Annotated in this window: 48 protein-coding genes, 2 tRNA genes and 1 pseudogene (2 of these 51 running past the window's edge); 19 read left to right on the top strand and 32 right to left on the bottom strand. The window is 70.3% G+C overall.

All coding sequences use genetic code 11. From position 1 onward, the window contains the following. The 10 genes from DTB53_RS06745 to DTB53_RS06700 all read right to left on the bottom strand — a co-directional run. Window positions 1–204 carry the start of a CYTH and CHAD domain-containing protein gene (locus DTB53_RS06745; protein ID WP_012380981.1) on the bottom strand. Its footprint begins 1,323 nt before the window's first position, so only the first 204 of its 1,527 coding nucleotides appear in the window; it begins with the start codon at window positions 202–204; its stop codon lies off the left edge, out of view. A 30-nt stretch (window positions 205–234) separates the two neighbouring features. Next, a complete protein-coding gene (rodA, locus tag DTB53_RS06740) occupies window positions 235–1,428 on the bottom strand; it encodes a rod shape-determining protein RodA (RefSeq protein WP_003969189.1) in 1,194 nt (397 codons plus the stop codon). Beyond that, complete coding sequence (gene mrdA, locus DTB53_RS06735) at window positions 1,428–3,650, bottom strand: penicillin-binding protein 2 (RefSeq protein ID WP_003969188.1); 2,223 nt, start codon at window positions 3,648–3,650, stop codon at window positions 1,428–1,430. The genes rodA and mrdA overlap by 1 nt, the downstream gene beginning before the upstream one ends. Window positions 3,651–3,711: 61 nt before the next feature. Then, window positions 3,712–4,377, bottom strand: coding sequence for a rod shape-determining protein MreD (gene mreD, locus DTB53_RS06730; protein ID WP_003969187.1), 666 nt, complete (start codon window positions 4,375–4,377; stop codon window positions 3,712–3,714). An 11-nt stretch (window positions 4,378–4,388) separates the two neighbouring features. Then, window positions 4,389–5,438, bottom strand: coding sequence for a rod shape-determining protein MreC (gene mreC, locus DTB53_RS06725; protein WP_012380980.1), 1,050 nt, complete (start codon window positions 5,436–5,438; stop codon window positions 4,389–4,391). A 173-nt stretch (window positions 5,439–5,611) separates the two neighbouring features. Then, a complete protein-coding gene (locus tag DTB53_RS06720; protein ID WP_007448937.1) occupies window positions 5,612–6,631 on the bottom strand; it encodes a rod shape-determining protein in 1,020 nt (339 codons plus the stop codon). 288 nt (window positions 6,632–6,919) lie between these two features. Then, window positions 6,920–7,333 (bottom strand): nucleoside-diphosphate kinase, encoded by a 414-nt coding sequence (gene ndk / locus DTB53_RS06715; RefSeq protein WP_003969184.1) that lies wholly within the window; start codon window positions 7,331–7,333, stop codon window positions 6,920–6,922. A 287-nt stretch (window positions 7,334–7,620) separates the two neighbouring features. Continuing rightward, window positions 7,621–7,974, bottom strand: a complete 354-nt coding sequence (locus DTB53_RS06710; protein WP_003969183.1) for a DUF4233 domain-containing protein — start codon at window positions 7,972–7,974, stop codon at window positions 7,621–7,623. Between the two features lie 7 nt (window positions 7,975–7,981). Further along, window positions 7,982–9,505 carry a bifunctional tetrahydrofolate synthase/dihydrofolate synthase gene (gene folC / locus DTB53_RS06705; RefSeq protein WP_003969182.1) on the bottom strand — a complete coding sequence of 508 codons (1,524 nt, stop codon included), beginning with the start codon at window positions 9,503–9,505 and terminating at the stop codon, window positions 7,982–7,984. 134 nt (window positions 9,506–9,639) lie between these two features. Further along, a complete protein-coding gene (locus DTB53_RS06700) occupies window positions 9,640–12,261 on the bottom strand; it encodes a valine--tRNA ligase (protein ID WP_012380978.1) in 2,622 nt (873 codons plus the stop codon). 138 nt (window positions 12,262–12,399) lie between these two features. Here DTB53_RS06700 and DTB53_RS06695 point away from each other — a divergent pair, with 138 nt between their 5' ends. Then, on the top strand, window positions 12,400–13,413 hold the full coding sequence (locus tag DTB53_RS06695; RefSeq protein ID WP_012380977.1) for a hypothetical protein: 1,014 nt from the start codon (window positions 12,400–12,402) through the stop codon (window positions 13,411–13,413). Window positions 13,414–13,506: 93 nt separating this feature from the next. Here DTB53_RS06695 and clpX read toward each other — a convergent pair whose 3' ends face one another. From clpX to DTB53_RS06670, 5 genes are all read right to left on the bottom strand, one after another. Next, window positions 13,507–14,805 carry an ATP-dependent Clp protease ATP-binding subunit ClpX gene (gene clpX / locus DTB53_RS06690; RefSeq protein WP_003969179.1) on the bottom strand — a complete coding sequence of 433 codons (1,299 nt, stop codon included), beginning with the start codon at window positions 14,803–14,805 and terminating at the stop codon, window positions 13,507–13,509. Between the two features lie 156 nt (window positions 14,806–14,961). Then, window positions 14,962–15,645, bottom strand: coding sequence for an ATP-dependent Clp protease proteolytic subunit (locus tag DTB53_RS06685; protein WP_012380976.1), 684 nt, complete (start codon window positions 15,643–15,645; stop codon window positions 14,962–14,964). Between the two features lie 82 nt (window positions 15,646–15,727). Continuing rightward, the gene (locus tag DTB53_RS06680; RefSeq protein ID WP_018511477.1) at window positions 15,728–16,333 is read right to left on the bottom strand and encodes an ATP-dependent Clp protease proteolytic subunit; all 606 of its coding nucleotides are present in this window, start codon (window positions 16,331–16,333) and stop codon (window positions 15,728–15,730) included. Between the two features lie 310 nt (window positions 16,334–16,643). After that, the gene (tig, locus tag DTB53_RS06675; protein WP_003969176.1) at window positions 16,644–18,059 is read right to left on the bottom strand and encodes a trigger factor; all 1,416 of its coding nucleotides are present in this window, start codon (window positions 18,057–18,059) and stop codon (window positions 16,644–16,646) included. Window positions 18,060–18,209: 150 nt separating this feature from the next. Beyond that, window positions 18,210–18,286: transfer RNA gene (locus DTB53_RS06670), tRNA-Pro, on the bottom strand. 178 nt (window positions 18,287–18,464) lie between these two features. Between DTB53_RS06670 and DTB53_RS06665 the strand changes: the two genes are divergently transcribed. Continuing rightward, a tRNA-Gly gene (locus tag DTB53_RS06665) sits at window positions 18,465–18,538 on the top strand. A gap of 94 nt (window positions 18,539–18,632) precedes the next feature. Here the strand turns inward: DTB53_RS06665 and DTB53_RS06660 are convergent. Further along, window positions 18,633–18,776: a hypothetical protein gene (locus DTB53_RS06660; RefSeq protein ID WP_172595247.1), complete on the bottom strand. Its 144-nt coding sequence runs from the start codon at window positions 18,774–18,776 to the stop codon at window positions 18,633–18,635. Window positions 18,777–19,338: 562 nt separating this feature from the next. On the opposite strand from DTB53_RS06660, the gene DTB53_RS06655 reads away from it, so the two are divergent. After that, on the top strand, window positions 19,339–20,505 hold the full coding sequence (locus tag DTB53_RS06655) for an acyltransferase family protein (RefSeq protein WP_012380974.1): 1,167 nt from the start codon (window positions 19,339–19,341) through the stop codon (window positions 20,503–20,505). Between the two features lie 87 nt (window positions 20,506–20,592). Here the strand turns inward: DTB53_RS06655 and DTB53_RS06650 are convergent, their stop codons facing one another. After that, complete coding sequence (locus tag DTB53_RS06650; protein ID WP_003969173.1) at window positions 20,593–21,093, bottom strand: HD domain-containing protein; 501 nt, start codon at window positions 21,091–21,093, stop codon at window positions 20,593–20,595. Window positions 21,094–21,377: 284 nt separating this feature from the next. Between DTB53_RS06650 and DTB53_RS06645 the strand changes: the two genes are divergently transcribed. Continuing rightward, complete coding sequence (locus DTB53_RS06645) at window positions 21,378–22,562, top strand: cation:proton antiporter (RefSeq protein ID WP_012380973.1); 1,185 nt, start codon at window positions 21,378–21,380, stop codon at window positions 22,560–22,562. A 132-nt stretch (window positions 22,563–22,694) separates the two neighbouring features. Here DTB53_RS06645 and DTB53_RS06640 read toward each other — a convergent pair whose 3' ends face one another. From DTB53_RS06640 to DTB53_RS06630, 3 genes are all read right to left on the bottom strand, one after another. Continuing rightward, window positions 22,695–23,840, bottom strand: coding sequence for a PP2C family protein-serine/threonine phosphatase (locus tag DTB53_RS06640; protein ID WP_012380972.1), 1,146 nt, complete (start codon window positions 23,838–23,840; stop codon window positions 22,695–22,697). A gap of 131 nt (window positions 23,841–23,971) precedes the next feature. Continuing rightward, window positions 23,972–24,796 (bottom strand): Fpg/Nei family DNA glycosylase, encoded by an 825-nt coding sequence (locus DTB53_RS06635; protein ID WP_012380971.1) that lies wholly within the window; start codon window positions 24,794–24,796, stop codon window positions 23,972–23,974. Between the two features lie 93 nt (window positions 24,797–24,889). Further along, a complete protein-coding gene (locus DTB53_RS06630) occupies window positions 24,890–25,378 on the bottom strand; it encodes a ribose-5-phosphate isomerase (RefSeq protein WP_003969169.1) in 489 nt (162 codons plus the stop codon). Between the two features lie 225 nt (window positions 25,379–25,603). Here DTB53_RS06630 and DTB53_RS06625 point away from each other — a divergent pair, with 225 nt between their 5' ends. Both DTB53_RS06625 and DTB53_RS06620 read left to right on the top strand, forming a co-directional pair. Continuing rightward, window positions 25,604–27,037 carry an amino acid permease gene (locus DTB53_RS06625; protein ID WP_003969168.1) on the top strand — a complete coding sequence of 478 codons (1,434 nt, stop codon included), beginning with the start codon at window positions 25,604–25,606 and terminating at the stop codon, window positions 27,035–27,037. Window positions 27,038–27,149: 112 nt separating this feature from the next. Next, complete coding sequence (locus tag DTB53_RS06620; RefSeq protein WP_012380970.1) at window positions 27,150–28,457, top strand: FAD-binding oxidoreductase; 1,308 nt, start codon at window positions 27,150–27,152, stop codon at window positions 28,455–28,457. Between the two features lie 22 nt (window positions 28,458–28,479). On the opposite strand, the gene DTB53_RS06615 is transcribed toward DTB53_RS06620, so the two are convergent. Then, on the bottom strand, window positions 28,480–29,073 hold the full coding sequence (locus tag DTB53_RS06615) for a biotin transporter BioY (RefSeq protein WP_003969166.1): 594 nt from the start codon (window positions 29,071–29,073) through the stop codon (window positions 28,480–28,482). Between the two features lie 347 nt (window positions 29,074–29,420). On the opposite strand from DTB53_RS06615, the gene DTB53_RS06610 reads away from it, so the two are divergent. From DTB53_RS06610 to DTB53_RS06595, 4 genes and pseudogenes are all read left to right on the top strand, one after another. Continuing rightward, window positions 29,421–30,869 (top strand): amino acid permease, encoded by a 1,449-nt coding sequence (locus DTB53_RS06610; RefSeq protein ID WP_012380969.1) that lies wholly within the window; start codon window positions 29,421–29,423, stop codon window positions 30,867–30,869. Window positions 30,870–30,989: 120 nt separating this feature from the next. Then, entirely contained in the window at window positions 30,990–32,456 is a 1,467-nt protein-coding gene (locus DTB53_RS06605) for an amino acid permease (protein WP_012380968.1), read from the top strand. Window positions 32,457–32,664: 208 nt separating this feature from the next. Further along, window positions 32,665–33,735, top strand: a complete 1,071-nt coding sequence (locus DTB53_RS06600; protein WP_012380967.1) for a glycerophosphodiester phosphodiesterase family protein — start codon at window positions 32,665–32,667, stop codon at window positions 33,733–33,735. Window positions 33,736–33,834: 99 nt separating this feature from the next. Then, a pseudogene (locus DTB53_RS06595) lies at window positions 33,835–34,077 on the top strand (epoxide hydrolase); the annotation flags it as partial. 21 nt (window positions 34,078–34,098) lie between these two features. On the opposite strand, the gene tkt reads toward DTB53_RS06595, so the two are convergent. Then, on the bottom strand, window positions 34,099–36,324 hold the full coding sequence (gene tkt / locus DTB53_RS06590; protein ID WP_012380965.1) for a transketolase: 2,226 nt from the start codon (window positions 36,322–36,324) through the stop codon (window positions 34,099–34,101). A 311-nt stretch (window positions 36,325–36,635) separates the two neighbouring features. Here tkt and DTB53_RS06585 point away from each other — a divergent pair, with 311 nt between their 5' ends. From DTB53_RS06585 to DTB53_RS06575, 3 genes are all read left to right on the top strand, one after another. Continuing rightward, window positions 36,636–37,277: a superoxide dismutase gene (locus DTB53_RS06585; protein WP_003969159.1), complete on the top strand. Its 642-nt coding sequence runs from the start codon at window positions 36,636–36,638 to the stop codon at window positions 37,275–37,277. Window positions 37,278–37,436: 159 nt separating this feature from the next. Beyond that, window positions 37,437–37,781 carry a metalloregulator ArsR/SmtB family transcription factor gene (locus tag DTB53_RS06580; RefSeq protein ID WP_012380964.1) on the top strand — a complete coding sequence of 115 codons (345 nt, stop codon included), beginning with the start codon at window positions 37,437–37,439 and terminating at the stop codon, window positions 37,779–37,781. Beyond that, the gene (locus DTB53_RS06575; RefSeq protein WP_012380963.1) at window positions 37,778–38,521 is read left to right on the top strand and encodes a DUF2071 domain-containing protein; all 744 of its coding nucleotides are present in this window, start codon (window positions 37,778–37,780) and stop codon (window positions 38,519–38,521) included. The genes DTB53_RS06580 and DTB53_RS06575 overlap by 4 nt, the downstream gene beginning before the upstream one ends. Window positions 38,522–38,525: 4 nt before the next feature. On the opposite strand, the gene DTB53_RS06570 is transcribed toward DTB53_RS06575, so the two are convergent. Further along, window positions 38,526–39,245: a hypothetical protein gene (locus DTB53_RS06570; RefSeq protein ID WP_236586362.1), complete on the bottom strand. Its 720-nt coding sequence runs from the start codon at window positions 39,243–39,245 to the stop codon at window positions 38,526–38,528. A 113-nt stretch (window positions 39,246–39,358) separates the two neighbouring features. Here DTB53_RS06570 and DTB53_RS06565 point away from each other — a divergent pair, with 113 nt between their 5' ends. Further along, a complete protein-coding gene (locus DTB53_RS06565) occupies window positions 39,359–40,021 on the top strand; it encodes a CatB-related O-acetyltransferase (RefSeq protein ID WP_012380961.1) in 663 nt (220 codons plus the stop codon). Between the two features lie 111 nt (window positions 40,022–40,132). Here the strand turns inward: DTB53_RS06565 and DTB53_RS06560 are convergent, their stop codons facing one another. The 5 genes from DTB53_RS06560 to DTB53_RS06540 all read right to left on the bottom strand — a co-directional run bounded on the left by DTB53_RS06560 (window position 40,133) and on the right by DTB53_RS06540 (window position 44,306). Then, a complete protein-coding gene (locus tag DTB53_RS06560) occupies window positions 40,133–41,086 on the bottom strand; it encodes an SUKH-3 domain-containing protein (protein WP_012380960.1) in 954 nt (317 codons plus the stop codon). Further along, complete coding sequence (locus tag DTB53_RS06555) at window positions 41,083–41,490, bottom strand: YwqJ-related putative deaminase (protein ID WP_236586363.1); 408 nt, start codon at window positions 41,488–41,490, stop codon at window positions 41,083–41,085. The genes DTB53_RS06560 and DTB53_RS06555 overlap by 4 nt, the downstream gene beginning before the upstream one ends. Then, window positions 41,465–41,938 carry an SUKH-3 domain-containing protein gene (locus tag DTB53_RS06550; RefSeq protein ID WP_012380958.1) on the bottom strand — a complete coding sequence of 158 codons (474 nt, stop codon included), beginning with the start codon at window positions 41,936–41,938 and terminating at the stop codon, window positions 41,465–41,467. The genes DTB53_RS06555 and DTB53_RS06550 overlap by 26 nt, the downstream gene beginning before the upstream one ends. 13 nt (window positions 41,939–41,951) lie before the next feature. After that, entirely contained in the window at window positions 41,952–43,643 is a 1,692-nt protein-coding gene (locus tag DTB53_RS06545) for a YwqJ-related putative deaminase (RefSeq protein ID WP_069631218.1), read from the bottom strand. A 237-nt stretch (window positions 43,644–43,880) separates the two neighbouring features. Beyond that, entirely contained in the window at window positions 43,881–44,306 is a 426-nt protein-coding gene (locus DTB53_RS06540) for a MerR family transcriptional regulator (RefSeq protein WP_012380956.1), read from the bottom strand. 59 nt (window positions 44,307–44,365) lie between these two features. Here DTB53_RS06540 and DTB53_RS06535 point away from each other — a divergent pair, with 59 nt between their 5' ends. Next, window positions 44,366–45,277: an NAD(P)-dependent oxidoreductase gene (locus tag DTB53_RS06535; RefSeq protein WP_012380955.1), complete on the top strand. Its 912-nt coding sequence runs from the start codon at window positions 44,366–44,368 to the stop codon at window positions 45,275–45,277. 39 nt (window positions 45,278–45,316) lie between these two features. On the opposite strand, the gene DTB53_RS06530 is transcribed toward DTB53_RS06535, so the two are convergent. Continuing rightward, window positions 45,317–45,943 carry a helix-turn-helix domain-containing protein gene (locus DTB53_RS06530; RefSeq protein ID WP_078562768.1) on the bottom strand — a complete coding sequence of 209 codons (627 nt, stop codon included), beginning with the start codon at window positions 45,941–45,943 and terminating at the stop codon, window positions 45,317–45,319. A 335-nt stretch (window positions 45,944–46,278) separates the two neighbouring features. Between DTB53_RS06530 and DTB53_RS06525 the strand changes: the two genes are divergently transcribed. Then, complete coding sequence (locus DTB53_RS06525; RefSeq protein WP_012380953.1) at window positions 46,279–47,742, top strand: NCS2 family permease; 1,464 nt, start codon at window positions 46,279–46,281, stop codon at window positions 47,740–47,742. A 74-nt stretch (window positions 47,743–47,816) separates the two neighbouring features. On the opposite strand, the gene DTB53_RS06520 is transcribed toward DTB53_RS06525, so the two are convergent. The 3 genes from DTB53_RS06520 to DTB53_RS06510 all read right to left on the bottom strand — a co-directional run bounded on the left by DTB53_RS06520 (window position 47,817) and on the right by DTB53_RS06510 (window position 49,489). After that, window positions 47,817–48,164, bottom strand: coding sequence for a VOC family protein (locus DTB53_RS06520; RefSeq protein WP_003969147.1), 348 nt, complete (start codon window positions 48,162–48,164; stop codon window positions 47,817–47,819). Between the two features lie 69 nt (window positions 48,165–48,233). Then, the gene (locus DTB53_RS06515) at window positions 48,234–48,686 is read right to left on the bottom strand and encodes a GNAT family N-acetyltransferase (RefSeq protein ID WP_003969146.1); all 453 of its coding nucleotides are present in this window, start codon (window positions 48,684–48,686) and stop codon (window positions 48,234–48,236) included. Window positions 48,687–48,838: 152 nt separating this feature from the next. Beyond that, window positions 48,839–49,489 (bottom strand): mycothiol-dependent nitroreductase Rv2466c family protein, encoded by a 651-nt coding sequence (locus DTB53_RS06510; RefSeq protein WP_003969145.1) that lies wholly within the window; start codon window positions 49,487–49,489, stop codon window positions 48,839–48,841. 145 nt (window positions 49,490–49,634) lie between these two features. Here DTB53_RS06510 and pepN point away from each other — a divergent pair, with 145 nt between their 5' ends. The 3 genes from pepN to DTB53_RS06490 form a co-directional block, all read left to right on the top strand. Beyond that, window positions 49,635–52,238 (top strand): aminopeptidase N, encoded by a 2,604-nt coding sequence (gene pepN, locus DTB53_RS06505; RefSeq protein ID WP_012380952.1) that lies wholly within the window; start codon window positions 49,635–49,637, stop codon window positions 52,236–52,238. A 204-nt stretch (window positions 52,239–52,442) separates the two neighbouring features. After that, entirely contained in the window at window positions 52,443–53,507 is a 1,065-nt protein-coding gene (locus DTB53_RS06500; RefSeq protein ID WP_042497189.1) for a hypothetical protein, read from the top strand. Between the two features lie 453 nt (window positions 53,508–53,960). Continuing rightward, window positions 53,961–56,553, top strand: partial view of a S8 family serine peptidase gene (locus tag DTB53_RS06490; RefSeq protein WP_012380950.1) — the 5' portion only. 716 nt of this gene lie beyond the right edge of the window; the window shows 2,593 of its 3,309 coding nt (coding positions 1–2,593); the start codon lies at window positions 53,961–53,963; the stop codon falls past the right edge of the window.

Genomic DNA, 56,553 nt, shown 5'->3' with positions numbered 1-56,553 from the left:
CTCGTCGGCCCCGCCGGTCCTGCGGCGCAGGGTGAGGCCGTCGGCGGCGAGGCGGAGGTCGGCGGTGTCGTAGTAGACGGCGTCGAGCTCGGTCAGCCCGCGGTGGACCGTCCGGTCGACCCCGGCCGCCCGGGTCAGGTCGGGCAGCCGGGTGTCGTCGGTGGCTTCGTACTTCCGCTCGATCTCGCGCTTGGTGTCCGCCATGTACGGACACCTACCCGGCGGGCGCCGGGTTCAGGCGGACATGGGCCGTTGCACCCTGATGGACTGCAGCAGTCCGATCGCCACCCAGACGGCGAACATCGAGGATCCTCCGTAGGAGACGAAGGGCAGCGGCAGCCCGGCGACCGGCATGATGCCGAGCGTCATGCCGATGTTCTCGAAGGACTGGAAGGCGAACCAGGCGATGATCCCGGCGGCGACGACCGTGCCGTACAGCTCGGTGGTCTCGCGGGCGATCCGGCAGGCGCGCCACAGGACGACGCCCAGGAGCACGATGATCAGCCCCGCGCCGAGGAACCCCAGCTCCTCGCCGGCGACGGTGAAGACGAAGTCGGTCTGCTGCTCGGGCACGAACTGGCCGGTGGTCTGCGTGCCCTCGAAGAGGCCGGTGCCGGTGAGTCCGCCGGAGCCGATCGCGATACGGGCCTGGTTGGTGTTGTAGCCGACGCCCGCCGGGTCGAGCGCGGGGTTGGCGAAGGCGGCGAACCGGGCGATCTGGTAGTCGTCGAGCAGACCGAGCTGCCAGATGGCGACGGCCCCGCCCGCGCCGGCGCCGATGAGGCCGAAGACCCAGCGGTTGGAGGCGCCGGAGGCCAGCAGGATGCCGAGGACGATGACGGCCATGACCATCACCGAGCCGAGGTCGGGCATCAGCATGACGATGGCCATGGGGATGGCCGCGAGGCCCAGCGCCTTGGCGACGGTCCGGTGGTCGGGGTGGGCCTGGTCGCCCGCGTCGACGCGGGCCGCCAGCAGCATCGCCATCACGAGGATGATGGTGATCTTCGTGAACTCGGAGGGCTGGATCGAGAAGCCGGCGGGCAGCTTGATCCACGCGTGGGCGCCGTTGACCGTGGTGCCGAGCGGGGTGAGGACCGCCAGGACCAGCAGCACCGAGATGCCGTAGAGGACGGGGACGGCCCCGCGCAGCGTGCGGTGGCCGAGCCAGATCGTGCCGATCATCAGGGCGAGGCCGATGCCGGTGTTGAGGGCGTGCCGCAGGAGGAAGAAGTACGGGTCGCCCTGCGTGAGGTGGTCGCGGTTGCGGGTCGCGGACCACACGAGCAGGGCGCCGAGGAACGAGAGCGCCAGCGCGGCCCCGAGGAGCGGCCAGTCCAGCCGCCGTACGAGGGAGTCGCGGGCGGTCAGCTTGGCCCAGGAGCCCTGGTCGGGGGCGTAGCGGGAGACGGAGAATCCACCTGCCATCAGGGCTGCCTCCCGTTCGACGCCGGTGATCCGGTGAGTCCGGGCTGGCCTCCGGGCGGCAGGGGCAACTGGGGTTCCTGTCCGCCCGGCTGCTCCTCGGGGGTGACCGGGGTGGGGTCGTAGGGCTTGACCTTGGGGGCGTAGATCGAGCCGTCGGGCTGGATCTTCGGCAGCGCCTTCTGGGGCTTCGGCAGCAGGGCCCTCTTCTTGTCCTGGTTGCCCGCGGCGTCGAGACCGTAGAGCGCGTCGTAGATCTTGCGGACGGCGGGCCCGGCGGAGCCGGAGCCGGTGCCGCCCTGGGAGATCGTCATGACGATGGTGTAGTCGTCGGTGTAGGTCGCGAACCAGCCGGTGGTCTGCTTGCCGTACACCTGGGCGGTACCGGTCTTGGCGCGCATCGGGATCTTGTCCTGCGGCCAGCCGCCGAACCGCCAGGCGGCGGTCCCGCCGGGCTCGACCACCGAGCGCAGCCCCTTGTCGAGGTCCTTGATGGTCTGGGCGTTGACCGGGAGCTTGCCGCTGACCTTGGGCTCGATCTCCTGGACGGTCTTGCCGTCGGGGCTGATCACGGCCTTGCCGACGGTGGGCTCGTGGAGGGTGCCGCCGTTGCTGATGGCGGCGTAGGCGGTGGCCATCTGGATGGGCGTGACGAGGACGTCGCCCTGGCCGATCGAGTAGTTGATGCTGTCGTAGGCCTTGAGCTGGTTGCCTTCGAGGCAGCTCTCGTACGCGATCTGCTGGACGTAGGTGCCGCCCTTCTTGCCCTCCTTGCACCAGGCGTTCTTGTTGGCCTCCCAGAAGTCCTGCTTCCACTGGCGGTCCGGGATGCGGCCCTTGACCTCGTTGGGCAGGTCGATGCCGGTCTCGGCGCCGAGACCGAAGTCGCGGGCGGTGCGGTAGAACCAGTCCTTGGCGTTCTTCTTCGGCTTTATGCCGCCGTCCTTCGCCCACTCCTCGTGGCCGAGACGGTAGAAGACGGTGTTGCAGGAGTACTTGAGCGCGTCGCCGAGGGTGATGGGGCCGTGGCCCTGGGACTCGAAGTTGGCGAAGGTCTGGTTGCCGAGGCTGTAGGAGCTGCTGCACTCGTAGAGGTCGTTGAAGGCGTGGCCGCCGCGCACGGCGGCGCTGGCGGAGACCACCTTGAAGATCGAGCCGGCGGGCGCCTGGCCCTGGATGCCCCGGTTGAGCAGCGGGTAGTTGGACTTCTTGCTCGTGAGCTTGGCGTACTGCTTGCCGGAGATGCCGCCGACCCAGTCGTTGGGGTCGTAGTCGGGCTGGGAGGCCATCGACACGATGCGGCCCGTCTTGGACTCCATCACGACGACGGCCCCGGAGTCGGCCTCGTACTTCCGGCCGGTGATCTTGTCCGTCTCGCCGCGGACCAGCTTCATCGCGGCGGCGAGCTCGTGCTCCGCGACCGCCTGGACGCGGGCGTCGAGGCTGGTGACGAGGGTGGAGCCGGCCACCGCCGGGTCGTTCTCCGCCTCGCCCATGACGCGGCCGAGGTTGTCGACCTCGTAGCGGGTGACGCCCGCCTTGCCGCGCAGCTCCTTGTCGTACGTGCGCTCCAGGCCGGAGCGGCCGACCTGGTCGGAGCGGAGGTAGGGCGACGGGCCGTCCTGCGCCTGCTGGATCTCCTCGTCGGTGACGGGTGAGAGGTAGCCGAGGACCTGCGCGGTCTTCGCCTTGCCGGGTGCGGCGTAGCGGCGTACGGCGGTGGGTTCGGCGGTGATGCCGGGGAAGTCCTCGGCGCGCTCGCGGATCTGGAGGGCCTGCTGGGTGGTGGCCTCGTCGGTGACCGGGATCGGCTGGTAGGGCGACCCGTTCCAGCAGGGCTGGGGGGTCTTGGAGTCGCAGAGGCGGACCTTGTCCCGGACGTCCTTCGCCTTCATGTCCAGGACGTCGGCGAGACGGGTGAGGACGCCGACGCCGTCGTCCTTCATCTTCAGCAGCTCGGTGCGGCTGGCGGAGACGACGAGGCGGGTCTCGTTGTCGGCGAGCGGCACGCCGCGGGCGTCGAGGATCGAGCCGCGCACGGCGGGCTGGACGACCTGCTGCACTCCGTTGCCCGCGGCTTCGGCGGTGTACTCGTCGCCGTTGCGGATCTGGAGGTACCACAGGCGTCCGCCGAGGGTGAGCAGCAGCGAGAAGACGAGTACCTGGATGACGATGAGCCGGATCTGGACCCGCTGGGTCCGCCCGGTCTCGGGAATGTTGCTCACGCGGTGCCCCCGATGGTGGTCCTGCTGGGGGTACGGGGGCGGTCCCCCGGGAAACGCGGCCTCACAGTCGCTTGACCCCCTTGATCCTGCCCGCGCGTGCGGCGCGGTTGCGGGCGGCCTTGACGCGCAGACCGCCGCGCTGGTTGCCGATCCGCAGGCCGGTGCCCGAGGCGAGCCAGCCGGCGGCGACGTCGTTGCCGCCGGAGGACGCCTCGGCGATCGGGTCGTTCTCGGTGCGTCTGGCCAGCGCCATGATGAGCGGCACCGTGAAGGGCGCCAGCAGCAGGTCGTAGATCGCGGCCGTGAACAGCAGGCTGCCCAGGCCCACATGGCGGGCCGCGGTGTCCCCGACGAGCGCGCCGACGCCCGCGTACAGCAGGGTCGAGCCGATCGCGGCGGCGACGACGGCGGCCATCGGGGCGAAGGCCGACTTCAGCTGTCCGTTCTCCGGGCGGATCATGCCCGCGAGGTAGCCGATGACGCAGAGCACCAGGGCGTAGCGTCCGGCGGCGTGGTCGGCGGGCGGGGCGAGGTCCGCGAGGAGGCCCGCGCCGAAGCCGATGAGGGAGCCGCTGACCGGCCCGTACACGAAGGCCAGACCGAGGACCGTGAGGAGCAGCAGGTCGGGGACGGCCCCGGGGAGCTGGAGGCGGGCGAGGACGGAGACCTGGACGACGAGGGCGACGACGACCAGGACGATCGAGAGCAGAGTCCGGTTGATGCGCATGGGGATCAGCTCTACTCCTGGTCGTTGGCCGCGTTGTCGGGTTGGGCGTCGCCCTGCTGGTCGCCGTCGGCGGCACCGGCGGCGTCGCCGCCCGCCTGCTCGTTGATGTTGCCGACGACCTTGCCGGAGCCGTCCACCAGGTCCCCGTTGGGCTGGACCGTGACGGTGACCGTCGGGGTCGGCTTCGGCTTCGCCTGGGCGGCCTTCTTGGGCAGGACCGTGTCGCGCGGGTCCTCGCGGGGCGCCTGAACGACGACCCCGACGATGTCGAGCTTGGTGAACCCGACGTACGGCTTCACGTAGACGGTGCGGGTCAGCGCGCCGCCGGAGGGGTCGACGCGGACGACCTCGCCGACCGGGACGCCGGGCACGAAGGGCTTGTCCTTGCTGGAGCCGAAGGTGACCAGCCGGTCGCCGGCCTTCACCTTGGCCTTGCCGTTGAGGAACTGCACCGACAGCGGGCGCGAGCCCTGGCCGGTGGCGAAGCCGAGCTCGTCGGTCTTCTCCATACGGGTGCCGACGGTGAAGTCGGGGTCGTTGGCGAGCAGGACGGTCGCGGTGCGGGGGCCGACGGTGGTGACCCGGCCGACCAGCCCCTCCCCGTTGAGGACGGTCATGTCGCGGCGGATGCCGTCGTCGGCACCGGCGTCGATGGTGACCGTCCAGGAGAAGCCCTGGGCCGCTCCTATGGCGATGACCTCGGCGCCCTTGATGCCGTACTGTCCGGCGCCCGCGTTCTTCAGCATGGCGTCGAGCTGACGGACCCGGCTGTTGGTGCGGTCGTCGCTGCCGAGCCTGGCCTTCAGCGCGGCGTTCTCCTGCTCCAGGGCGGAGATCTTGTCGTGCCGGCTGCCGGAGTCCCGTACCGCGCCTATGGCGTTGCCCACCGGGTCGACCGCTGCCGCCACGCCGTTCTCGACCGGCCCGAAGACGGTGGCCGCGGCCTGCCTCGCGCCGTCCACCGGTGACTCCTCGCCGCCTCGGATATCCACCGTGATCAGGGCGAATGCGATGGCGATCAGCAGCACCAGGAGCAGCCGGCTCTCTCGTGTGTCCCTCACGTGCGGCGGCCGTGCCTTCCTCGTCGGAATGTTCGTGCCTGTGTACGTCTCCGTACGGGTAGGACATCAGGGTGTTCCCGCGTCGTACCGCGTACAGCAACGATCTATATCAACGATCCGGCGACCGGAGCGGGTGCGTCCGCTCGCCGGATCGGGTGTGTCCCGGAGGACGTCTAGCGGCGGGGCTGGGCGTCCAGCACCTGCTGGAGCGCTTCGAACTCCTCGACGCACTTGCCGGAGCCGAGCGCCACGGAGTCCAGCGGGTCCTCGGCGATGTGGATCGGCATGCCCGTCTCGTGGCGCAGCCGCTCGTCCAGTCCGCGCAGCAGCGCGCCGCCGCCGGTGAGGACGATGCCGCGGTCCATCACGTCGCCGGACAGCTCGGGCGGGCACTTGTCGAGGGTCGTCTTCACGGCGTCGACGATCGCGTTGACCGGCTCCTCGATGGCCTTGCGGACCTCGGCGGCCGAGATGACGACCGTCTTGGGCAGTCCGGACACCAGGTCGCGGCCGCGGATCTCGGTGTGCTCGTCCTTCTCCAGGTCGAACGCCGAACCGATGGTGATCTTGATCTGCTCGGCGGTCCGCTCACCGAGGAGGAGCGAGTACTCCTTCTTGATGTGCTGGATGATCGCGTTGTCCAGCTCGTCACCGGCGGTGCGGATCGACTGCGCGGTGACGATGCCGCCGAGCGAGATCACGGCGACCTCGGTGGTGCCGCCGCCGATGTCGACGACCATGTTCCCGGTGGCCTCGTGGACCGGCAGCCCCGAGCCGATGGCCGCGGCCATCGGCTCCTCGATGATGTGCACCTGGCGCGCGCCGGCCTGCGTGGACGCCTCGATGACGGCGCGGCGCTCGACCCCGGTGATACCGGAGGGCACACAGACGACGACACGGGGACGGGCCAGATAGCGACGCTTGTGAATCTTGAGGATGAAGTAGCGGAGCATGCGCTCGGTGATCTCGAAGTCGGCGATCACGCCGTCCTTCAGGGGCCGCACGGCGACGATGTTGCCCGGCGTGCGCCCGATCATCTTCTTGGCCTCGGAGCCGACCGCGAGAATTCCGCCGGTGTTGGTGTTGATGGCCACGACGGACGGCTCGTTCAGGACGATGCCGCGCCCCCTGACGTACACCAGCGTGTTGGCAGTCCCGAGGTCGATAGCCATGTCACGGCCGATGAACGACATTGAGTTCCCCTTGTTCCCCATGAGGATGCGTCGGGCCTTCCCAGGTAGCGAAGATGGCTGGTTCTGGTAGGCGAGGTTGGCGCTGCGGGCGTGGAAGCTTCCATCGTAGTGCCGTATGCACGGACACAGCGCGAGGGTGCTTCGCCATCGTGAGCGGAACGGGTGCCCGTTCTACCCATGGTGACGTTACGTCGGAGGGATGCGTTCCCGCGATCCCAAACCCTATGCCGAGGGGCGACCGAATTACTTCGGTCGCCCCAGGCGTACAGCGCTGTTTGGCCGATCGGGTCAGGAAAGTCCCGGAAAGAAAAGCTTCAGTTCTCGCTCCGCGGACTCCTCGGAGTCCGAGGCGTGGATGAGGTTCTCGCGGGTGATCGTGCCGAAATCACCACGGATGGACCCGGGCGCGGCGGCGATCGGGTCGGTGGGGCCGGCCAGGGTGCGGACACCCTCGATGACCCGCTCACCTTCGGCCACCAGGGCGACGACGGGGCCGGACTGCATGAACTCCATGAGCGGCTCGTAGAACGGGCGGCCCTTGTGCTCGCCGTAGTGCTGCTCCAGCGTCCCGTGGTCCAGGGTGCGCAGCTCCAGCGCGGTGATCCGCCAGTCGGCCTTGCGCTCGATGCGGCCGACGATCTCGCCGATCAGGCCACGGCGGACCGCGTCGGGCTTGAGCAGGACGAGAGTGCGCTGAGTCATGTACGGCTCCTTGCAAGGCCAGGCATACGGGTGCGGTGAGGGCGAGATTACAGGGGTGCGGGGGCAGGTCTGCGCCCGGGTTCACCCTGGGTCACCTTCGGACCCCGGATTTCCGGGGCCCGAAGGGGCGGGCCGCGCGTGTCGGCGGGCCCGGCGCGATCAGAGGTCCGGAGACCGGCCGATCAGCGGACCGGCGGATCGGCCGGTCAGCGGGCCGGCGATCGGCGCACCCGGATCGGGGAGGTCCGTCCCCGGCCGCAGAGCTCGCGCCCCGGTGCCGCGACTCCTCAGGCCGTGGCCTCTTCGGCTTCCTGCCGGGCGGCCCAGTCGGCCTTGGCCGCGTCGATCTTGCGGCCGTAGTGGATCGAGGCCCACCACAGACCGCCGAAGGCCAGGCCCAGGATGAACATCGTCGGGACCACGAACCCGCTCAGGACCAGAGCGACCTGGAGCGCCCAGCCCAGCTGGACACCACCGGGCCGGGTGATCATTCCGCACAGCAGCACGGAGAGGACCATGCCGATGCCGCACACCGTCCAGACCACGGTCATGGACGCGTCGTCCAGCTTCATCGCGACGAGACCGGCGAAGCCGATCACGAAGAACTCGCCGATCAGCGTCGAGGCGCAGAGCGTCCGCATCCCCGTCTCAGCCCCTTCCCAGCAGCAGCCGGGCTTCGCCGACCGTGATCACGGATCCGGTCACCAGCACCCCGGCGCCCGCGTACTCGTCCTCTTCCTCGGCCAGCGTGATCGCCGCCTCCAGCGCGTCGTCGAGACGCGGCTCGACCTGGACCCGGTCGTCGCCGAAGACCTCGACGGCGATCGCGGCCAGCTCGTCCGCGTCCATCGCACGGGGGGTGGAGTTCTGCGTGACGACGATCTCGGCGAAGATCGGCTCGAAGGCTTCCAGGAGCCCCCGGACGTCCTTGTCACCGCTCGTGCCGACCACGCCGATCAGCCGGGAGAAGCTGAAGGCCTCGGAGATGCCGTCCGCCGCCGCCTTGGCCCCCGCCGGGTTGTGCGCGGCGTCCAGCACGACGGTCGGGCTGGAGCGCACGACCTCCAGGCGGCCGGGCGAGAGCACCGAGGCGAACGCCTTGCGGATCGCGTCGATGTCGAGGGAGCGGGCCTGCTCGGCGCCGATGCCGAAGAACGCCTCGACGGCGGCGAGCGCGACGGCCGCGTTGTGCGCCTGGTGGGCCCCGTACAGCGGAAGGAAGATCTCCTCGTACTCACCGCCGAGCCCGCGCAGGGTGACGAGCTGCCCGCCGACCGCGATCTCGCGGGAGGTCACGCCGAACTCCATGCCCTCGCGGGCCACCGTGGCGTCGACCTCGACGGCCTTCTTGAGCATCACCTGCGCGGCGTCCACCGGCTGCTGCGCCAGGATGACCGTGGCGCCCTGCTTGATGACACCGGACTTCTCGCCGGCGATCTCGGCGGGCGTGGTGCCGAGCCGGTCCGTGTGGTCCAGCGAGATGGGGGTGACGACGGCGACCGTGGAGTCGATGACGTTCGTCGCGTCCCAGGTGCCGCCCATGCCGACCTCGACGACCGCGACGTCGACGGGCGCGTCGGCGAAGGCCGCGTACGCCATGCCGGTGAGGACCTCGAAGAAGGAGAGCCGGTAGGGCTGCTGGGCGTCGACCATCTCGACGTACGGCTTGATGTCCTCGTACGTCTCGATGAACCGCTCGGGCGCGATCGGCGAGCCGTCGAGGCTGATCCGCTCGGTGATCGACTGGACGTGCGGGGAGGTGTAGCGACCGGTGCGCAGCTCGAAGGCGTTGAGCAGGGCCTCGATCATGCGGGCCGTGCTGGTCTTGCCGTTCGTGCCCGTGATGTGGATCGAGGGGTAGGCGCGCTGCGGCTCGCCGAGGACGTCCATCAGGGCGGCGATCCGCGTGACGGACGGCTCCAGCTTGGTCTCGCCCCAGCGCCCGGCGAGCTCCTGCTCCACCGCGCGGAGCGCCTTGTCGGTCTCGGGGTCGGCCGGGCGGGCCGGGACCGCTTCGCCCTGCGGCCGGCCCGAGTGGGCGCGCAGCGTGCGGCTCCCGGCCTCGATCACCGCCAGGTCGGGGTCGCGCTGGGTCGCCTCGTCGACGATCTCCTCGAAGGCGTCGTCGGGATCGGGTGCGTCGTGCCGGTCTGAAGGGCGGGGCTCACTCACGCGCCCAGTCTACGGATGGGCGCCGACATCGCGCGCAGCGCCCGGCGGAGTGGGGCGGGCGGGGCCCGGAGGGCGTACGGCGGAGCCCCCGCCTCCCCGGTCGGTCGGGGTGCGGGGGCTCCACGGTCAGCCGATCAGCTCTGCGGGAGCGCCGCCAGCTGGGCGCCGATCCGCTCGATGTCGGCCTCGGCCTTGGCGAGCCGGCCGCGGATCTTGTCGACCACGTTGTCCGGGGCCTTGGCCAGGAAGGCCTCGTTGCCGAGCTTCCCGGTGGCCTGGGCCTTCTCCTTCTGTGCGGCCTCCAGGTCCTTGGTGAGGCGCTTGCGCTCGGCCGGCACGTCGATCGTGCCGGAGAGGTCCAGGGCGACGGTGGCCCCGGCGACCGGGAGCGACGCGGTGGCCTGGAAGCCGTCCCCGGCGGGCTGGAGCCGCAGGAGCTGGCGGATGGCCGCCTCGTGCGGGGCGAGCGCCGTGCCGGTCAGGGCCAGCTCGGCCGGGACCTTCTGGCCGGGCTGGAGGCCCTGGTCGTTGCGGAAGCGGCGGACCTCGGTGACGACCTGCTGGACCAGCTCGATCTCCTTCTCGGCCGCGTCGTCGCGGAAGCCGGAGTCGGCCGGCCACTCGGCGATGACGATCGACTCGCGCCCGGTGAGCGCGGTCCACAGCGCCTCCGTGACGAACGGGACGATCGGGTGCAGCAGCCGCAGCATGACGTCGAGGACCTCGCCGAGGACCCGGCCCGAGACCTCGGCCGGACGGCCGCCCGCGAAGAAGGTGGTCTTGGAGAGCTCGACGTACCAGTCGAAGACCTCGTCCCACGCGAAGTGGCGCAGCGCCTCGCTGATCTTCGCGAACTGGAAGTCGTCGTAGAACGCGTCGACGTCCGCGACCGTCTTGTTGAGCCGGGACAGGATCCAGCGGTCGGTGACCGACATCTCCTCGACCGGGGGCAGGTCGCCCTCGATCGTGGCGCCGTTCATCAGGGCGAAGCGGGTGGCGTTCCAGATCTTGTTGGAGAACTTCGCCGAACCCTGGACCCACTCCTCGCCGATCGGGACGTCGGTGCCGGGGTTGGCCCCGCGCGCGAGGGTGAAGCGCAGGGCGTCGGAGCCGTACTTGTCCATCCAGTCCAGCGGGTTGACGACGTTCCCGAAGGACTTCGACATCTTCTTGCCGTGCTCGTCGCGGACCATGCCGTGCAGGACGATGGTGGAGAACGGCGGGACGCCGTCGTTGACGTACAGGCCGAACATCATCATCCGGGCGACCCAGAAGAAGAGGATGTCGTAGCCGGTGACCAGGACGGAGTTCGGATAGAACTTCGCGAGGCTGTCGGTCCGTTCGGGCCAGCCGAGAGTGGAGAACGGCCACAGGCCGGAGGAGAACCAGGTGTCCAGGACATCGCTGTCCTGGGTCCAGCCCTCGCCGGTGGGCGGCGCCTCGTCGGGGCCGACGCAGACGACCTCGCCGTTCGGGCCGTACCAGACGGGGATGCGGTGGCCCCACCAGAGCTGGCGCGAGATCGTCCAGTCGTGGAGGTTGTCGACCCAGTCGAAGTACCGCTTCTCCATCTCCTGCGGGTGGATCTTGACGCTGCCGTCGCGGACCGCGTCACCGGCGGCCTGGGCGAGCGGGGCGACCTTGACCCACCACTGGAGGGAGAGGCGCGGCTCGATGGTGGTCTTGCAGCGCGAGCAGTGCCCCACCGAGTGGACGTAGGGCCGCTTCTCGGCGACGATCCGGCCCTCGGCGCGCAGGGCGGCGACGATCGCGGAGCGGGCCTCCAGGCGGTCCAGTCCCTGGAAGGGGCCCGGCACGGTGATGACGGCGCGCTCGTCCAGGACCGTGAGGAACGGCAGGTCGTGGCGCTTGCCGATCTCGAAGTCGTTCGGGTCGTGCGCGGGCGTCACCTTGACCGCGCCGGTGCCGAACTCCGGGTCGACGTGGTGGTCGGCGACGACGGGGATGGCGCGGTCGGTCAGCGGCAGCTTGATCTGCTTGCCGACCAGGTGCCGGTAGCGCTCGTCGTCGGGGTGGACGGCGACGGCGGTGTCACCCAGCATCGTCTCCGCGCGGGTGGTGGCGACGACGATGGTCTCGTCGCCCTCCCCGTACGTCATGGAGACGAGCTCGCCGTCGTCCTCCTGGTACTCGACCTCGATGTCGGAGATCGCGGTGAGACAGCGGGGGCACCAGTTGATGATGCGCTCGGCGCGGTAGATGAGCCCGTCGTCGTACATCTGCTTGAAGACGGTCTGGACGGCCTTGGACAGACCCTCGTCCATGGTGAAGCGCTCGCGGGACCAGGCGACGCCCTCGCCGAGGCGGCGCATCTGGCCGGAGATCTGGCCGCCGGACTCGTTCTTCCACTGCCAGACGCGCTCGACGAAGGCCTCGCGGCCCAGGTCGTGGCGGGACTTGCCCTCCTTGCCGAGCTCGCGCTCGACGACGTTCTGGGTGGCGATGCCGGCGTGGTCCATGCCCGGCTGGTACAGCGCCTCGAAGCCCTGCATCCGCTTCCGGCGGACGAGGGCGTCGATCAGGGTGTGCTCGAAGGCGTGGCCCAGGTGGAGGGAGCCGGTGACGTTCGGCGGCGGGATGACGATGCTGTAGGGCGGCTTGTCGCTGTGCTCGTCGGCTTCGAAGTAACCACGCTCTACCCAGCGCTCGTACAGCTTCCCCTCTACATCGGCCGGCGCGTACGTGGTCGGCAGTTCGGGGTTGCTGGCTGGCTGCTGCGATGAGTTCTCGGTCACGGGAGACAGTTTAGGGCCGTCACAGGTCTGCACTGAAACGGATGGGTTCAGTAACGGTGTCCCACCCGATCCCCCATGTCAGGGCCGCTTCGGTCAGGATGTTCGCAACGCATAAGGAATTCTGGAGGGGACACAGCGATGAGCTACAACCAGCCGGGCCCGTACGGCGGGCAGCCGCCGCAGGGCCAGCCCGGACCGTACGGGCAGCAGCCGGGTCCGTACGGCGCCCCGCCGCCCCAGGGCCCTCCGCAGGGCCAGCCCGGCTACGGCTACCCGCAGCAGGCCCCTCAGGGCGTTCCGCCGCAGCAGCCGAACCCGTACGCGCAGCCGCAGCAGGGTTACGGCTACCCGCAGGCGCAGCAGCCCGGCCCCTACGGCCAGCAGCCGCCCACCCCGCCCTACGGCGGGCAGCCGGCGTACGGGGCCCAGCCCCCGCAGCAGCCGAAGAAGAAGACCGGCCTGATCGTGGGCGTGGCCGTGGTGGCCCTGGCGGTCATCGCGGGCGGGGTGTACTTCCTGACCTCCGGCGGCGGCAGCGGTGATGTGGCGGACTCCACGAAGGGGTACAAGCTGACGCCCCCGGCGTCCGTGGAGGACTACACGAAGGACGCGTCCAAGCCCGCGGAGTCCGGCCCGGCCACCGGTCAGGACAAGGCCGAGGCCGAGGCCATGGGCGTCAAGGACGCCAACAAGGCGGGCGCGCAGTACCAGAGCGGCAGCAAGGACAATCCGCTGGCGCAGAAACTGCTCATCTTCGAGGGCGTCTGGGGCGAGGTCTCGGATCCGGCGAAGACGCTCGACGGCGCGTTCGCCAAGGCCGAGAAGAACATGACCAAGGACGCCGGCGGCACCACCAGCGGCGGCAACAAGGCCTCCTGGGTGGGCAGCCCCAAGGAGTTCAAGCCGGAGGGCCTCGACGGCGCGCTGATGAAGTGCCAGGAGCTCAAGGTGGACACCAGCCAGGGCAGCTCCGGCTCCACGAAGGGGCCGAAGGAGTTCGCCATGCCGGTCTGCATCTGGGCCGACTACAGCACGGTCGGCATCGTGGCGGGCGTCGACGTCGCCTCGGCGCTGACCGAGAAGTCCGTGCCGCTGGAGGACATGGCCTCGCTCGCCGCCAAGCTCTACGACACCTCCCGCACCAAGATCTGATCCGAACAGCTCTGATCCGATCGCTCAACGTCGAAGGGGCGCCCACCGGTTCATCCGGTGGGCGCCCCTTCGGCGTGGCGGAGTCCGCTGCGGCTAGGCCGACTTCTCGTGCCGGCCGCCGTCGTTCTTGCCGATGGTGCGCGGCTCGCGCGGGACCAGCGTCGGGTTGACGTTGTTGCGGACGACGTCCGGGGTGATGACGACGCGGGCGACGTCCTTGCGGGACGGGACCTCGTACATCACGGACTGGAGGACTTCCTCCATGATCGCGCGCAGACCGCGTGCGCCGGTCTGGCGCAGGATCGCCTGGTCGGCGATGGCCTCCAACGCCTCGCGCTCGAAGTCCAGCTCCACACCGTCGAGTTCGAAGAGGCGCTGGTACTGCTTGACCAGGGCGTTGCGCGGCTCGATGAGGATCTGGAGCAGGGCCTCGCGGTCCAGGTTGTGGACCGAGGTCAGCACGGGGAGACGGCCGATGAACTCCGGGATCATCCCGAACTTCACCAGGTCCTCCGGCATGACCTCCTGGAACTGGTCGCTCGCCTGGATCTCCAGCTTGGAGCGGATCGTGGCGCCGAAGCCGATGCCCTTGGCGCCCGCCCGGGACTCGATGATCTTCTCCAGCCCGGAGAACGCGCCGCCCACGATGAACAGCACGTTCGTCGTGTCGATCTGGATGAACTCCTGGTGCGGGTGCTTGCGTCCGCCCTGCGGCGGTACGGAGGCGGTGGTGCCCTCCAGGATCTTCAGCAGGGCCTGCTGGACGCCCTCGCCGGAGACATCGCGGGTGATCGACGGGTTCTCGCTCTTGCGGGCGACCTTGTCGATCTCGTCGATGTAGATGATCCCGGTCTCGGCCTTCTTGACGTCGTAGTCGGCCGCCTGGATCAGCTTGAGCAGGATGTTCTCGACGTCCTCGCCGACATAGCCGGCCTCCGTCAGCGCCGTGGCGTCCGCGATGGCGAACGGCACGTTGAGCATGCGGGCCAGCGTCTGCGCGAGCAGCGTCTTGCCGGAACCCGTGGGGCCCAGCAGGAGGATGTTCGACTTGGCGAGCTCGATCGCGTCCTCGCGACCGGCGCCGCCGCCGTTCTCCCCGGCCTGGACCCGCTTGTAGTGGTTGTACACCGCGACCGAGAGGGCCTTCTTCGCGGGCTCCTGCCCGACGACGTACCCCTCCAGGAACTCGTAGATCTCGCGAGGCTTGGGAAGCTCCTCCCAGCGCACCTCGCTCGTCTCCGCGAGCTCCTCCTCGATGATCTCGTTGCAGAGATCGATGCACTCGTCGCAGATGTACACACCGGGTCCCGCGATGAGCTTCTTCACCTGCTTCTGGCTCTTTCCGCAGAACGAGCACTTGAGCAGGTCTCCGCCATCACCGATGCGTGCCACGAGGTGAATCCCCTTCGCCTGGGAGACGCCTGGTTCAGCGGCTCCTGGTGCCTCTATCCGACGGTACCTTGCCTGGGCCCCCGTTCGGGCCCCCCTTGGCACGGTTCACACGGCCGTGGCCGCGCAAACGGAATGTGCCAAGGGGAAAGACCGACGTCAGAGCGATGCGCCCGCGGTGGTCTTGCGGGTGGAAACGATCTGGTCCACCAGACCGTACGCCAGGGCGTCCTCGGCCGTGAGGATCTTGTCGCGCTCGATGTCCTCGCTGATCTTCTCCAGCGGGGTGGTCGAGTGGCGGGCCAGCATCTGCTCCAGCTGCGTACGCATGCGGAGGATCTCGTTGGCCGCGATCTCCAGGTCGGAGAGCTGCTCGCGGCCCGTCTGCGAGGACGGCTGGTGGATGAGCACCCGGGCGTGCGGGAGCGCCATGCGCTTGCCCGGGGTGCCCGCGGCGAGCAGGACGGCGGCGGCGGAGGCGGCCTGGCCCATGCAGACCGTCTGGATGTCCGGCTTCACGAACTGCATCGTGTCGTAGATCGCGGTGAGCGCGGTGAACGAGCCGCCGGGGCTGTTGATGTAGATCGAGATGTCGCGGTCGGGGTCCATCGACTCCAGGCACAGCAGCTGCGCCATGACGTCGTTGGCCGAGGCGTCGTCGATCTGGACGCCCAGGAAGATCACGCGCTCCTCGAACAGCTTCGCGTACGGGTCGTACTCGCGCACGCCCTGCGAGGTGCGCTCCACGAAGCGCGGGACGACGTAGCGGTTGTCCACCTGCGGGCCGGTGTAGAGGCCGCTCGCGGAGGCGCCGGTGTAGTTGTTCATGTGGGTCTTCACCATCCTGGTGGCGTTCTGTGGGCTGGAGGTCTCGGCGTACGGGAGGCGTACGGGAGGGGGTGCGGCCGGTCCGGTGGGAACCGGATCAGGCACCGGTGCCGCCGCCGCCCGGGATGCCCGACGCGACCGTGATGATCTCGTCGATGAGGCCGTAGTCCTTGGCCTCCTCCGCCGTGTACCAGCGGTCGCGGTCGCCGTCGCGGATGATCGTCTCGACGGTCTGGCCGGAGTGGTGCGCGGTGATCTCGGCCATCCGCGTCTTGGTGCGGAGCAGGTACTGCGCCTGGATCTTGATGTCCGAGGCCGTGCCGCCGATACCGGCCGAACCCTGGTGCATGAGGATGTCGGTGTTCGGGAGCGCGAAACGCTTGCCCGCGGCACCGCCGGTGAGCAGGAACTGGCCCATGGAGGCGGCCATGCCCATGCCGATGGTGACCACGTCGTTCGGGATGTACTGCATGGTGTCGTAGACCGCCATGCCGGCCGTCACCGAACCGCCGGGGCTGTTGATGTAGAGGTAGATGTCCTTGTCGGGCTCCGCGGCAAGGAGGAGAAGCTGTGCGGTGATCTTGTTGGCGATGTCATCGTCGACCTGCTGACCGAGGAAGATGATGCGCTCGCCGAGCAGTCGGCTGTAGACCTGGTCACCGAGGCCTCCACCGAGGGACGGCTCTCCGGCGGCGTAGGGCATCAGATTCGTCACGTATCCACCTGCTCGTCTCTGACGGCTCCGGCCGTCTCAGCGTCTTCGTACCGGGCGGGTGAAGCCACTGCCCCACCCTTCCTCTTCATGGACCCTAACGCGCAGGTGGGACAACGCCATCCCGCTTCCGCAACTGTTCGCTGGGAGCGCAAGGTCCGCAGTGGGCACAAGGGTTCCGGGCCTCGTACAGCGATACGACGCTCCACGGGGCGATACGGCGACGGGCCCCGGACGCGTGGAGCGTCCGGGGCCCGTCGTGCCGGTCGGCGCGAAGGCCGTCCTGGGATCGGGACGAGGCTCAGGCCTCGTTCTTCTCCTCGGCCTTCTTGTCCTCCGCCTTGTCCTCGGCGGCGGCCTCGGCGGGCGCCTCCGTGGTCTCGGCGGCGGCCTCCGCGGCCTCCTCGTCGTCTTCGAGGTCGACGACCTCGCCGTTGGTGTCGACGACCTTGGCGGCCTCGACGACGACGGCGAGCGCCTTGCCGCGGGCGACCTCGCCGACGAGCATCGGCACCTGGCCACCCTCGACGACGGCCTGGGCGAACTGGTCCGGGCTCATGCCGGAGGAGGCGGCGCGCCGCATGAGGTGCTCGGTGAGCTCCTCCTGGTTGACGTTCAGCTTCTCCTTGTTGACGAGCTCGTCAAGGATGAACTGGGTCTTGATGCCCTTGATGGCCTGCTCGGAGGTCTCGTTCTCGAACTCCTCCAGGGTCTTGCCCTGGATCTCGAGGTACTTCTCCAGGTCGAGGCCCATCTGACCGAGCTGGTGGTGCTCCAGGTTGTGCTTGCGGGTCTGGACCTCGTCCGCGAGCAGCTTCTCCGGGATCGGGACCTCGGCGAGCTTCAGCAGCTCCTCCAGGACGCGCTCCTGGGCCTGGGTGGCCTGGTCGTACTGCTTGGTGGTCTCCAGGCGCTTGCGGCTGTCGGCCTTCAGCTCCTCCAGCGTGTCGAACTCGCTGGCCATCTGGGCGAAGTCGTCGTCCAGCTCGGGGAGCTCACGGGCGGCGACGGCGGTGACCTTGACGGTGACCTCCGCGTCCTTGCCCTCGGCGGAGCCGCCCTTCAGCTGCGAGGTGAAGGTGGCCTCGCCACCCGCCTCCAGGCCGGTCACGGCCTCGTCGATGCCGTCGAGGAGCTCGCCGGAACCGATGGTGTACGAGACACCGTCGGCCACGCCGTCCTCCAGGACCTCGCCGTCGACCTTGGCCTGCAGGTCGATCGTGACGACGTCGCCGTCGGCGGCGGCGCGCTCGACCGGGTTGGTGGCGGCGAAGCGCTCGCGGAGCTGCTCCACGGCCTTCTCGACCTCTTCGTCGGTGACCTCGAGCGCGTCGACGGTGACCTCGATGCCGGAGTAGTCCGGGATCTCGATCTCGGGGCGCACGTCGACCTCGGCGGTGAAGGCCAGCAGCTCGCCGTCCTTCAGCTCGGTGATGTCGACCTCGGGCTGGCCGAGGACGTTCAGCTCACCCTCGTTGACCGCCTCGGTGTAGAACTTCGGGAGGGCGTCGTTGACCGCCTCCTCCAGCACCGCACCGCGGCCGAACCGCTGGTCGATGACCCGGGCGGGGATCTTGCCCTTGCGGAAGCCCTTCACCGTGACCTGCTGGTTGATCTTCTTGTACGCCGCGTCGAGGCTGTCCTTGAGCTCCTCGAAGGGCACCTCGATGCTGAGCCGAACCCGGGTCGGGTTCAGGGTCTCCACGGCGCTCTTCACGGTTCGGTCTCCTTGGTGGCTGACTTCTTGGGGTTCTGCTGGGCCGCCGATTGGCGGCTTCGCGGACCGAGCCCGGTACATCAGACACACGGGCACGCATTTTGCATAGTAACGGCAAGGAGGATGACTCCCACAATGCGATCTTGCTGGTGGTCGGGGTGGCCGGATTCGAACCGACGACCTTCCGCTCCCAAAGCGGACGCGCTACCAAGCTGCGCCACACCCCGTCGGTGCGACACGTAGGGTACATGCACCGGAGCCGTGGTTCCGCCCCTTTGCGGGGCGATGTCCGGGGGGCCGGTGCGGGTCCGCCCGGGGCGCCGGCACAACGGGTGTGCGGGCACCGCCGCCGACCCGCTACGATGCTGTTCGTGCCGCGGTCCACGGACCTGCGGTGCGACGCTTGCGGGCGTAGCTCAATGGTAGAGCCCTAGTCTTCCAAACTAGCTACGCGGGTTCGATTCCCGTCGCCCGCTCCACGCAGTCGAGGGCCGGGCCGGAGGATGATCCTCCGGCCCGGCCCTCGTGCGTCCTCGGCCCCGTGCGTCGCGGGGCCCCGGCGGCCGATCGGCCTCAGAAGCTGATCTGGTTGATGGTGTCGGCTATCGAGTTCATGAACCTGTTGATCGACGGCGCCATGCCGGTCGACGCCAGGAAGAAGCCGAAGAGCACGGCGACCAGCGCGGGACCGGGCTTGATGGAGCCACTACGGATCATTACCACCAGGATGACCGCGAACAGCAGCACCATAGACAGTGAAATAGCCACGCCTGATCACACCCTCGGTCGGTCCGCCTTGCCGGCCCGGAAGCGTGCACCACCGCGCGCCCCGTCACCCCCATCGTGCCACCAACTCCCCCGTGGTTGCTGCCGGGTGACGGAACCGACTGACGGGATCCCGCCAACCTTCGAGGGTCGGCCCCACCTCCGCGGCGGGGCGCGGCGCGTGGCCCCACCCGTGCCGCGCCGGGGAACCGGGCGGAAGGCGCCCGGGATCGGCGGCCCCTCGGGCTCCCTGTGCGCCGGCTGTGAAATCTCCGCGGCCGAATATCCACCACAGTGATCGTTTCCGCATCCCCACACTTCATTCACAGGCAATTGACCGCGTGGATGCGACGCAATTCACTTGCGTCAACTCCCGGCCGATATGCCCTGTTTAAGGGGGATCAATGGTGTCATAGCGGGCGGTGTTCGACGGTTTCACATTCGAATAGAGGGGAAGACGCGATATCTCCGCGCAGTTTTACGCAAGGCAATCGACCGGTCTAAGGTGCCTTAGATGTTCCAAGCTCCGAGCGCAATTCAGAGGGCTCCGCTCCCCCCGGCGACCCGGGATCCGGAGCCCAGACACGAGCAGACGCCCACCGCCACCGCCCCCCGCCCGGCCCCCGGGACCAGCGCTCGGGGCGCCGCCGCTCCGGCGCCCGCGGCGGCCAGGAAACGCGACCCCTACTTCGACAATGTGAAGTATCTGGCCATCGTTCTCGTCGCGGTGGCGCACGCCTGGGAACCCGTGATGGACGGCAGCCGGGCCACCCGGGCGCTGTACATGGTCGTGTACACGTTCCACATGCCGGCCTTCATCCTCATCTCCGGCTACTTCTCCCGGTCGTTCGACATGACGGCGCCCAAGGTGAAGCGGCTGCTCACCAGCGTCGTGGTGCCGTACGTCCTGTTCGAGACGGCCTATTCGCTCTTCAAGCGGTACGCGGACGATGCGCCCGACATGGCGATCAGTCTGATCGACCCGTTCTTCCTCACCTGGTTCCTGATCGCCCTGTTCATCTGGCGTGTGACCACACCGATCTGGCTCTCGCTGCGCCACCCGCTGCCCGTGGCTCTCGCCGTCGCCGTGCTCGCCTCGATCTCTCCCGAGATCGGCGACGACCTCGACCTCCAGCGGGTCCTCCAGTTCCTGCCGTTCTTCGTGCTCGGCCTGCTGATGAAGCCCGAGCACTTCCGGCTGGTCAGGCGGCGCGAGGTGCGGCTGCTGTCGCTGCCGCTGCTCGCCGGCGCGCTGGCCTTCGCGTACTGGGTCGCCCCGCGCATGGAGCTCGGCTGGTTCTACCGCGCCAACAGCGCGCAGGAGATGGACGCGCCGTGGTGGTCCGGCGCGGTGATGACGTTCGCGATGTTCGGCTGCGCCCTGGCGCTGACGGTCGCCTTCCTGGCCTGGGTGCCCGGCAGGGCCCGGTGGTTCACGGTGCTCGGCGCCGGAACGATCTGCGGCTACCTGCTGCACGGTTTCCTGGTCAAGGGGGCCGAGTACGCGGGCCTGTTCGACCGCTACACCTGGCTCTCCGAACCGGCCGGACTGGTCGTCGTCTCGCTCACCGCCGCGGTGGCCGTGACGCTCATGTGCACCCCCCTGGTGGGACGCGCCCTGAAGTGGGCCACCGAGCCGGACATGAAGTGGGCGTTCCGGAAGGATCCCGCGGGGCGCTGAGCCCCCGGCGGGCCGGCCGTTCACGGAACCGCCCGCCACCGCCCCGCCGCTCCCCCTGATCCACCCGCCGGCCCCGCCGCGGGTGGATCAGCGCGTCTCGGGGTTGGCCGGATTCTTTCGGTCCGGGGGCGACACGTCGCCGACCAGCCCCAACAGCGCGCGTACCTGCGCATATTTCGCCGTCAGTCGGGTACGCGTCGCCGCTTCCAGGACCGCCAGGCGCCCGGGATCCGCATTGTGGGCGAGGTCCGCCTCCTTGACGAGCAGCGCGCCCGGAGTGGCCAGGATCCGCGCGGTGTACGAGGACAGCGCCTCGCCCGGCCGCTTGGTCACCGCCAGGACCATGTCCTTCACCGCCTGCGGCAGGGCGGCGGCGGCCAGCCACTCCACGGGGAGCGCGTCGTCCTCGATCGCGTCGTGCAGCCAGGCCGCCGCGATCTGCCCGTCGTCGCCGCCCCGCACCCGTACACCTTCGGCCACGGCCGCCAGGTGTTCCGCGTACGGACGGCCCGCCTTGTCGGTCTGGAGCGCGTGGGCCTCGCGGGCGATGGCCTCCACCTCGGCGAGGCTCAGATGGTGTCCGGTCATGGGCCGAGCCTACGACCGCGTGCGGCTCGACGGCCCGGAACCGCGTCCGGGCCCGCTTCGGGGTCTCAGCCGAACTCGGCTGCTCCGTCGGGCTGTTGACGTCACCCGTCGGCGACCTCTCAAGGGATTCAAAAACGACAAAAGCTGACAATCTGACGGACCCATAGTTGCAGGGTCAATCGTTCGGTAAACTAATTACTGATGGATTCTTAATACGCCCTTGACCAGCTCTTGACCGACCCCGAAGGATCAGGCTCATCGGACACGCAGACACCCTCCTCGCCATGGGCGGCGCCTTCCTGGCCGCTGCCGTCCTCGCCCGCCTCGGCGGCCGCATCGGGCTGCCGACGATTCCCTTGTTCATCCTGGCCGGGATCCTCCTGGGTCCGCACACCCCCGGCTACACGCTTCTGAAGAACCCGCACGACCTGGAGATGCTCTCCGCGCTGGGACTCGTCCTCCTGCTCTTCTACCTGGGGCTCGAGTTCCACATGGACGACCTCAAGACGGGCGGCCGGAAGATGGCCATCGCCGGCGGGACGTATCTCCTGCTGAACGTCGGCGCCGGTCTCGTCTTCGGCTTCGCGCTGGGCTGGGGAACCGCGGAGGCGCTGGTCCTCGCCGGTGTCCTCGGTATCTCCTCCTCCGCGATCGTCACCAAGATCCTGGTGGACCTCGGGCGCATCGGGAATCCGGAGACCCGGCCGATCCTCGGCATCATCGTCGTCGAGGACATCTTCCTGGCCCTGTACCTCGCGGCGCTCCAGCCGATCCTGTCCGGTGCGGACAGCCTCTCGGCCGCCCTGATCGACGGCGGCAAGGCCTTCGGCTTCCTGCTGCTGCTCGCCCTCGCGGCCCGGTTCGGCACGAAGCTCATCGGCAAGCTCATGAACACCAAGGACGACGAGCTGCTCGTCATCTCCTTCCTGGGCGTCGCCGTCTTCGTCGCCGGTGTCTCGGAGATGTTCGGCGTCGCCGACGCGATCGGCGCCTTCATGGTCGGCCTGATGCTCGGCTCCACCTCGTCCGCCGACCGCATCCTGAAGCTGGTCCACCCGCTCCGCGACGCGTTCGGCGCGATCTTCTTCTTCGCCTTCGGTCTCTCCATCGACCCGGGCGACCTCCCGAGCGTGCTGTGGCCGGTGCTGGCCGCCGTGGTGCTGACGCTCGCCATGAACATCGCGGCCGGGTTCGCCGCGGCGAAGGTGTACTCCTTCGGCGCGCAGGCCACGTCCAACATCGCCACCACCCTGGTCGCCCGCGGTGAGTTCGCGCTCATCCTGGCCACGATGGCCGCCGCCGCCGGACTGGACGAGCGGCTCTCGCCGTTCATCGCCGGCTACGTCCTCCTGCTCGCCGTCCTCGCGCCGCTGGCCGCCGGACGCTCCCACTGGCTGGCCCGCATCCTGCCGGGCGGCGGCAAGAAGGACGACGACCAGGATCAGAAGCAGGTACCGGTCTCGGTCTGAACGACGGCGAACGGCGGAGAGGCGCCCCGATACCCGGTCTCCGGGTGACGGGCGCCTCTCCGCCGTTCGGCGTCCGGTGGCCGCCGCTCCTCGGTGTGCCGCCCGGCGCCCGTGGCCCGGCCGCAGGGCGGCTCAGGCCCGGCGGGAGAGGAGCAGCAGGGCGCGGTCGTCGTTGACGTCCTTGGCGCAGGCCTCGATCAGGTGCCAGGCCGCGCCCTCGAAACCGGTGGAGACATAGCGGTCGGCCTCGCCCGTCAGCCGGTCGATGCCCTCCGCGATGTCGCGGTCGGCGGCCTCCACCAGTCCGTCGGTGAACAGCATCAGGACGTCGCCGGGGGCGAGCGATCCCTTCACCGCGTCGAACTCGGCCCCGTCGTAGACGCCGAGCAGGGGTCCCTCCCCGGACTTCTCCTCCCACTGCCCCGTGTTCGCGTGCAGTTGGAGAGCGGGCGGATGGCCCGCGGAGAAGATCTCGTAGTCGCCCGATTCCAGGTCCAGCACCAGGTGGATCGAGGTGGCGAAGCCCTCGTCCCAGTCCTGGCGCAGCAGGTAGCCGTTGGCGGCGGGCAGGAAGGCGTGCGGGGGCAGCGAGCCGAGCAGTCCGCCGAAGGCGCCGGACAGCAGCAGGGCCCGGGAGCCCGCGTCCATGCCCTTGCCGGAGACGTCGGTGAGGACGGCCTCCAGGGTGCGGCCCCCGTGGGTGCGGGCCGCGACGACGAAGTCCCCGGAGAACGACTGTCCGCCGGCCGGGCGCAGGGCCATCTCGCGGTGCCAGCCCTGGGGCAGCCGGGGCAGGGAGCTCTGGACCCGGATGCGTTCGCGCAGGTCGAAGAGCATCGTGCCGCCGCGCCGCCAGGGCACGCCGACCCGGGCCCGGAACTGGGCCAGGATCAGCCCGAAGAAGCCGCAGGCGGCGACGACGAGCACCGTGCCGGGGGTGACCCGGGCGGGGCCGTCCAGGTACGGGCCGAGCGTGAGCGCCTCGAGGATCAGGGCGCCGGCGGCCGTCGCGTAGAGGCCCAGCAGGCTGGCGGGGCGCAGCAGCAGGCCGCCCGCCACGATGGGCAGGGCGAGGGCGGCCGGGTCGATCCAGACCGGGCTCGCGACGGTGGCGAGGGTGATGGCGGGGATCGTCAGCAGCAGGCCTGCCAGGGCGATCCAGTCGGAGCCGTCGCCGCGGAAGTAGTCGACCCCGGATCGGCGCAGGCCGATGCGGGCCCGGTGCCATTTCCTGCGCCACCGGGCCCCGAAGTCGTCTACTCCTCCGCTACGGGCCACTGCCGGGACCTTATCCACCCGGACGCCTCCGGTGCAGGGGGACCCCGGTGACAATGTGCTCGAAAGGGGACCGTCCGTGCGCCGGGAGCCGTTTTCGTCTGGCATATGACACGGGTGCGCGGGGCGGGACGTCAGTCGTCGGAGGGTCCGGAGGGCTGGCACCGGGGGCACCAGAAGAGGTTGCGGGAGACCAGGTCCGCGGTGCGGATCTCCGTACCGCAGATGTGGCAGGGGAGGTTGGCGCGGCGGTAGACGTAGACCTCGCCGCCGTGGTCGTCCTTGCGGGGCGGGCGGCCCATGGCCTCGGGGAGGTGTTCGGGGCGGACGGTGTCGATCCGGTTGTTCCGCACGCCTTCGCGCATCAGGTCCCCCAGGTCCGCCCAGATCGTGTCCCACGTGGCGCGGGTGAGGTCCCGGCCCGCGCGGTAGGGGTCGATGCCGTGGCGGAAGAGGACCTCGGCGCGGTACACGTTGCCGACGCCCGCGATGACCTTCTGGTCCATCAAGAGGGCGGCGATCGTGGTCCGGCTGCGGGAGATCCGCTGCCAGGCCCGCTCGCCGTCCTCGTCGCCGCGCAGCGGGTCGGGGCCCAGGCGCTCGTGTATCGCGCGCTTCTCGGGCTCGGTGATCAGGGCGCAGGTGGTGGGGCCGCGCAGATCCGCGTGGTGAGCGGCGTTGACCAGGCGGAGGCGGACGGTGTCGGTGGGCGGCGGGGGCGGGGCGGCGCCGAAGCCGAGCTTGCCGAAGAGGCCGAGGTGGATGTGGACCCAGCCGGTGTCGCCGAAGCCGAGGAAGAGGTGCTTGCCGTGGGCGTCGGTGGCGGTCAGGGTCCGCCCGTCGAGCAGGGCCGCGCTGTCGGAGAACTTCCCCTGCGGGCTGGTCACCCGGACCGGCGCGCCCGCGAACCTTTCGGCGTGGTCGTCGGCGAGACGGCGGATGGTGTGTCCCTCGGGCACGGTGGGGCTCCTGCGACTGCGACGAGGACGGGCGGTGGCATGGCCGTGCCGCCGGGTCCGGGACCCGGCGGCACGCAAGGGGTGGGGGCGGGGTCAGCCCTGCTGCGGGTGGTGGGCGGGGATCGGGGGGAGCTCGCCGGTGTTCTCGTACGCCGTGAGCATCTCGATGCGGCGCGTGTGGCGCTCCTCGTTCGAGTACGGCGTGGCGAGGAAGATCTCGACGAACTTCGTGGATTCCTCGACCGTGTGCATCCGGCCGCCGATCGCCACGACGTTGGCGTTGTTGTGCTCACGGCCGAGGGCGGCGGTCTGCTCGCTCCAGGCCAGTGCGGCGCGGACGCCCTTGACCTTGTTGGCGGCGATCTGCTCGCCGTTGCCGGAGCCGCCGATCACGATGCCGAGGCTGTCCGGGTCGGCGGCCGTCTTCTCGGCGGCGCGCAGGCAGAACGGCGGGTAGTCGTCCTGGGCGTCGTAGATGTGGGGGCCGCAGTCGACGGCCTCGTGGCCGTGGGCGCCGAGCCACTCGACGAGGTGGTTCTTGAGTTCGTAGCCGGCATGGTCGGATCCGAGGTACACGCGCATGGTGCGAAGTGTGGCACGAACTTCGCGGGGTAACCGTCAGCGGGGTCGGGGCCTCCCGCCGCGTCCGATGTGGCCGACGCCACTCGGGCAACGATCGGGCAAACGATCCGAAAGAGGGGGTTCCGCTTCCGCGTCTTTCCGGGCTTGAATGCGTGGCCTTGTCTCCGCACCACCCCACGGCGGAGCAGGGCATACCCTCACGCACCAAACGTAAGGATTCCCCCCATGACGTCGCAGACGACGCTGGCGAAGCCGGGCCAGGAGCCCGGTGAGCCGGACCGGCCGGACTCGTCGGGCGGGCTTCAGGCAGGCCTGAAGAACCGCCACCTCTCGATGATCGCGATCGGGGGTGTGATCGGCGCCGGGCTCTTCGTGGGCTCCAGCGCGGGGATCGCGGCCGCGGGCCCGGCGATCCTGCTGTCGTACGCGATGGTCGGCCTGATGGTCGTCCTCGTGATGCGGATGCTCGGCGAGATGGCCGCCGCCCGGCCGAGCTCCGGCTCCTTCTCCGCCTACGCCGACCAGGCGCTCGGCCGTTGGGCCGGTTTCTCCATCGGCTGGCTCTACTGGTTCTTCTGGGTCGTGGTGCTCGCCGTCGAGGCCACCGCGGGCGCGAAGATCCTGGAGAGCTGGATCCCGGGGGTCCCCCAGTGGGCCTGGGCGCTGATCGTGATGGTCGTGCTGACCGCCACCAACCTGGTCTCGGTGGGCAGTTACGGCGAGTTCGAGTTCTGGTTCGCCGGGATCAAGGTCGTGGCGATCGGCGCGTTCGTGGTGATCGGCCTGCTCGCGGTCTTCGGGTTCCTGCCGGGGTCGGACAACGCCGGGTCGGGGCTGGCGCATCTGACGGACACCGGCGGGTTCTTCCCCGAGGGGCCCGGCGCGATCCTGACCGGTGTGCTGATGGTCGTCTTCTCGTTCATGGGCAGTGAGATCGTGACGCTGGCCGCCGGCGAGTCGGCGGACCCGCAGCGGGCCGTCTCCAAGGCCACCAACAGCGTGATCTGGCGTATCGCCGTCTTCTACCTCGGCTCGATCTTCGTGGTGCTGACGCTGCTGCCGTGGAACGACCCGTCGATCGTCGAGAAGGGCAGCTACGTCGCCGCCCTCGACGTGATCGGGATCCCGCACGCCGGGCAGGTCATGGACTTCATCGTGCTGACGGCCGTGCTGTCCTGCCTCAACTCGGGCCTCTACACCGCCTCCCGGATGGCGTTCTCGCTCGGCGAGCGGGGCGACGCGCCGAAGTCCTTCGCCCGGGTCAACAAGCGCGGTGTGCCGCAGGCGGCGATCCTGTCCTCGGTCGTCTTCGGCTTCGTGGCGGTGTTCTTCAACTACCAGTGGCCCGACACGGTGTTCCAGTTCCTGCTGAACTCCTCCGGCGCGGTCGCGCTGTTCGTGTGGCTGGTCATCTGCTTCACCCAGCTGCGGATGCGCGGGATCATCCTGCGCGAGACCCCCGGCAAGCTGGTCGTACGGATGTGGCTGTTCCCGTACCTCACCTGGGCGACGATCGCGATGATCTCCTTCGTCCTCGTCTACATGCTGACCGACGACACCGCCCGCGAGCAGGTCGTGCTGTCGTTGCTGGTCGCGGCCCTGGTGGTGGGCATCTCGCTGTTCCGGGAGATGCGCGACCGCAAGGCCGTCGCGAAGTAGCACCGGGAGATCGGTGCCCGCCTCCCCGGATTACCTGACCGAGGATGTCAGGTAATCCGGGGAGGCTTTTCTTCGTACCGCCCAGAACGCGAGCGAAGGAGAGTCGCCCCTCATGGTTTCCGCAGGCGCCGAAGGAACCGCCGTCCCCGCCGGTCCCGCCACGTTCCAGACCGGCTTCCCGATCCGGCCCGACCGGCTGGTCGAGGCCCGCACCCCGGACGACGTGCGGGAGGCCGTGGCGTACGCCGCCGGGCACGGGCTCCGCCTGGCCGCGCATGCCACCGGGCACGGGCTGCCCGGGGCGGTGGAGGGCGGCGTGCTGGTCGTCACCCGCGCCCTGGACTCCGTCACCGTCGATCCGGTCTCCCGCACCGCCACGGTCGGCGCGGGCGCGACCTGGGGCGCGGTGACCGCGGCGGCGCTCCCGCACGGGCTGGCCCCGCTGAACGGCTCGTCGCCCTCGGTGGGCGCGGTCTCCTACACGCTGGGCGGTGGACTGGGCATCCTGGCCCGGGAGTTCGGGTACGCCGCCGACCATGTGCGGGCGCTGGAGGTGGTGACCGCCGACGGGGTTCGGCGCCGGGTCACGCCGGAGCGCGAGCCGGAACTGTTCTGGGGGCTGCGCGGGGGCGGTCGGCGGCTGGGGGTGGTGACCTCGCTGGAGATCGGACTGGTGGCGGTGGAGCGGCTGTACGGGGGTGCTCTCGCCTTCGGCGGGGAGCGGGCGGCCGAGGTCGCGGCCCGCTATCTGGAGTGGACCCGGAGCGTGCCGGACACCCTGACGTCCTCCCTGGCCGCGCTCCCCTACCCGGATCTTCCGCAGGTGCCCGAGGAGGTGCGCGGGCGGTACGTCGTCTCGGTGCGGGTGGCGTTCACGGGGGACGCGGCCGAGGGCGAGCGGCTGGTGGCCCCGCTGCGGGCGATCGGCCCGGCCCTGGCGGACTCGCTGCGCGAGATGCCGTACGCGCAGAGTCCGACGATCCACAACGACCCGCCGTTCCCGCACGCCTACTACGGGGAGGGGCTGATGCTCCGGGAGCTGGACGCGGCGCGGGCCGCGCGGGTGCTGGAGCTGGCGGGCCCCGGGGCGCCGATGATGAACGTGGTGCAGCTGACCCATCTCGGCGGGGCCATGGCCGGGCGGTCGGAGCCGGCGAGCGCGGTGCCCCACCGGGACGCCGGGTTCCTGCTGGGTCTGATCTCCGTACTGGACACGACGGACGTGCCGTCGGTGCGCGCGCTGTACGGGGAGGTGTCCGGAGTGCTGGGCCCGCTCGTCCAGGGGCGCGCGGCCAACTTCTGCTTCGGCGGCGGGGACCGCACGCACGGTTTCCATGAGCCGGAAACGGCGAAGAGGCTCGCCGGCCTGGTCTCCCAGTACGATCCGGCGGGCCTCTTCGGGGGGCCTTACGAGGGCTGAACCCTCGCGTGGGGGAAGCGGGTCAGCCGCGACGGCCGAGCAGCTTCCAGGCGGCCGGCAGGACGCCCATGGCCAGCGCCGCCTTGAGGGCGTCGCCGATCAGGAACGGGGTGAGGCCGGCCGCGACGGCGGCGCTCAGCGACATCCCGGTGGAGAGCGCCAGGTACGGCACGCCGATGGCGTAGATGATCGCGGAGCCGAGGACCATCGTGCCCGCGGTGCGCGGCACGGAGCGGTCGCCGCCGCGGCGGGCGAGGGCGCCGACGACGGTGGCGGCCAGGAGCATGCCGAAGACATAGCCGAGGGACGGCATGCTCCAGCCCGAGGACGCCTCGGCGAACCACGGCACGCCGGCCATGCCGACGAGGGCGTACAGCGCGAGGGAGAGGAAGCCGCGGCGGGCGCCCAGCGCGGTGCCGATGAGGAGCGCGGCGAAGGTCTGGCCGGTGACCGGGACCGGGGAGCCGGGGACCGGGACGGCGATCTGGGCCGCTATGCCGGTCAGGGCCGCGCCGCCGAGGACGAGGGCCGCGTCCACGGCGTAGCGGTGCCGGGCTGCGGGCAGCAGGTCGGCGAGGACCGCTCCGGAGCGGACGGGGGCGGCAGCAGTGCTCATCGGGACTCCGCGGGTGAGGGCAGGTGGGCCAAGAGGGCCCCCGGCCGGGCAGGGTGGGGTCGGGCTCCCGCCGACGTTAGCCCACGGGTTAACGCTCGATCACCATCAGCCGCCCACAAAGCGGCGGTTGCTGCCTTGGTGGGATTCACACAAAGCCGGGGCCGCAATCACTCCGACGCGTGACGCTCGTCACTGAGGTGAGGGGCGCGCGGGCGCATTTTGGCGGGGAGAGCGGGGATCGGCGAGACTGTAGCTTCCCCATAAACGATCAGCTCGCTCTGGTCGGCCCCCGAACGCCCCCGCCACACCCCGCCGCTACCCGCTGATCCGAGAGTGACCCTCCCCCCATGCACGAGGCCCCTCCCCCCACCCCGGCTTCTCCTCCCGCGTCCGGGGCCGTTCCGGCCGAGCCGCTGTCGCACGGGCTCAAGCAGCGCCATCTGACGATGCTGGGGCTCGGCGGGGTGATCGGGGCGGGGCTGTTCGTGGGCTCCGGCGCGGGGATCGCGGTGGCGGGGCCCGCCATCGTGGTCTCGTATCTGATCGCGGGGGCGCTCGCGATGCTGGTGATGCGGATGCTGGGCGAGATGTCCGCCGCGATGCCCGCCTCCGGTTCGTTCTCCGTGCACGCCGAGCGGGCGCTCGGACGGTGGGCCGGATTCAGTGTCGGCTGGCTGTACTGGTTCCTGCTGGTGGTGGTCCTCGCCGTGGAGGCGACGGCCGCGGCGCAGATCGCCCACGGCTGGGTGCCCGGCGTCGAACCGTGGGCGTGGGTACTGCTGTTCATGGTGGTGTTCACCGCCGCGAACCTGACGGCGGTGAAGAACTTCGGTGAGTTCGAGTTCTGGTTCGCCTCCTTGAAGGTCGGGGCGATCGTGGTCTTCCTGGTGCTCGGCGGGCTGGCGGTCTTCGGACTGCTCCCGGACACCGACCCGGTCGGGATGGCCAACCTGACCGGCCAGAGCGGCTTCCTGCCGAACGGCTGGAGCGGGGTCGTCTCCGGGGTGCTGACGGTGGTGTTCGCCTTCGGCGGCCTGGAGGTCGTCACCATCGCTGCCGCCGAGACGGACGACCCGGCGCGCGCGGTGGGGCGGGCGGTGCGCAGCGCGGTGGTGCGCATCCTCTTCTTCTACGTCGGCTCGATGCTGGTGATCGTGACCGTGCTGCCGTGGACCGCGCAGCGGGCAGGGCTGAGCCCGTACGTGAAGGTGCTGGACGCGATCGGGGTCCCGTCGGCCGGACAGATCATGAACATCGTGGTGTTCGTGGCGCTGCTCTCGGCGCTCAACGCCAATCTGTACGGCTCCTCCCGCATGGTCTTCTCGCTGGCGGAGCGCGGGGAGGCGCCGCGCGGGCTGCTGAAGGTCTCGGGCGGGGGCTCCCGGGGAGCGGCGGGCGGGGTGCCGCGGCGGGCGGTGCTGGCCTCGGTGGCCTTCGGTTTCGTCTCCGTCCTGCTCAACCTGGTGTGGCCGGACACGGTGTTCCTCTACATGCTCAACTCGGTGGGCGCGGTCCTGCTGTTCGTCTGGGCGCTGATCGCCGCCTCCCAGCTGCGGCTGCGCGCCCGCCTGGAGCAGGAGGCTCCCGACGCGCTCGCGCTGCGGATGTGGTGGTTCCCGTATCTGACCTGGCTGACGCTGGCCGGGCTGTTCGGGGTGCTGGTGCTCATGCTGACCGACGAGGCGGCGCGCCCGCAGGTGCTGTGGTCGGCCGGGGCGACGGCGCTGGTACTGCTGGTGGCGGTGGGTCGGCAGTGGCGGGAGCGGCGCGGGGATGCGGTCTCCACCGACGGGTAGGCGGGTGTACACCATGTGTGAGCCTGGTGACCGTATAGCGGACACCGGTTCCCTGTGAGCGGTGCGGATGCTCAGACTGTGGGTTCGTCCCTTGTCTCAGCTACCGAACAGAGCCCGTCCATGCCTCGGACCTCCGCGTCTCCCCCCACCGCTGACTCCGCGGCCCCCGCCGGCCCCTCGGCGGACTCCGCGCTCACCCACGGACTCAAGCAGCGCCACCTCTCGATGATCGCCCTCGGCGGGGTGATCGGCGCCGGGCTGTTCGTCGGCTCGGGCGCCGGCATCGCCGCGGCGGGGCCCTCGATCGTCGTCGCGTACGCCATCTCCGGGCTGCTCGTCATGATGGTGATGCGCATGCTCGGCGAGATGTCGGCCGCCAATCCGGCGTCCGGTTCCTTCTCCGTGCACGCCGAGCGGGCGATCGGCCCGTGGGCCGGGTTCACCGCGGGCTGGTCCTTCTGGTTCCTGCTCTGCGTCGCCGTGGGCCTGGAGGGCATCGGGGCCGCGCAGATCGTCAGCGGCTGGCTGCCGGGAACGCCGGAGTGGGCGTGGGTCGCCCTGTTCATGGTGATCTTCCTCGGGACGAACCTGGCCGCCGTGAAGAACTTCGGCGAGTTCGAGTTCTGGTTCGCCGCCCTCAAGGTCATCGCGATCACGCTGTTCCTGGTGCTCGGTCTGCTGGCGATCCTCGGCGTGCTGCCCGACACGGACGCGCCCGGTCTCACCAACCTCACGGGCGACGGCGGCTTCCTGCCGAAGGGCATGGATGGCTTCATCATCGGACTCCTCGCCTCCGTCTTCGCGTACGGCGGTCTGGAGACCGTCACCATCGCGGCGGCCGAGTCCGAGAACCCGGTGCGGGGCGTCGCGAAGGCCGTCCGCACGGCGATGTGGCGCATCGCGGTCTTCTACATCGGCTCGATGGCGGTCATCGTCACACTGGTCCCCTGGGACGACCCGAAGGTCGCCGAGGTCGGCCCCTTCTACGCGATGCTCGACCACCTGGGCATCGGGGCCGCCGCGCAGATCATGAACGTGGTCATCCTCATCGCCCTGCTCTCCGCGATGAACGCCAACATCTACGGCGCGTCCCGCATGGCCCGGTCGCTGGTCGCCCGGGGCCAGGGCCCGGCCGTGCTCGGGAAGATCTCCTCCGGGGTGCCGCGCAACGCCGTGCTGTTCTCCTCCGTCTTCGGCTTCGCCTGCGTGCTGCTCAGCTACTGGCGGCCGGACGACGTCTTCCCGTGGCTGCTGAACATGATCGGCGCGGTGATCCTGGTGGTGTGGATCTTCATCGCCGCCTCCCAGCTGATCCTGCGCGGCCGCACCGAACGGGAGGCGCCCGAGAAGCTGGTCGTGCGGATGTGGTTCTTCCCCGTCGGCACGATCGTCGCCCTGGCGGCCATGGCGGGCATCTTCCTGCTGATGCTGCGCCAGCCGGACACCCGGGACCAGCTGCTGGCCACGGGCGGGCTGACCGTCGTGCTGATCGTCATCGGCCTGGTACGCCAGCGGCGCCGGGGCGGTGACGGCGTGAGCGGCGACGGCGGCGACGGCACGGCCGGGATCCCGGCGCAGCGGAAGTAGCGCCCGCTCCCGCACGGCCCCTACGAACGCCGGGCTCCTCCTCGTACGATCGGGGCGGAGCCCGGCGTTTCGGCGTCCGGCGTTCCGGTGTGCGGTTCCGGCGCCGCCCGCATCCGTGGCCAACAGGACATCGCGGGGCCGGTCACCGTACGCCGGGCCGTCATCCGCCCTCGCTTCCGTGGTGGCTCCACCCACCCGAGGAGCCGTCATGTCCGTTGCCCCCAGGCGCCGTTCGATCCTCCTGGCCACCGCCGCCGTCACCGCGGCGGCCACCGCCCCGGCCGTCGCCGCACCCGCCGACGGACGTCGTCCCCACCACCGGTCGGGGCCCCTGGTCATCGGGCACCGCGGGGCGGCCGGCTGGCGGCCCGAGCACACCGCCGACGCCTACACCTATGCCGTACGGGCCGGGGCCGACTGGATCGAGCCGGACCTCGTGCCGACGAAGGACCACGTCCTGGTCGTACGGCACGAGAACGAGATCGGCGGCACGACGGACGTCGCCGGACGCCCCGAGTTCGCCGACCGCCGCACCACGAAGACGGTCGACGGCAAGGCGGTGACCGGCTGGTTCACCGAGGACTTCCTCCTGCGGGAGCTGAGGACGCTGCGCACGGTGGAGCGGCTTCCGCTGGTCCGCGACCGCAACACGGTCTTCGACGGGCGGGGCTCGGTGATGACCTTCCAGGAGGTGATCGACCTGGCCCGGCGGCTGTCTTGGGAGTCGGGCCGGCGGATCGCGGTGTTCCCGGAGACGAAGCACCCGACGTACTTCCGCTCGATCGGCCTGCCGCTGGAGGAGGAGCTGATCCGGGTGATCCGGCGGAACCGGCTGACGGCCCGGGACTGCGTCGTCCAGTCCTTCGAGCCCACCAGCCTGCGCCGGGTGGCCGCGGCACGGCTCGGCCTCCCGCTGTGGCAGGCGCTGGGCACGAGCGGCGGCCCGTACGGGCACGGGGTCGCCTACCGGGACATGATGACCCCGGCCGGGCTCCGCGAGATCGCCTCGTACGCGCAGTGGATCGGCCCGGACAAGTCCTCGCTGGTCCCGCCGGGCACGCTGCTGGCGGACGCCCACGCGGCGGGCCTGAAGGTCGGCGCGTACACCTTCCGGGCGGAGAACCAGTACCTCCCGGCCGCGTACCGCCGGGGCAGCGCGCCCACCGCCTTCGGGGACGCGTTCGCCGAGTACGCCTTCCACTACGGGCAGGGCGTGGACGCGGTGGTGACGGACTTCCCGGACCTGGCGGCGCAGGCCAGGGACGACCTGCGCGGGTAGCGCCGGGGTCCTGGCCCTGACGCCGGCGCGGAGGCCTGAGCGTGCGGAAGGCGGTGGGGAAGTCTTTTGGTGACAGCGCCGTCTCCCGTCTCCTCCCGCTCCCACGACCGCACCCCGGTCGTCCAGGCCCCGGTGGGCCTCACCCTCGTCCGTCACGAGAACCCGCCCGGGGTCCGCACCGCCGACGAGCGCGTCCGGGCGTTCCGGAACGGCCCGCAGGCGGACTGGTTCAACCACGTCAACGTCACCGCCCACGACCACGGGGGCCACTTCATCCCCTGGGAGAACCCCGACGCGTGGGTGAACGACCTGCGGCGCACCTTCCGCGGCCGCAGGCCCTGAACGACGTGGTCGCGCCGCCGGCTAGCCGATGTCCCCCGGACCGCCTCCGGTCGGGGCCGCGCCGTGGCGCTCCCCGCCGGGCCGGACGGGTCCGGACGCCGCGCGGACGCTCTCCCGCGCGGCGTCGGCGACGGCGCGGGGCGTGATGCCGAACTCCTCGTACAGGCGCTCGTAGGGGGCGGACGCCCCGAAGTGCTCCAGGCTCACCGTGCGGCCCGCGTCCCCCACCACGTCCCGCCAGCCCTGGGCGACAGCGGCCTCGACGCTCACCCGGGCCCGGACCCCGGGCGGCAGCACCTCGTCCCGGTAGGCGTCCGGCTGGTCGGCGAACCACTCGCGGCAGGGCATCGACACCACGCGCGCGTCGATCCCGTCGGCGGCCAGCGACTCCCTTGCCTCCAGGGCGATGTGGACCTCGGATCCGGTGCCGACGAGGATGACGTCGGGGGTGCCGCCCCGGCTGTCGGCGAGGACGTAGCCGCCGCGTGCCGCTCCCTCGGCGGAGGCGTACGCGCCGTCGCCCCCGCCCCGCTCCAGGACGGGCAGCGGCTGGCGGGTCAGGGCGAGTCCGGCGGGCCGGTCGTGGTGCTCCAGGACCGTGCGCCAGCACACAGCGGTCTCGTTCGCGTCGGCGGGCCGCACGACGTCGAGGCCGGGGATCGCGCGGAGGGCGGCCAGTTGCTCGACGGGCTGGTGGGTGGGTCCGTCCTCGCCCAGGCCGATGGAGTCGTGGGTCCAGACGTAGGTGACCGGGAGCTTCATCAGGGCGGCGAGCCGGACGGCCGGGCGCATGTAGTCGCTGAAGATCAGGAACGTACCGCCGTAGGGGCGGGTGAGGCTCTGGAGCGCGATGCCGTTGAGGATGGCGCCCATGGCGTGCTCGCGGATGCCGAAGTGGAGCGTGCGGCCGTACGGGTTGCCGGGGAACTCACCGGTCTGCTTGGACTCGGGTACGAAGGACGGCTCGCCCTCCATCGTGGTGTTGTTGCTCCCCGCGAGGTCGGCCGAGCCGCCCCACAGTTCGGGCAGCACGGGGGCCAGCGCGGTGAGCACGTCGCCGGAGGCCTTGCGGGTGGCGATGCCCCGGGGATCGGCGTCGAAGACGGGGAGGCTGCCCCTCCAGCCCTCGGGGAACCTGCGTTCCCGGAGCCGGTCGAGGAGTGCGGCGCGCTCGGGGTGGGCGGAGCGCCACTCCTGGTAGCGGGGCTCCCAGGCACGACGGGCCTCGGCGCCCCGCTCCCGTACCGCACGCGCGTGTTCGAGCACGTCGTCCTCGACGGCGAAGTCGGCGTCCGGGTCGAAGCCGAGCAGCTTCTTGGTGGCGGCGACCTCGTCGTCGCCGAGCGCCGACCCGTGGGCCTTCCCGGTGTTCTGCTTGGTGGGCGCGGGCCAGCCGATGATCGTGCGCAGCAGGATCAGGGAAGGCCGGCCGCGCTCGTTCTTCGCGGCCTCGACGGCGGCGAGCAGGGCGTCGACGTCCTCGACGTAGTCGCCGGTCCGGGTGAAGTCGACCGTCTGGACCTGCCAGCCGTACGCGGCGTAGCGCGCGGTGACGTCCTCGCTGAAGGAGATGTCGGTGTCGTCCTCGATGGAGATGTGGTTGGAGTCGTAGAAGACGATCAGATTGCCGAGCTCCTGGTGTCCCGCCAGGGAACTGGCCTCGGACGTCACGCCCTCCATCAGGTCGCCGTCGGAGGCGACGACGTACACGTGGTGGTCGAAGGGGCTCGTGCCGGCCGGGGCGTCGGGGTCGAGGAGGCCGCGCTCGCGCCTGGCCGCCATGGCCATGCCCACGGCGGAGGCGAGCCCCTGCCCCAGCGGCCCGGTGGTGATCTCGACGCCCCTGGAGTGCTGGTACTCCGGGTGGCCGGGCGTGGCGGAACCCCAGGTGCGCAGCGCCTCCAGGTCCGTCAGCTCCATGCCGTAGCCGCTCAGGTACAGCTGGATGTAGAGGGTGAGGCTGGAGTGGCCGCAGGACAGCACGAAACGGTCCCGGCCGAGCCACTGGTCGTCGGCCGGGTCGTGCCGCATCACCTGCTGGAACAGCAGGTACGCCAGCGGGGCCAGGCTCATCGCGGTGCCCGGGTGGCCGTGGCCGGCCTTCTGCACGGCGTCCGCCGCCAGCACCCGCACGGTGTCGACGGCGCGGATGTCGAGCGGCCCCCAGCCCGCCGCGTCCGCGAGGGGCGGGGCCAGTCGCGGATCGCGACCGTCGTTCGGGCCGTTCGGCGTTTCGCGGGGTGCCATCAAGTCCTCCTGATCAGCGGGGCGGGCGACAGGCAGCGCGGCCGTGCTCCCGGCCCCGGGCAGCCGGGCTGTCCGGCCGGGTCCCCCGGAACGACGGGACCAAACGCGCGACGGCGTACGCAGCACTGAACAAGGAGCAAAGCACCTCTGTCGGGCAAACCGGAGGAAGAGGGAGGAAGAGGAAGGACGGCGCTGCGAGTCCTAGGCCGAAGGGCTGATCACTTACGGGCCACTCCTGCTGTTAGCCTGCTCTTGCATATAGCTTGCAATAACAACTGGACGGCATTCCCAGCAGTCGGAGGGCTCGCATCATGGCCACGTACACGCTCCCGGAACTCCCGTACGACTACGCGGCGCTCGAACCGGTCATCAACCCGCAGATCATCGAGCTGCACCACGACAAGCACCACGCCGCGTACGTCAAGGGCGCGAACGACACCCTGGAGCAGCTGGAAGAGGCCCGCGACAAGGAGGCCTGGGGTGCGATCAACGGCCTCCAGAAGAACCTCGCGTTCCACCTCTCCGGCCACATCCTGCACTCGATCTACTGGCACAACATGACCGGCGACGGCGGCGGCGAGCCCCTCGCGGCGGACGGCGTCGGCGACCTCGCCGACGCGATCACCGAGTCCTTCGGCTCCTACGCGGGCTTCAAGTCCCAGCTGACGAAGGCCGCCGCGACCACCCAGGGATCCGGCTGGGGCGTGCTCGCGTACGAGCCCGTGAGCGGCAAGCTGATCGTCGAGCAGGTCTACGACCACCAGGGCAACGTCGGCCAGGGCTCCGTCCCGATCCTCGTCTTCGACGCCTGGGAGCACGCCTTCTACCTGCAGTACAAGAACCAGAAGGTGGACTTCATCGAGGCGATGTGGCAGGTCGTCAACTGGCAGGACGTGGCGAAGCGTTACGCCGCCGCCAAGGAGCGCGTGAACGTGCTGCTGCTCGCCCCCTGACGTGCCGCCGGCGCACCCCAGACGCCCTGCCTCGTGATCGTCTTCTCAACCTTCACCCGGGCAGGCGGATGAACGGAGAGCCCCCGCGAGGACGTGACTCGCGGGGGCTCTCCCATGCGGGCTCCTTAGACATTTAGCTCATGTGCTAAACATGCACCCATGGAATCACGCGCCCTTCCGGCCGACGAAGAGGCGAGCGCCTTCCGCGCGCTCGCCGATCCCACCCGCCGCCAGATCCTGGAGGACCTGCGGGGCGGCGAACTGGCCGCCGGGGAGATCGCGGGCCGGTTCCCGATCAGCGCCCCGTCGATCTCGCGCCACCTGGGCGTGCTCAAGGGCGCCGGGCTCGTCACGGAGCGCCGGGACGCCAACCGCATCCTCTACTCCCTCGCCGAGGAGCGGCTCGCCCTGTGCGTGGGCCGCTTCCTCAGCGCGGTCTGCCCCGAGCAGATCGTGCTCCGCACCACCAAGTGGCGCTCCGCGCCGGAAGGCGACGCCTCATGATCAGGCCTCGGCTGGCGAGCGTCATCGAACGCCGCCTCCTGGTGAACTACCGGGTGGACCCCCACGTCGCGGCGGCCCTGCTGCCCGCGCCGCTGCGCCCCCAACTGGTGCGCGGCCAGGCGGTGGCCGGGATCTGTCTGCTCCGTATCGGCGGCGTCCGTCCCGCCTGGGCCCCCGCCGCGGCCGGGCTGACCAGCGAGAACGCGGCGCACCGGATCGCGGTGGAGTGGGACGGGCGAGACGGCGTCGAGCGTGGCGTCTACATCCCGCGTCGCGACACCGCCTCCCGGCTCAACGCCTTCGCGGGCGGCCGGATCTACCCGGGTGAGCACGGCCGCGCGGACTTCGCCGTGCGGGAGGACGCCGACTCGGTACGGGTGGCCTTCGCGACCAGGGACGGTGAGGTGGAGGTCGACGCGACGGTGGAGCCCGCCGACGAGCTGCGCGGCAGCGGGCTGTTCACGGACCTGGCGGAGGCGTCGGAGTTCTTCCGCCTCGGCGGGCGGGGCCTCTCCCCCAGCACGCGCGGGGACCACCTGGACGTCCTCGAACTCTCCACGGACGCCTGGAAGGTGACGGCGGGCCGCCCCCGCTCCGTACGCTCCTCGTTCTTCGAGGACCTGGACCGCTTCCCGCCGGGCAGCGCGGTACTGGACAGCGCGCTGGTGATGCGGGGCGTCGCGGCGGACTGGTCGCAGGGGGAACCGTTCCGGGTGGAGTGCGGGGCGGGGGCCGCGTAGGGGGTCACCGGTCGGCGGATCCGGGGCCGCACCGTCCGGAGAACAGGACGGCGGGTGGGCCGACGTCATCCGGCCGTGCGCCGTCGACGCGCAGGCACGCCTCGTCGGGACTCCGGTCGCTGAGCGGGTAGTGCGGTGCGACCTGCACGGCGAGCGGGGTGACGCGTCCGGCGCGGTGATGCTCCGCCGGCCGCGTACCGCCCGGGAAGCGGCCCGCGAGGACGCCGAAGGCCACGACCCCGTCCCCCTCGGCGACGGCCTCCCGGACGTCGAACCGCCAGTGGCGCGCGGCATCGGCGAGCAGCCGCCTGCCCTCGGCCCCGGACGCGGCGAGCGGACCGGTGTGGTGTCGGACGTGGTCGGCGAGGGCGCAGCAGAGGGGGACGGCTTCGGCGTACGGGGTCCGCACCCGGGTGCGCCGGTCGCAGGCGGCGAACGCCAGGGCGTCGTCGAGCAGACCGAGGGCGGTCGCCCCCGCGTCCGGAGGACCGTCCCGCACGATGGCGAGCAGGATCGGCGCGGCGGTCACGGCGGCGGGAAACACGGTCCCGCTGTGATCGTGCAGAAGCCCGCCGCCCGCCAGGAGCGAGCCGGCCCCGGCGGCCCGGACGAGCCCCGACGCGGTGGCGAGGGCGCGCAGGCCGGCGGCGACACGGTCGGGCTCGTACAGGCCGCGGGGGCCCGGCAGATCGCCCCAGTTCACCGCGTCGATCGCCTCCAGCACCCGCGCATCGTCCCATCCCGGCCGGACGGGAAACACGTCGCGTGGCATCCGGCCCGAATGCCACGATGATCCACGCCCGCCTGCCCGCCCCTCCCCTCGTCCCGGAGCACCCCATGTCATCCGACTCCGCCCCTCTCCCCGCGGACCCCACCGTCCTGCACCCGATGCCCGGTCAGCCGCGCGTGGTGCAGCTGAGGCCTCTGGTCACCTCGCCGCTGATCGAGGCCGGGGACTACTCGTACTACGACGACCCCGAGCACGCCACGGAGTTCGAGACCCGGAACGTGCTCTACCACTACGGCCCCGAGCGCCTGGTGATCGGCAAGTTCTGCGCGCTGGCGACGGGGGTGCGGTTCATCATGAACGGCTCCAACCACCGCATGGACGGCCCGTCCACCTTCCCCTTCCCCACGCTCGGCGGCTCCTGGTCCGACCACTTCGACCTGCTGACGGGCCTCCCCGACCGGGGCGACACCGTGATCGGCAACGACGTCTGGATCGGCTACGAGGCCGTGATCATGCCGGGCGTCCGCATCGGCCACGGCGCGATCGTCAGCTCCCGCTCCGTGGTCGTCTCCGACGTCCCCGACTACGGCATCGTCGGCGGCAACCCGGCCCGCCTGATCCGCACCCGGTACGCGGAGGAGGACATCGCACGGCTGCTGGCGGTGGCCTGGTGGGACTGGCCGGCGGACCACCTGACACGCCACATCCGTACGGTGATGTCGGGCACGGTCACGGAACTGGAGGCGGCGGCGCCGGGTGCGATCCAGTAGTCCGGGGCGGGGGCCTGCGGGCTACCGGTGCGCCGTTCGGGCGGGTGGGAGGCGGCGGGCTGAAGTCCCCGGGCTTCGGTGCCCGGTCGGCACGTACGCGTACGCGACTCGCTACCGGTCGATTTCCGCCTGACGGGAGTACCTCTCCAGATCCTCGGCACAGAGGCGGACGGCTGCCCCGGCGCGGCCCACCGAGGCCCCCATCCCCGCCGACAGTGAGAGTTCCATCACCGTTGGCGTCGCGGCGTAGTGCCCCGTACGGACAGAACAGGCGACAGAGGACAGCGGGCCGGAAGTATGCGGCGGCCTGCCGACGCTCACCTTCAGCTCACTCCCCAGCTCGGTGGTTCCCTCGGACTCGATCAGCGCCATTGCCGTGGCAACCAGGGGTGCCGCGGCGTCCTCCAGCAATCCCCCTGGCAGCGGTATGAAGCGATCCAGGGTCTCCACACCGATACCCCTCAACGCCGTGACAGTGAGGCGTAGTTCGCGGGCGCTGTACACCCGTCGGTGGTGAAGGACGTACACGGCCACCAGGGCGGTCCGGACCGCGTTGAGAAGCGGCGTCTCTCCGGGCGTCGACGGTGCCGTCCATACCCACCGGCGGGCGGCGATCCGGTGTGGTGCGTCTCCTTCCGACAGCGCTGTGAGCCCTTCACGCACGGTCCTTCCGAGCAGCCAACGACCGCCGTGGTCGATCGAGAACAGACGGCCCTGCTCATCGACCGCGAGCAGTGCGTCCGCGTCCGTGCGACCGAACGGAAACATCCGGGACCCCAAGGACTCACCGAGCAACATGAACGGTCTCAAGGCGCTTCGCGCCTCCGTGGGATCGACCACACATCCGGTGGCCGCCACAGAACGCCCCGGCCCCACCGGGGAGACGCGCAGTCCGTGAAACGCGCGCAGGGCTTGCTCGGCCGCCGGGAACAGCACCCAGGTAGCTCCACCGGCCACCGGCTCGACGAACGCGATCGTCTTGAGAACAGCCGACATCGCGTCGTCCCTGACGTCACGGCCGTCGTGCCACCCTGCGGCCGTCAGCGCGTCATGGTTCGACGTCATGTGTCCATGACGGTGACGTGGAGCCGGTCCAGCAGCGCCGAGCACGAGCGGCACACCTGCGCCGGAGTGCCGTGCTCGGGGTCGCCGTGGCCCCGGATCTTCTTCGCGACAAGGAGGGCACCCGCGAGATGGCCCGCACCCTCGTCGAGGGTGCTCGTTGCCCCGTCGACGCGTTGGCGATCCAGGCTCCACAACTGATCCGAGATCAGCGCGGACTCGGCGCAGTAGCCCATGAAGGGTTCGCGTTCCGCCACCGGAAGTGCGTCGAGAAATTCTCGCACGGCCGGGTGAAGATCAGGCTGCTCGTCACCTCCGAGGCTGGTATGACTGAAGATCTTCCCGCGAACGAGCAGTGACGCGGCAACACCCGGAATCAAGTCAGACAAAATAGTCCTCCGCGTCATCCATTCTGCTGCTCATCAGACTCATCAAGGCCTCGTACTTCTCACTTCCCAAATAGTAGGAACCAGTGTGATGCGAGAAGAAGAACCGCCCGGATTCATCCATGAGAATCGTTGACCCGTCATAGGTGTCATATCCGACCGGGAATAGCTTGACGCCGAGGTCTCCGGCTAGTTCATCGATCTCCTCGGCGTCACCCTTGAACACCAGGTGCGGAGTGAAAATCGCGAAATTCTCCGGAGCGGTGTCGATGACCGCCCGAAGGGAGACGTGCTCACGAATAAAGGAGAGCGCGGCCGCGGAGGGCTCGATGTCCACACCGTAGGCGCGGTAACGGTCGGTCACCGTCGCGACAGCCTCGGCAGCCTCCTGTGCCGCATCCCGCCCTGGGTACCACCCGGCTTCCGTCAGCCACGCGTCCACTTCTTCAACCGTGGAAAGTATTGGCATATTTGCTCTCGTTCTATGTGTGCGCAGTGACGCCGATCAGTGGCAGGATCCTGGAGCAGGACCGACAGGGCTCTTTGTAGTCGCCATGATTCTTGAATCCCGTGGGCGAGTCCTGCTCTCCGATCTGGAGGGAATAGACACGCGCCCCTTCCATGACCCTGCGGATGTCTTCTTCTGTGCTTATCCGGGCCCCATCCCTTCCTTCTATCCCATGAAGCCGGTCGGATACAAGTGCAATCTCTGCGCACTTGCCGTGCCCCGCTCCCGGGTTCTCATTATCTGCCCGGATCTCCCGCTCCACTCGGTCGACCACGTTTTGGAGCGCGGGGTGGGTTTCCAGCAGCGTCTGTCCGTGCCGCTTCGTGGAGCTGGAGTGACTCGTCAGGGTTCCCTCGTGCAGCAACCCTCCCGCACAAGACTTCACAAGACGGTCCTTACCCGGCGGATTATGCCCCGCCTCCTGGTCACGGGCGTCGTCCGCGAGGCGGCGGGTCTCACGGACCAGGGCGGCCCGTTGCTGCTCCTCGCTGAGGTGGCTGACGTCGAGCGCGTCGCGCCGATGATGCTTCATCTTGCCGGCGCTTCTGCCGTGCCACCCAGGCTGCGGGCTGATCGGCTTCCCCTCGGGTTCACCCCCGGGCGTGCCGCCGCCCTGGCCGTTGCGACCTCCTCCGCCACCTCCGCCGGACCTCGCACCGTCGTCCGTGCCCGAACCGGACTGGATCTTCTTGATCCCGTCGCGAACGTCCTGGTCGGCTTCTTTGTGGATCCTCGAGCTCTTGGAAATGGAGTTGGGAAGCGTCTTCCCGACATGGTCGCCAAGGTCTTTCAGTGCTTTGTCGAGTCTGTCGGTCACACCGTCGATGGTGGTGTCGAGGACTGCGGTCAGCGAGTCCTTGCCCTTGGCCCGGCCGTGGTGCCCCTTGGCTTTCGTGAGCTTGCCACCGGTCTTCTCCCGCATGGAAATCTGGACGCCGGCCAGTCGCATGCCCGTATTCGCATGCGCGTCGTGGTCGATGACCGGGCCGGCATCTGGGCCGGGGCCGGGACCAGTTGCCCCCGGCACGGAGTTGAGCTGGAGGTCCCCATTGCCCGCGCGTACCGCTTGGTCGATATTGACCCCGTCCTGCACACCGGCCATGTTCAGCGCGGTCTGAACGGCCAGGTCGGCAACGACGTTCTCGATCGCGGCGACCGCCGGCTCCGTGAGAATGGCCACGATCTCCGCGACGGCAGCCTCTGCCATCTCTTTGAGGATCCTCTTGAACGCGATACGGGTGGCCGCGATCTTCGCACCCGCCAGAAGGGTCGACAAACCGGCTGTCACCGGGGCGAAGGCAAGCGTGATACCCACGGTCGCGCAGAGGTCGGCCAACTCCCCGACAGCTGCGATCTTCCGAGCAACGATCAGGTCAGCGACTCTGTCAAGAGCACTCGCAATGAGCCGGGCCGCCTTCGCCAGATCCTTGTGCTTGCTCTGTACCTTCGACCAGTGTGCGTCAAGAGCGGTCAGCGATTCGCTCTTTCCGCTGAGGAGCAGTTGCTGCACATGCCGGTGCGCGGCGCCTCCGTCGTCCTCCGCGTCTTCGGCGAACTCCCGCAAAGCGTCCGCCATATCGCGGTAAGCGTCCTCGTCGACGTTGGGCCAGCCGACACCCACCACATCCAGCATGGTGTCGACGCCGTCAGGAATGGTGTAGCCCACAATCAGCAACCCCCGTTGGCCGTATGTTCGTTTCCCCGCAGCCGTGGCGAATCATCCTGCCACGGTGTGAGCCTGTGGCTCGAGCCCTGACCTGACGGAACCGGCCACCCGCGTGCGGTGCGCAGAAGCCCTTGTCCATCGCGGAGTTGGTGAAAGCGGGCAGACTGCTCGTCACTACGACGCCCCCAGCACGTCGAGGAGTTCGAGACCGGCAACGTGCTTCGCCTGCACGGTCCACTACGGCGGCGACGGAGCGGTGGCCGCCGTGCGCGCGGCCACCGTCGCGCACGCCTCCTCGTCGGTCACGCCCGACTCCGCCGTCAGCTCGATCAGCGCGTCCAGCCGGTCGCGGGCGGCCAGCAGGGCGGCGGCGGCCTCGTCGACGCGGGCTCGTTCGCGGCGCAGGTCGGGGAGCATGCTGGAACAGGCCGGCTCCAGGATGCGGCCCTCGTCGACCATGCACGGCAGCAACTCGGCGATGACGGCCGTGCCCAGGCCGGCGGCCAGCAGCATGCGGATGCCCCGCACGGTCACGACGTCCGCCTCCCCGTACTCGCGGTAGCCGCTCGGGCGACGGGCCGGGCTCAGCAACCCCTGCTCCTCGTAGTAGCGCAGCGACCGCTGGCTGACGCCCGTTCGTCGGGAGAACTCCCCCATGCGCATATGACGACCACCACATTCGGTTGACTCTCACACCGATGTGAGACAGCAGCCTGGGGCGCATGACACATCAGCCTTCAACTCGCTCGCAGGACAACCCCGTCACCGTCATCGGCCTCGGCCCCATGGGCCTCGCCCTCGCCGAGACCCTGCTGAAGAAGGGCCATCCCACCACCGTCTGGAACCGTACCCCGGGCAGGGCACGGGATCTCGTCGCCCGGGGCGCACGGCTCGCGGGGTCCGTGGCCGACGCCGTGGCCGCCGGCCCTCTCACCCTCGTCTGCCTCAAGGACTACCCGACGCTGTACGAGGTGCTCGGTCGCGACGACGGCGCGTCGGCGGGCCGGACCCTGGTCAACCTCAACTCCGGTACGCCGAATGAGGCGCACGCGGCGGCCTCCTGGGCGGCGGAGCGGGGCGTCTCCTACCTGGACGGTGCGGTCATGGTGCCGCCGCCCCTCGTCGGGGACCCGGGATCCCTCTTCCTCTTCAGCGGTCCGCGCGAGGTCTTCGACGCCCACCGGGCCACGCTGGCGAGCCTGGGCGACCCCCGGCACCTCGGCGATGACCCCGGGCTTGCGGTGCTCCACAACGCGGCGCTGCTCGGTCTGATGTACGCGACGATGAACGGCTTCCTGCACGCCACCGCGCTCGTCGGCTCGGCGGGCGTACGGGCGGCGGAGTTCGCCGATCTCGCGGTGAACCGGTTCCTGCCCACGGTGGTGGACGCGACCCTCGCCGAGCAGGCGCCGGATCTGGACGCGGGCCGCTACCCGGGAGAGCTGGGCACCCTGCACATGAATCTGAACGCGCTGGAGCACATCGCCCGCACCTGCGAGGAGCAGGGTGTGCACACGGCGCAGCCCCGGCTGATGCGGGACATCGCGGCACAGGCGATCGAGGGCGGCCACGGCGGGTCGAACTACCTGGCGGTGTTCGAGGTCTTCAGGAAGGCGGCGCCGCACACGCGGTAGCGGCGGCGGTACCCGGCGGGTCGCGCGAGCCCCGCCGGGCTACGCCCCGGTGGACCCCGGCAGCCGGGCCCAGAAGTGGTCGACGATGTTCTCGACGTAGCGACGTCCGTCCTCGCCGGACGCCGTGGTGCCGCCCGCCCGGCTCAGGGTCGCCGCCAGGAGGCCCTGGTACTCCTGGTGCATGGTGGCCAAGGGGCCCTTCAGGTCGCGGCGTTCCATGGAGACGAGCTTGGCGATGTCGCGGATGTGCGCCTGCCAGCGCGTGGAGACCGCCTCGGTGAGGAGACGGGCCAGCTCCTCCTCCAGGCGGGTGATGGCGATGAAGTCGCGTGCGGGGAGGCCGAGGACCTCGCCGAGCTTGACGGACTGCCGCTTGTCGCCGGCCCACAGACCGGCTTCCTCCATGGACAGGTACGCGTCGAGGGTGAGGCCGGTGGCCCGCGCGACCTCCTCGGCCGAGACGCCGCGGGCTATGCGGTGTTCGAGCAAGGTGCTCGGGCGGCCCATGAGTTCACTGGGCTGACACCACAACGCGCCCGCCAGGGCGGTGAACTCCGCCGCGTCCGGTACATGGGTTCCGCGCTCCCAGGCGATCACATGCTCGGGACCGACGTGTGAGGTGCCGAAGGACGCGCGCATGCCGTAGGCGACATGACCGGGTGCCATCCCGAGTTTCTCGCGCAAGGCGCGCGCTGCCCGCGCGTTGAAAGGGAGTGGTGGGTGCACATACGGAGCGTAGGGGAGCTGTCACCGCCAATTCCATACCCGCTGTCGGCTGCCTGCCGGTTTGGCGGAAAAGGTCACCGCCGATTCCGTAGGAAGCCACAGGGCCGAAAAGGGACCAACTGCACGCTCTACGCGGGTAGTTGCGCTCCCGCCGATGCCGCGTATGATCCGCTCGCAAGATGCCGCATGTGCGTTCGCACAGCGCCTGCCACTCACTTCGGGCAGCACCGGCGAAACCCCCTTCCCCATTGTTCGCAGGCTCAGGAGACTCCGTCATGCACTCCAGTACGACCAGCCCGCCGCCCGAAGCGAAGCCCGAAGGCGCGAAGCCCGACGGGTCGGGGGGCGCCGTCGACCGGTTCTTCCGCATCAGCGAACGCGGTTCGACCTACCTCCAGGAGATACGCGGCGGATTCGCCACGTTCTTCACGATGGCGTACATCCTGGTGCTCAACCCGATCATCCTGGGCGGGGCCGAGGACAAGTTCGGCAAGCAGCTGGACAACGTGCAGCTGGTCACCGCCACCGCCCTGGTCGCCGCGGTGATGACGCTGATCATGGGTGTGGGCGGCAATCTGCCGCTGGCCCTGGCGGCGGGGCTGGGCATCAACGCCGTCGTCGCCTACCAGATCGCTCCGCTGATGAGCTGGAACGACGCGATGGGCCTCATCGTGCTCGAAGGGCTGCTGATCTGCGTCCTGGTGATGACCGGGCTGCGCGAGGCGATCATGCACGCCATTCCGCAGCCGCTCAAGCAGGCCATCAGCGTCGGCATCGGTCTGTTCATCGCCTTCATCGGCTTCGTGGACGCCGGGTTCGTCACCCGCATCCCCGACGCCGCGAACTCCACCGTGCCGGTCCAGCTCGGCACCGGCACGCTCACCGGCTGGCCGATGCTCGTCTTCTGCCTGGGCGTGCTCCTGACGATCGTGCTGGTCGCCCGCAAGGTCAAGGGCGCGATTCTCATCAGCATCGTCCTGATGACCGTCGTCGCCATCGTCATCAACGAGATCGCCAGCATCAAGTCCTGGGGGCTCACCTCGCCCTCGATCCCCGACAACCCGGTCGCCGCACCCGACTTCGGGCTGCTGGGCCAGTTCGACCTGTTCGGGTCGTTCGGCCAGGTCAGCGTGTTGACGGTCGTCCTGCTCGTCTTCACCCTCATCCTGTCCGACTTCTTCGACACGATGGGCACGGTCGTCGGTGTCACGGCGGAGGCCGGGCTCCTCGACGAGCGGGGTCAGGTGCCCGGCCTCGGCCGCGTCCTGCTCATCGACGGTGTCGCCGCCGTCGCCGGTGGCGCCGCGTCCTCGTCGTCGGCCACCACCTACATCGAATCCGCGGCGGGTGTCGGCGAGGGAGCCCGCACCGGCTTCGCCAACATGGTGACCGGCGGCCTGTTCGCGCTCGCCCTCTTCCTCACGCCCGTCCTGACGATCGTGCCGCTCCAGGCGGCGGCGCCCGCCCTCGTCGTGGTCGGGTTCCTGATGATGACCCAGGTCAAGCACATCGACTGGGACCGCTACGACGTCGCCATCCCGGCCTTCCTCACCATCGTCGTCATGCCGTTCACCTACTCCATCACCAACGGCATCGGCGCCGGCTTCGTCGCCTACGTGGTCATCAAGGCCTGCCTGGGCAAGGCGCGCGAGGTCCACTGGCTGCTGTGGGGCACCGCCGCGCTCTTCCTGGTCTACTTCGTCATCGACCCGCTGGAGCAGGTCCTCGGCCTCAAGTAGCGAAGCGGGCGGCGGTGTCCCGGGCCGGTGAACGGCTTCCGGCGACGGTGGTCCCCAGGCCCTGTCGACCGAGGTCAGTGGCTCCCGGCGTCGGCGAGGCAGAACTCGTTGCCCTCCGGATCCCTGAGCACGGTCCAGGACATCCCCTCCATCGACTGCTCGCCGACGACGGTCGCGCCCAGCTTCGCCAGGCGCTCCACGTCGGCCGGGCGGTCGGGCGAGGAGAAGTCCACGTGCACCCGGTTCTTGGCGGCCCTGGGCTCGGGCACCCGCTGGAAGCCCAGGACCAGCGGGGTCGCCGCGAGGATGACGAACCCGCCGTAGTCCTGCGTTCCTTCGACGCCCAGCGCCTCGGCCCACCAGGCGGCCAGGGCCTGGGGGTCGGCACAGTCGATCGTGATCATTTCCGGTGAGATGCGCATGCCCCTCACCGTACGGCGCACCACTGACAACGGGCCGGAAAGCCGCCCCCGGCCCGTTGCCGGCCGCCGTCACACGAGCGCGACCTCCAGCAGCGGGAGTTCCCGGCCCGCGACGGAACCGGACGGCGTGACGCCGATCCGGACCGCGCCCATGGCCCGGTAGAAGGGCTCCGCGTTCGGGTCGGCGTCGATGGTGAGGCGGGTGAAGCCGAGGCGGCGGGCCTCGTCCACGGTGTGGGTGAACAACCGCCGCCCGACGCCCCGGCCGATGGTGTCCGGCTCGACGAACATCATGCCGAGCGCGCCCAGCGGCGGCTCTCCGTCCAGGGTGGTGAAGCCCAGGATCCTGCCGTCCTCCTCGGCCACCGCCGTCCGCCGCGCCGCCACGTCCGCGGGGCGGACGGTCAGCTCCTCGCGGCAGGCGGCGAGGAACTCCGCGTCGTACTTCCAGTGGCCCTTCGACCGGAGGGCCAGTTCGGTCAGTGCGGCGGCTTCGGCCGCCTCGCCCGCGCGTATCCGCATGGGGTCATCGTCCCCCGGGCGGACACGCGCGGCCACCGGCTCGGCCGGCGTCGGTCGCATGCCGGTGCCAGTCGCGAACCGACGCCAGTCGCGAACCGGCGTCACGCGCGGACCGGCGTCACGCGCGGACCGGCGCCGGTCGAAGACCGGCGTCAGTCGAAGATCGGGCCCTGCGTCCGGGTCCGCTTGATCTCGTAGAAGCCCGGGACGGAGGCGACCAGCAGCGTGCCGTCCCAGAGCTTCGCCGCCTCCTCGCCCTTGGGGGCGGGGGTGACGACCGGGCCGAAGAAGGCGACCTGCTCGCCGTCCGCGCCGGGGACGGCGATGACCGGGGTGCCGACCTCCTCGCCGACCTTGTCGATGCCCTCCTTGTGCGAGGCGCGCAGCTCGGTGTCGTACTGGTCGGAGTCCGCGTGGTCCGCGAGGTCGGCGGGCAGGCCGACGTCCTTCAGCGCGGCGACCACGGTCTCGCGGGTGAGGCCCTCGTCGTTGTTGTGGAAGCGGGTGCCGAGCGCGGTGTAGAGCGGGCCGACGACCGCGTCGCCGTGGAGCTGCCGGGCGGCGACGACGACCCGGACCGGGCCCCAGGCCTGGTTCTCCAGGAGGTCGCGGTACTCCTCCGGCAGCTCGTCCAGCTTGTCCTCGTTCAGGACGGCCAGGCTCATCACGTGCCAGCGGACCTCGACGTCGCGGACCTTCTCCACTTCCAGCATCCAGCGCGAGGTCATCCACGCCCAGGGGCAGAGCGGGTCGAACCAGAAGTCGACCGGGGTCTTGCCGTTGGCCGGAGTGTTCTCGGACATGTCTCTCCTCAGAAGGGCGTGTTACACCTGCGGGCGTGAACACCTCCGGGCGGGCAGCCATTCCCTGAATGCCGCCCCGCCGGGACGCGTGCAAGGATCAATGGGTTCGAACACGACACATGACGCGCGTCACGAAGGAGTGCCCGTGCCCGGTGAAAACCTGTCCCGCGACGAGGCCCAGAAGAGGGCTGAGCTGCTGACCGTCGACGGATACGAGGTCGAGCTCGACCTGCGGTCCGCCGTCGGCGAGCCCGAGGGGGCCGACGGGGGCGACGGTCCGCGGACGTTCCGGTCGCTCACCACGATCCGGTTCCGCTCCGCCCGTGCGGGCGCCTCGACCTTCGCCGACCTGGTGGCGCCGGGCGTGGACGCGGTGACGCTGAACGGAACGGCCCTCGACCCGGCCGTCGTGTTCGACGGGACGCGGGTGGCCCTGGACGGGCTGGTGGAGGGCGAGAACGTCCTCGTGGTCGACGCCCGCTGCGCGTACAGCCGGACCGGCGAGGGCATGCACCGCTTCGTCGACCCGGAGGACGGCGAGGTCTACCTCTACACGCAGTACGAGCCGGCCGACGCCCGCCGGGTCTTCACCAACTTCGAGCAGCCCGACCTCAAGGCCCCCTACCGCTTCCGGGTGACCGCCCCCGCCGACTGGCGGGTCTGGTCCAACGGGGCCGAGGAGTCGCACGAGGACGGGGTGTGGACCTTCGCCGAGACGAAGCCGATCTCCACGTACATCACGGCCGTCGTCGCCGGTCCCTACCACTATGTGAGCGACCACTACAGCCGTACGTTCGACGACGGCACCACGCTGGAGATCCCGCTCGGCGCGATGTGCCGCAAGGGCCTGGCCAAGCACTTCGACGCGGACGACGTCTTCCTGATCACCAAGCAGGGCCTGGACTTCTTCCACGACCACTTCGACTACCCGTACCCCTTCGGGAAGTACGACCAGGCGTTCGTGCCCGAGTACAACCTCGGGGCCATGGAGAACCCGGGCATGGTCACCTTCCGCGAGGAGTACATCTACCGCGGCAAGGTCACCTCGGCCGCCTACGAGCGGCGGGCCAACGTCATCCTGCACGAGATGGCGCACATGTGGTTCGGCGACCTGGTGACCATGGAGTGGTGGGACGACCTGTGGCTGAAGGAGTCCTTCGCGGACTTCATGGGCTCCTTCTCGATGGTCGAGGCGACCCGCTTCACCAACGGCTGGATCACCTTCGCCAACAACCGCAAGGCGTGGGCCTACCGCGCCGACCAGCTGCCCTCCACCCACCCCATCACGGCGGACATCCGTGACCTGGAGGACGCCAAGCTGAACTTCGACGGGATCACGTACGCCAAGGGCGCGTCCGTGCTCAAGCAGCTGGTGGCCTACGTGGGGCGCGACGCGTTCCTCGAAGGCGCCCGGCGCTACTTCAAGAGCCACGCCTACGGCAACACCCGCCTGGGCGACCTGCTGTCGGTGCTGGCCGAGACGTCCGGGCGCGACATGACGGCCTGGTCGCGCTCCTGGCTCCAGACCGCGGGCGTCAACGTGCTCACCCCCGTACCGACGTACGCCGCGGACGGGACGCTGACCGAGCTCGCCGTCGTCCAGGAGGCCGCCGCCTCGCACCCGGAGCTGCGCCCGCACCGCGTCGCGGTCGGCCTGTACCGGCGTACGCCGGAGGGCGAGCTGACGCGTTACGCGCGCGCCGAGGTGGACGTGGCCGGTGAGCGGAGCGTGGTGGAGGCCCTGGCCGGCTCCGAGCGGCCCGATCTGATCCTCGTCAACGACGACGACCTCACCTACTGCAAGGTGCGCTTCGACGAGGGGTCGCTGGCCACGCTCCGCGACCACCTGGGCGAGATCACGGATCCGCTGGCCCGTGCCCTGTGCTGGTCGGCCCTGTGGAACCTGACCCGGGACGCGTTGATGCCGGCCCGCGACTTCGTCGCGCTGGTGCTGGCGCACGCCGGGCGGGAGAGCGACATCGGCGTCCTCCAGATGCTGCACGCCTGGGCGCAGTCCGCGCTGGTCAACTACGCGGCGCCCGACTGGCGCGAGGAGGGCGGCCGGGCACTGGCCGAGGGCGCGCTGCGCGAGCTGCGGGCCGCCGAGCCGGGCAGCCAGCACCAGCTGACCTGGGCCCGCTTCTTCGCGGCAGTCGCCTCTTCCGAGGCGGACTTCCAGCTGCTGGGCGGGCTGCTGGAGGGCACGGCCCGGATCGACGGTCTCGACGTCGACCAGGAGCTGCGCTGGTCCTTCCTCTCCCCGCTGGCCTCGCACGGGGTGGCGAACGAGGCGGCGATCGACGCCGAGCTGGCCCGCGACGACACCGCGTCCGGCAAGCGCCACCACGTGCGGTGTCTGGCCTCGCGCCCCTCGGAGGCGGTCAAGGCGCAGGCGTGGGCGGCGGTCGTGGAGTCGGACAAGCTGTCCAACGCGCTGGTCGAGGCGACGATCTCCGGCTTCGGCCAGTCCTCCCAGCGGGAGCTGCTCGCCCCGTACGCGAACCGCTACTTCGAGGTGATCGAGCGGATCTGGGCGGAGCGCTCCATCCAGATCGGCATGCACGTGGTGCGGGGGATGTTCCCCGGCCTCCAGGACAGCCCCGCGACCCTCGCCGCGACCGACGCCTGGCTGGGCGAGCACGAGGACGCCGCCCCGGCGCTGCGGCGCCTGGTACTGGAGGCCCGCGACGACCTCGCGCGGGCGCTGCGCGGTCAGGAGTGCGACCGGACCGCGGGCCGGGCCGGGTGATACGAGGGGGCGCTCGGGAAGGGCGTGCGTGCGGCGTGAGAGACGGCGCTCGTACGCCCGCCCGAGTCTCCCCCGGCCCGATTCCCGGCGCGAGGGCCCTTTTCGGTTGTCGAACGTCCGTGCTTTAGGACGGCGTTGTCCGGGATTGTCGACGGGCGTGTAACAGGGGTTAGGGCCCCCTCCACGTGCGGGAAACCCCGGGACATGACCCAGAACACCCCGCTCTCCCCCCGGCTCCCCGGTCTCCCCCTTCGCTCCGAGGACGTCACGCACCGTGTCCTGTCCGCCGCCCAGTTGAGGGCGCGGGGGGTGTCCACCACGCAGACGTCCACCCACTGCCTGCCCGGTGGTCCCTGGCAGCACCTGCTGCCGGGGGTCCACCTGCTGCACCCGGGTCCGCCCACCGGCCGGGAGCGGCTGCGCGGCGCGCTGCTCTACGCGGGGCGTCCGCCGGCCTCCGCGCGGCGTGCTCCGGCGGACCCCGCGGACACGGGGTACGGCGAGTCGATGGCCACCGGGCTCGCCGCGCTCGCGCTGCACGGCTTCGCCGCGGCCGGGGACGTGGAGGCGCTGCACCGGATCGACGTGCTGGTCCCGCGCACCCGGCGGCTGCGGTCCACCCGGTTCGTCGAGGTGGTGCGGACCGCCTCGATGCCGGTCCCGGTGCGGGTGGGCGAGGTGCCCGTCGCCCCGGTGGAGCGGGCTCTGGCGGACGCGGTCGCGGGCACGTCCGACGCGGCCCTCGTCCGGCGGCTGCTGACCGAGGCGGTACGCGACGGCCACTGCGAACCGGCTGCCGTGGTGAGGGAGTTGAGCGAGGCGAAGCTGCTGGGGCGGCCCGCCGTGGTCGGCGCGGTCGATGCGCTGCTGGCCGAGGGGCGGGCGGCGGCGGAGGCCCGGCTGTACGCCATGGTGCGCGAGCACGGGCTGCCGGAGCCGCTGTGGAACGTGGAGCTTCGGCTGCCGGGCGGGCCGCTGCTGGGAGGGGTCGACGCCTACTGGCCCGACCAGGCCGTGGCGGTGGAGCTGGACGCCCGGGCGCCCCGGTACGGCGTGCCCGGGCGGAGGGGCGGGACGGAGCCGGACGCGCGGTGGTCCGCGTACGCCGCGCGGCGGGAGCGTCTGGAGCGGCTCGGCATCACGGTCGTCCACCTCACGCCGAGGAAGCTGCGCGAGGCGGCGGACCAGCAGGCGACGGTGGTGCGCACGGCGCTGATGGCGACGGCCGACCAGGAGCCGGCGGCGTACGTGATGGTGCTGCCGCGCTGAGGAGAGGCGGTGGCGGCCCGGACGCGCACCGTTCCCGGCGGGAGATCCGGGAGGTCCGGAAAGCCCGGGAGGTCCGGGAGGCCCGGGAGATCCGGGAGGCCTGGGAGGCCCGGGAGGTCCGGAGGTCCGGGCCCGGAAAGGTCGCCGGCCCCGGCCCGGGCCGCGGGAGACCACCCCGGCGCCGCTCCGCCACGGCTGTTCCCGGCCACCGAACCGTCCGGCCTCGGCCATGGCCGCGTCTGGTCCGGACCACAGCCGCCGCCACCGGCGCCGCCAGGCGCCACGGACGCACCGTTTGGCCTCATTCATCCCTCGTGGCATATCGCGCCCCGTGGCGGATCTATGCCATGTCCCTGACTCGCCTCCGCCAACTCTCCACAAACCCCTGTCATTTAGGCCAGGCTGAGCGGTCATCCGGTACCGAATTCCGGACTCTCTCTTTCAATTACAGGGATGCTGATGACCAAGGAATCCCCCAGCTCCATACCCGGGGCCAGACGCGCGGCGCGTATCGCGGCCGCTGCCGGGCTGGCGGCCGCGCTCGCCGCCTCGGGCGCCGCTCCGGCGTTCGCCGCCGAGGACCCGGCACCGGCACCCGTCAAACCGGCCGCCACGAGCGACCGGGGCGACAAGCTCGGCAAGGCCGACGCCGATGTCCTGGCGAAGGCCGAGGCCAAGGGCGAGAAAAGCGTCACCATGATGGTCGCCACCACCCCGGGGGCGACCGAGCAGGTCAGCAAGCAGCTGGACGCCGTCGAGGGCTCCGTGCTCGGCCAGACCTACGACAAGCTCGGCTACGTCCGGGCGACGGTCCCGACCAGCCGCGCCGAGGCCACCATCAAGGCGGCCTCCAAGCTCTCCTCCGTCCTCGGCATCGATCTCAAGCAGGAGATCAAGCTGGACGACCCGACGCCCAAGGGCGACCGGGCCGCCGGAGCGAAGCAGCCGAAGGCCACGGGCGGTTACGCGGCGCCGAACAAGAAGACCCCGGCGAAGAACCCGTACAACCCGTCGTTCGAGACGGGCGCGGTCGACTTCGTCGAGAAGCACCCGACGGCCGACGGCCGCGGGATCACCATCGGCGTCCTGGACTCCGGCGTCGACCTCGGTCACCCGGCCCTGAAGAAGACCACCACCGGCGAGCGCAAGATCGTCGACTGGGTGACCGCGACCGACCCGGTGAACGACGGCGACGGCACCTGGCTGCGGATGTCGCAGACCGTCACCGGCCCGACGTTCACGTCCGGCGGGAAGACCTACTCGGCGCCGGCGGGCAGCTACAAGTTCGCCACGTTCGCCGAGGCGGCCACCACCGGCGGCGAGATGGCGGGCGACCTCAACCGCGACGGTGACACCACCGACGTCTGGGGCGTGCTGTACGACCCGGTCACCGGCACCACCCGGGTCGACCTGAACAACAACGCGGACTTCTCCGACGACACGGTCCTCAAGCCGTACAAGGAGAAGTTCCAGGTCTCCTACTTCGGCGAGGACGACCCGCGCACCCAGGTCGTCGAGCGCATCCCGTTCGTCGTCGAGACCCGTAAGAACGTCGTCATCAACGCCTCCGGCGCGAAGGCCGACTTCGTCAACATCGGCGTCATCGAGGGCGCGCACGGCACGCACGTCGCGGGCATCACCGCGGCCAACGGGCTGTTCGGCGGCGAGATGAACGGCGCCGCCCCCGGCGCCAAGATCGTCTCCTCCCGTGCCTGCACCTGGTCGGGCGGCTGCACCAACATCGCGCTGACCGAGGGCATGATCGACCTCGTCGTCAACCGCGGCGTCGACATCGTCAACATGTCGATCGGCGGCCTGCCGCCGCTGAACGACGGCAACAACGCGCGCGCCGAGCTGTACAAGCGGCTCATCGACATCTACGGCGTGCAGCTGGTCATCTCGGCCGGCAACAGCGGCCCGGGTCTCAACACCATCGGTGACCCGTCGGTCGCCGACCACGTGATCTCGGTCGGCGCGTCGATCTCGAAGGAGACGTGGGCGGCCAACTACGGCTCCAACGTCACCAAGAAGTACGACATGCAGCCCTTCTCCTCGCGCGGTCCGCGTGAGGACGGCGGCTTCACGCCGGTCATCGCGGCGCCGGGCGCGTCCATCAACACCACCCAGACCTGGGCGCCGGGCGGTCCGGTCAAGGAGGCGGGTTACGACCTGCCGGCCGGCTACTCGATGCTCCAGGGCACCTCGATGGCCTCCCCGCAGGCGGCGGGCGCCGCGGCGCTGCTGCTGTCGGCGGCGAAGCAGAAGGGCATCGAGCTTCCCCCGGCCGACCTGCGCACCGCGCTGACCAGCACCGCGACCCACATCGAGGACGTGCCCGCGCACGCCCAGGGCTCCGGTCTGATCAACATCGTCAAGGCGTGGAAGCAGATCGCCAAGCAGGGCAAGCCGGCGCACGAGTTCTCGGTGAAGGCCCCGGTCGACACCGCGATCGACTTCGCGCTCAAGGACCCGGGCTTCGGCACCGGCCTCTACGACCGCGAGGGCGGTCTGAAGGTCGGCGAGACCAAGGTCTACGACGTCGTCGTCACCCGCACCACGGGCCCGGACCGCAACGTCCAGCACAAGCTGTCCTGGAAGAACAACGACGGCACCTTCGAGCTCAGCAGCCCGCAGTACGTCTCGCTGCCGCTCGACACGCCGGTCAAGCTGAAGGTCAAGGCGAAGGCGAAGTCCGCCGGGGTCCACAGCGCCATCCTGCGGGTCGACGACAAGAAGACCTCCGGCGTGGACCACCAGATCATGACCACGGTCGTCGTCGCCCACGAGCTCCAGGAGCCCGGTTACGCCTACAAGGCGTCCGGCTCGGTCCAGCGCAACGGCACCACGTCGTACTTCGTCAACGTGCCGGAGGGCGCGAAGACCCTTGAGGTCGCCCTCAGCGCACTGCGCTCGGGCAGCCAGACGCGGTTCGTCTCCCTGCACCCGTACGGGACGCCGGTCGACCCGACCACGACGACGTTCTGCTACCCGAACTACGAGAACCCGGCCAACACCTGCCGCCCGGACGCGCGTTCCTACAAGGACC

Origin of the sequence: Streptomyces griseus (assembly GCF_900460065.1) — a bacterium.
GTDB classification, from domain to species: Bacteria; Actinomycetota; Actinomycetes; order Streptomycetales; family Streptomycetaceae; genus Streptomyces; species Streptomyces griseus.
This window is presented reverse-complemented; position numbering and strand designations above follow the sequence as displayed.

What these genes read in the sequence shown, in the direction of transcription:
- DTB53_RS06645 (WP_012380973.1), top strand. Translation starts at nt 21,378, where the DNA reads ATGGGCGGCGCCTTCCTGGCCGCTGCCGTCCTCGCCCGCCTCGGCGGC.
- mreD (WP_003969187.1), bottom strand. Translation starts at nt 4,377, where the DNA reads ATGCGCATCAACCGGACTCTGCTCTCGATCGTCCTGGTCGTCGTCGCC.
- DTB53_RS06655 (WP_012380974.1), top strand. Translation starts at nt 19,339, where the DNA reads ATGTTCCAAGCTCCGAGCGCAATTCAGAGGGCTCCGCTCCCCCCGGCG.
- DTB53_RS06550 (WP_012380958.1), bottom strand. Translation starts at nt 41,938, where the DNA reads ATGCCAATACTTTCCACGGTTGAAGAAGTGGACGCGTGGCTGACGGAA.
- DTB53_RS06515 (WP_003969146.1), bottom strand. Translation starts at nt 48,686, where the DNA reads ATGCGGATACGCGCGGGCGAGGCGGCCGAAGCCGCCGCACTGACCGAA.
- DTB53_RS06720 (WP_007448937.1), bottom strand. Translation starts at nt 6,631, where the DNA reads ATGTCGTTCATCGGCCGTGACATGGCTATCGACCTCGGGACTGCCAAC.
- tkt (WP_012380965.1), bottom strand. Translation starts at nt 36,324, where the DNA reads ATGGCACCCCGCGAAACGCCGAACGGCCCGAACGACGGTCGCGATCCG.
- DTB53_RS06555 (WP_236586363.1), bottom strand. Translation starts at nt 41,490, where the DNA reads ATGACGCGGAGGACTATTTTGTCTGACTTGATTCCGGGTGTTGCCGCG.
- DTB53_RS06615 (WP_003969166.1), bottom strand. Translation starts at nt 29,073, where the DNA reads ATGAGCACTGCTGCCGCCCCCGTCCGCTCCGGAGCGGTCCTCGCCGAC.
- DTB53_RS06530 (WP_078562768.1), bottom strand. Translation starts at nt 45,943, where the DNA reads ATGGCACCCGGTCATGTCGCCTACGGCATGCGCGCGTCCTTCGGCACC.
- DTB53_RS06575 (WP_012380963.1), top strand. Translation starts at nt 37,778, where the DNA reads ATGATCAGGCCTCGGCTGGCGAGCGTCATCGAACGCCGCCTCCTGGTG.
- rodA (WP_003969189.1), bottom strand. Translation starts at nt 1,428, where the DNA reads ATGGCAGGTGGATTCTCCGTCTCCCGCTACGCCCCCGACCAGGGCTCC.
- DTB53_RS06585 (WP_003969159.1), top strand. Translation starts at nt 36,636, where the DNA reads ATGGCCACGTACACGCTCCCGGAACTCCCGTACGACTACGCGGCGCTC.
- DTB53_RS06625 (WP_003969168.1), top strand. Translation starts at nt 25,604, where the DNA reads ATGACGTCGCAGACGACGCTGGCGAAGCCGGGCCAGGAGCCCGGTGAG.
- DTB53_RS06685 (WP_012380976.1), bottom strand. Translation starts at nt 15,645, where the DNA reads ATGGTGAAGACCCACATGAACAACTACACCGGCGCCTCCGCGAGCGGC.
- DTB53_RS06525 (WP_012380953.1), top strand. Translation starts at nt 46,279, where the DNA reads ATGCACTCCAGTACGACCAGCCCGCCGCCCGAAGCGAAGCCCGAAGGC.
- DTB53_RS06510 (WP_003969145.1), bottom strand. Translation starts at nt 49,489, where the DNA reads ATGTCCGAGAACACTCCGGCCAACGGCAAGACCCCGGTCGACTTCTGG.
- DTB53_RS06500 (WP_042497189.1), top strand. Translation starts at nt 52,443, where the DNA reads ATGACCCAGAACACCCCGCTCTCCCCCCGGCTCCCCGGTCTCCCCCTT.
- DTB53_RS06535 (WP_012380955.1), top strand. Translation starts at nt 44,366, where the DNA reads ATGACACATCAGCCTTCAACTCGCTCGCAGGACAACCCCGTCACCGTC.
- DTB53_RS06680 (WP_018511477.1), bottom strand. Translation starts at nt 16,333, where the DNA reads ATGCCCTACGCCGCCGGAGAGCCGTCCCTCGGTGGAGGCCTCGGTGAC.
- DTB53_RS06620 (WP_012380970.1), top strand. Translation starts at nt 27,150, where the DNA reads ATGGTTTCCGCAGGCGCCGAAGGAACCGCCGTCCCCGCCGGTCCCGCC.
- DTB53_RS06580 (WP_012380964.1), top strand. Translation starts at nt 37,437, where the DNA reads ATGGAATCACGCGCCCTTCCGGCCGACGAAGAGGCGAGCGCCTTCCGC.
- DTB53_RS06520 (WP_003969147.1), bottom strand. Translation starts at nt 48,164, where the DNA reads ATGCGCATCTCACCGGAAATGATCACGATCGACTGTGCCGACCCCCAG.
- DTB53_RS06650 (WP_003969173.1), bottom strand. Translation starts at nt 21,093, where the DNA reads ATGACCGGACACCATCTGAGCCTCGCCGAGGTGGAGGCCATCGCCCGC.
- DTB53_RS06660 (WP_172595247.1), bottom strand. Translation starts at nt 18,776, where the DNA reads ATGATCCGTAGTGGCTCCATCAAGCCCGGTCCCGCGCTGGTCGCCGTG.
- DTB53_RS06540 (WP_012380956.1), bottom strand. Translation starts at nt 44,306, where the DNA reads ATGCGCATGGGGGAGTTCTCCCGACGAACGGGCGTCAGCCAGCGGTCG.
- DTB53_RS06560 (WP_012380960.1), bottom strand. Translation starts at nt 41,086, where the DNA reads ATGACGTCGAACCATGACGCGCTGACGGCCGCAGGGTGGCACGACGGC.
- DTB53_RS06695 (WP_012380977.1), top strand. Translation starts at nt 12,400, where the DNA reads ATGAGCTACAACCAGCCGGGCCCGTACGGCGGGCAGCCGCCGCAGGGC.
- DTB53_RS06605 (WP_012380968.1), top strand. Translation starts at nt 30,990, where the DNA reads ATGCCTCGGACCTCCGCGTCTCCCCCCACCGCTGACTCCGCGGCCCCC.
- DTB53_RS06710 (WP_003969183.1), bottom strand. Translation starts at nt 7,974, where the DNA reads ATGCGGACGCTCTGCGCCTCGACGCTGATCGGCGAGTTCTTCGTGATC.
- ndk (WP_003969184.1), bottom strand. Translation starts at nt 7,333, where the DNA reads ATGACTCAGCGCACTCTCGTCCTGCTCAAGCCCGACGCGGTCCGCCGT.
- DTB53_RS06565 (WP_012380961.1), top strand. Translation starts at nt 39,359, where the DNA reads ATGTCATCCGACTCCGCCCCTCTCCCCGCGGACCCCACCGTCCTGCAC.
- DTB53_RS06610 (WP_012380969.1), top strand. Translation starts at nt 29,421, where the DNA reads ATGCACGAGGCCCCTCCCCCCACCCCGGCTTCTCCTCCCGCGTCCGGG.
- DTB53_RS06600 (WP_012380967.1), top strand. Translation starts at nt 32,665, where the DNA reads ATGTCCGTTGCCCCCAGGCGCCGTTCGATCCTCCTGGCCACCGCCGCC.
- DTB53_RS06630 (WP_003969169.1), bottom strand. Translation starts at nt 25,378, where the DNA reads ATGCGCGTGTACCTCGGATCCGACCATGCCGGCTACGAACTCAAGAAC.